At 59.0% G+C, this 57,671-nt stretch carries 44 protein-coding genes and 8 pseudogenes (1 of these 52 running past the window's edge); 31 read left to right on the plus strand and 21 right to left on the minus strand.

Features of this window, described 5'->3' with window-relative positions; translation table 11 throughout:
• The 4 genes from E2I15_RS00030 to E2I15_RS39030 form a co-directional block, all read right to left on the minus strand.
• Nucleotides 1-430 (minus strand): hypothetical protein (locus tag E2I15_RS00030; protein WP_155262131.1); only part of this gene is annotated, 430 nt, incomplete at its 3' end.
• A gap of 1,414 nt (nucleotides 431-1,844) precedes the next feature.
• Nucleotides 1,845-2,336, minus strand: coding sequence for a calcium-binding protein (locus E2I15_RS39485; protein ID WP_170991705.1), 492 nt, complete (start codon nucleotides 2,334-2,336; stop codon nucleotides 1,845-1,847).
• Nucleotides 2,337-2,954: 618 nt separating this feature from the next.
• Entirely contained in the window at nucleotides 2,955-3,212 is a 258-nt protein-coding gene (locus tag E2I15_RS39765; protein WP_502707165.1) for a HEPN/Toprim-associated domain-containing protein, read from the minus strand.
• Entirely contained in the window at nucleotides 3,185-3,658 is a 474-nt protein-coding gene (locus tag E2I15_RS39030; protein WP_246668284.1) for a hypothetical protein, read from the minus strand. Before E2I15_RS39030 ends, E2I15_RS39765 begins: the two co-directional genes overlap by 28 nt.
• A 336-nt stretch (nucleotides 3,659-3,994) precedes the next feature.
• Between E2I15_RS39030 and E2I15_RS00050 the strand changes: the two genes are divergently transcribed.
• The 3 genes from E2I15_RS00050 (at nucleotide 3,995) to E2I15_RS00060 (ending at nucleotide 6,440) form a co-directional block, all read left to right on the plus strand.
• A complete protein-coding gene (locus E2I15_RS00050) occupies nucleotides 3,995-4,306 on the plus strand; it encodes a hypothetical protein (protein WP_137482295.1) in 312 nt (103 codons plus the stop codon).
• Between the two features lie 137 nt (nucleotides 4,307-4,443).
• Nucleotides 4,444-4,647 (plus strand): hypothetical protein, encoded by a 204-nt coding sequence (locus tag E2I15_RS00055; protein ID WP_137482353.1) that lies wholly within the window; start codon nucleotides 4,444-4,446, stop codon nucleotides 4,645-4,647.
• A gap of 1,013 nt (nucleotides 4,648-5,660) precedes the next feature.
• The gene (locus tag E2I15_RS00060) at nucleotides 5,661-6,440 is read left to right on the plus strand and encodes a hypothetical protein (RefSeq protein ID WP_246668285.1); all 780 of its coding nucleotides are present in this window, start codon (nucleotides 5,661-5,663) and stop codon (nucleotides 6,438-6,440) included.
• A gap of 175 nt (nucleotides 6,441-6,615) precedes the next feature.
• Here the strand turns inward: E2I15_RS00060 and E2I15_RS39770 are convergent.
• Nucleotides 6,616-6,885 (minus strand): annotated as a pseudogene (locus E2I15_RS39770) (DUF2478 domain-containing protein); the annotation flags it as partial.
• A gap of 96 nt (nucleotides 6,886-6,981) precedes the next feature.
• The gene (locus E2I15_RS00070) at nucleotides 6,982-7,767 is read right to left on the minus strand and encodes a prephenate dehydrogenase/arogenate dehydrogenase family protein (RefSeq protein ID WP_170991707.1); all 786 of its coding nucleotides are present in this window, start codon (nucleotides 7,765-7,767) and stop codon (nucleotides 6,982-6,984) included.
• A 684-nt stretch (nucleotides 7,768-8,451) separates the two neighbouring features.
• On the opposite strand from E2I15_RS00070, the gene E2I15_RS00075 reads away from it, so the two are divergent.
• The 4 genes and pseudogenes from E2I15_RS00075 to E2I15_RS39645 form a co-directional block, all read left to right on the plus strand.
• Complete coding sequence (locus E2I15_RS00075; protein ID WP_246729336.1) at nucleotides 8,452-9,720, plus strand: glycoside hydrolase family 28 protein; 1,269 nt, start codon at nucleotides 8,452-8,454, stop codon at nucleotides 9,718-9,720.
• 265 nt (nucleotides 9,721-9,985) lie between these two features.
• On the plus strand, nucleotides 9,986-10,978 hold the full coding sequence (locus tag E2I15_RS00080; protein ID WP_137482297.1) for a pectinesterase family protein: 993 nt from the start codon (nucleotides 9,986-9,988) through the stop codon (nucleotides 10,976-10,978).
• 444 nt (nucleotides 10,979-11,422) lie between these two features.
• Nucleotides 11,423-13,582 carry a hypothetical protein gene (locus E2I15_RS00085; protein WP_246668286.1) on the plus strand — a complete coding sequence of 720 codons (2,160 nt, stop codon included), beginning with the start codon at nucleotides 11,423-11,425 and terminating at the stop codon, nucleotides 13,580-13,582.
• A 666-nt stretch (nucleotides 13,583-14,248) separates the two neighbouring features.
• A pseudogene (locus tag E2I15_RS39645) lies at nucleotides 14,249-14,400 on the plus strand (nodulation factor fucose acetyltransferase NolL); the annotation flags it as partial.
• Between the two features lie 161 nt (nucleotides 14,401-14,561).
• Here E2I15_RS39645 and E2I15_RS00090 read toward each other — a convergent pair.
• Nucleotides 14,562-16,115: a carbohydrate porin gene (locus E2I15_RS00090; protein ID WP_246668287.1), complete on the minus strand. Its 1,554-nt coding sequence runs from the start codon at nucleotides 16,113-16,115 to the stop codon at nucleotides 14,562-14,564.
• 1,244 nt (nucleotides 16,116-17,359) lie between these two features.
• On the opposite strand from E2I15_RS00090, the gene E2I15_RS00095 reads away from it, so the two are divergent.
• Entirely contained in the window at nucleotides 17,360-17,881 is a 522-nt protein-coding gene (locus E2I15_RS00095; protein WP_246668288.1) for a hypothetical protein, read from the plus strand.
• A gap of 240 nt (nucleotides 17,882-18,121) precedes the next feature.
• On the opposite strand, the gene hemN is transcribed toward E2I15_RS00095, so the two are convergent.
• Both hemN and E2I15_RS00105 read right to left on the minus strand, forming a co-directional pair.
• A complete protein-coding gene (hemN, locus tag E2I15_RS00100) occupies nucleotides 18,122-19,471 on the minus strand; it encodes an oxygen-independent coproporphyrinogen III oxidase (protein WP_422109875.1) in 1,350 nt (449 codons plus the stop codon).
• Nucleotides 19,472-20,275: 804 nt separating this feature from the next.
• Nucleotides 20,276-20,992, minus strand: coding sequence for a sulfite exporter TauE/SafE family protein (locus E2I15_RS00105; protein WP_137482300.1), 717 nt, complete (start codon nucleotides 20,990-20,992; stop codon nucleotides 20,276-20,278).
• 893 nt (nucleotides 20,993-21,885) lie between these two features.
• Here E2I15_RS00105 and E2I15_RS39490 point away from each other — a divergent pair.
• The gene (locus E2I15_RS39490) at nucleotides 21,886-22,011 is read left to right on the plus strand and encodes a hypothetical protein (protein ID WP_276487099.1); all 126 of its coding nucleotides are present in this window, start codon (nucleotides 21,886-21,888) and stop codon (nucleotides 22,009-22,011) included.
• 577 nt (nucleotides 22,012-22,588) lie between these two features.
• Nucleotides 22,589-23,314 carry a helix-turn-helix transcriptional regulator gene (locus tag E2I15_RS00115; RefSeq protein ID WP_137482359.1) on the plus strand — a complete coding sequence of 242 codons (726 nt, stop codon included), beginning with the start codon at nucleotides 22,589-22,591 and terminating at the stop codon, nucleotides 23,312-23,314.
• 272 nt (nucleotides 23,315-23,586) lie between these two features.
• Here the strand turns inward: E2I15_RS00115 and E2I15_RS00120 are convergent, their stop codons facing one another.
• The 11 genes and pseudogenes from E2I15_RS00120 to nodD1 form a co-directional block, all read right to left on the minus strand.
• A complete protein-coding gene (locus E2I15_RS00120; protein WP_137482301.1) occupies nucleotides 23,587-24,309 on the minus strand; it encodes an outer membrane protein in 723 nt (240 codons plus the stop codon).
• A 576-nt stretch (nucleotides 24,310-24,885) separates the two neighbouring features.
• Nucleotides 24,886-25,191, minus strand: a complete 306-nt coding sequence (locus E2I15_RS00125) for a hypothetical protein (protein WP_246668289.1) — start codon at nucleotides 25,189-25,191, stop codon at nucleotides 24,886-24,888.
• A gap of 1,068 nt (nucleotides 25,192-26,259) precedes the next feature.
• Nucleotides 26,260-26,634 (minus strand): NolY, encoded by a 375-nt coding sequence (locus tag E2I15_RS00130; RefSeq protein WP_137482302.1) that lies wholly within the window; start codon nucleotides 26,632-26,634, stop codon nucleotides 26,260-26,262.
• 1,128 nt (nucleotides 26,635-27,762) lie between these two features.
• On the minus strand, nucleotides 27,763-28,788 hold the full coding sequence (locus E2I15_RS00135; protein ID WP_137482303.1) for an LLM class flavin-dependent oxidoreductase: 1,026 nt from the start codon (nucleotides 28,786-28,788) through the stop codon (nucleotides 27,763-27,765).
• 167 nt (nucleotides 28,789-28,955) lie between these two features.
• Nucleotides 28,956-29,213 (minus strand): annotated as a pseudogene (locus E2I15_RS00140) (transposase); the annotation flags it as partial.
• Nucleotides 29,214-29,273: 60 nt separating this feature from the next.
• Complete coding sequence (locus E2I15_RS00145; protein WP_246668290.1) at nucleotides 29,274-29,483, minus strand: hypothetical protein; 210 nt, start codon at nucleotides 29,481-29,483, stop codon at nucleotides 29,274-29,276.
• Between the two features lie 681 nt (nucleotides 29,484-30,164).
• Nucleotides 30,165-31,166, minus strand: a complete 1,002-nt coding sequence (locus tag E2I15_RS00150; protein ID WP_246668291.1) for a branched-chain amino acid ABC transporter substrate-binding protein — start codon at nucleotides 31,164-31,166, stop codon at nucleotides 30,165-30,167.
• Between the two features lie 339 nt (nucleotides 31,167-31,505).
• Entirely contained in the window at nucleotides 31,506-32,219 is a 714-nt protein-coding gene (locus E2I15_RS00155; protein WP_155262137.1) for a MerR family transcriptional regulator, read from the minus strand.
• A gap of 122 nt (nucleotides 32,220-32,341) precedes the next feature.
• A complete protein-coding gene (locus E2I15_RS00160) occupies nucleotides 32,342-32,551 on the minus strand; it encodes a hypothetical protein (protein ID WP_137482307.1) in 210 nt (69 codons plus the stop codon).
• Nucleotides 32,552-33,474: 923 nt separating this feature from the next.
• A complete protein-coding gene (nodD2, locus tag E2I15_RS00165; RefSeq protein ID WP_137482308.1) occupies nucleotides 33,475-34,470 on the minus strand; it encodes a transcriptional regulator NodD2 in 996 nt (331 codons plus the stop codon).
• Nucleotides 34,471-35,119: 649 nt separating this feature from the next.
• On the minus strand, nucleotides 35,120-36,064 hold the full coding sequence (gene nodD1, locus E2I15_RS00170; RefSeq protein ID WP_137482309.1) for a transcriptional regulator NodD1: 945 nt from the start codon (nucleotides 36,062-36,064) through the stop codon (nucleotides 35,120-35,122).
• Between the two features lie 850 nt (nucleotides 36,065-36,914).
• On the opposite strand from nodD1, the gene E2I15_RS00175 reads away from it, so the two are divergent.
• The 15 genes and pseudogenes from E2I15_RS00175 to E2I15_RS00245 all read left to right on the plus strand — a co-directional run.
• Nucleotides 36,915-37,547, plus strand: a complete 633-nt coding sequence (locus E2I15_RS00175) for a NodA family N-acyltransferase (RefSeq protein WP_137482310.1) — start codon at nucleotides 36,915-36,917, stop codon at nucleotides 37,545-37,547.
• Nucleotides 37,544-38,203 (plus strand): chitooligosaccharide deacetylase NodB, encoded by a 660-nt coding sequence (gene nodB / locus E2I15_RS00180; protein ID WP_137482311.1) that lies wholly within the window; start codon nucleotides 37,544-37,546, stop codon nucleotides 38,201-38,203. The genes E2I15_RS00175 and nodB overlap by 4 nt, the downstream gene beginning before the upstream one ends.
• 16 nt (nucleotides 38,204-38,219) lie before the next feature.
• The gene (gene nodC / locus E2I15_RS00185) at nucleotides 38,220-39,599 is read left to right on the plus strand and encodes a chitooligosaccharide synthase NodC (protein WP_137482312.1); all 1,380 of its coding nucleotides are present in this window, start codon (nucleotides 38,220-38,222) and stop codon (nucleotides 39,597-39,599) included.
• Nucleotides 39,599-40,234 carry a nodulation methyltransferase NodS gene (gene nodS / locus E2I15_RS00190; protein WP_137482313.1) on the plus strand — a complete coding sequence of 212 codons (636 nt, stop codon included), beginning with the start codon at nucleotides 39,599-39,601 and terminating at the stop codon, nucleotides 40,232-40,234. The genes nodC and nodS overlap by 1 nt, the downstream gene beginning before the upstream one ends.
• 14 nt (nucleotides 40,235-40,248) lie before the next feature.
• Nucleotides 40,249-41,958, plus strand: coding sequence for a nodulation protein NodU (gene nodU / locus E2I15_RS00195; protein ID WP_137482314.1), 1,710 nt, complete (start codon nucleotides 40,249-40,251; stop codon nucleotides 41,956-41,958).
• 1 nt (nucleotide 41,959) lies between these two features.
• On the plus strand, nucleotides 41,960-42,880 hold the full coding sequence (nodI, locus tag E2I15_RS00200; protein ID WP_170991709.1) for a nodulation factor ABC transporter ATP-binding protein NodI: 921 nt from the start codon (nucleotides 41,960-41,962) through the stop codon (nucleotides 42,878-42,880).
• 3 nt (nucleotides 42,881-42,883) lie between these two features.
• Complete coding sequence (locus tag E2I15_RS00205; protein ID WP_137482316.1) at nucleotides 42,884-43,675, plus strand: ABC transporter permease; 792 nt, start codon at nucleotides 42,884-42,886, stop codon at nucleotides 43,673-43,675.
• 264 nt (nucleotides 43,676-43,939) lie between these two features.
• Entirely contained in the window at nucleotides 43,940-45,967 is a 2,028-nt protein-coding gene (locus E2I15_RS00210) for a carbamoyltransferase family protein (protein WP_137482317.1), read from the plus strand.
• Nucleotides 45,968-46,135: 168 nt separating this feature from the next.
• Entirely contained in the window at nucleotides 46,136-47,245 is a 1,110-nt protein-coding gene (locus E2I15_RS00215; RefSeq protein WP_137482318.1) for a nodulation protein NodZ, read from the plus strand.
• Nucleotides 47,245-47,433 carry a hypothetical protein gene (locus tag E2I15_RS00220; RefSeq protein ID WP_137482319.1) on the plus strand — a complete coding sequence of 63 codons (189 nt, stop codon included), beginning with the start codon at nucleotides 47,245-47,247 and terminating at the stop codon, nucleotides 47,431-47,433. Before E2I15_RS00215 ends, E2I15_RS00220 begins: the two co-directional genes overlap by 1 nt.
• Before the next feature lie 629 nt (nucleotides 47,434-48,062).
• A complete protein-coding gene (locus tag E2I15_RS00225) occupies nucleotides 48,063-48,899 on the plus strand; it encodes an SDR family NAD(P)-dependent oxidoreductase (RefSeq protein WP_137482320.1) in 837 nt (278 codons plus the stop codon).
• A gap of 181 nt (nucleotides 48,900-49,080) precedes the next feature.
• Nucleotides 49,081-50,904, plus strand: coding sequence for a nif-specific transcriptional activator NifA (nifA, locus tag E2I15_RS00230; RefSeq protein WP_137482321.1), 1,824 nt, complete (start codon nucleotides 49,081-49,083; stop codon nucleotides 50,902-50,904).
• Between the two features lie 139 nt (nucleotides 50,905-51,043).
• Nucleotides 51,044-51,256, plus strand: coding sequence for a hypothetical protein (locus tag E2I15_RS00235; RefSeq protein ID WP_137482322.1), 213 nt, complete (start codon nucleotides 51,044-51,046; stop codon nucleotides 51,254-51,256).
• 95 nt (nucleotides 51,257-51,351) lie between these two features.
• Nucleotides 51,352-51,626 (plus strand): annotated as a pseudogene (locus E2I15_RS00240) (transposase); the annotation flags it as partial.
• Nucleotides 51,627-51,827: 201 nt separating this feature from the next.
• Nucleotides 51,828-52,536 (plus strand): annotated as a pseudogene (locus E2I15_RS00245) (transposase); the annotation flags it as partial.
• A gap of 97 nt (nucleotides 52,537-52,633) precedes the next feature.
• On the opposite strand, the pseudogene E2I15_RS39775 reads toward E2I15_RS00245, so the two are convergent.
• A pseudogene (locus E2I15_RS39775) lies at nucleotides 52,634-52,759 on the minus strand (phospholipase effector Tle1 domain-containing protein); the annotation flags it as partial.
• A 247-nt stretch (nucleotides 52,760-53,006) separates the two neighbouring features.
• Here E2I15_RS39775 and E2I15_RS39780 point away from each other — a divergent pair.
• The 6 genes and pseudogenes from E2I15_RS39780 to E2I15_RS00280 all read left to right on the plus strand — a co-directional run.
• Nucleotides 53,007-53,152: pseudogene (locus tag E2I15_RS39780) on the plus strand (cytochrome P450); the annotation flags it as partial.
• Nucleotides 53,153-53,242: 90 nt separating this feature from the next.
• Complete coding sequence (locus E2I15_RS00260) at nucleotides 53,243-54,532, plus strand: cytochrome P450 (protein WP_137482323.1); 1,290 nt, start codon at nucleotides 53,243-53,245, stop codon at nucleotides 54,530-54,532.
• A gap of 1 nt (nucleotide 54,533) precedes the next feature.
• Nucleotides 54,534-54,842 (plus strand): ferredoxin, encoded by a 309-nt coding sequence (locus tag E2I15_RS00265; RefSeq protein ID WP_137482324.1) that lies wholly within the window; start codon nucleotides 54,534-54,536, stop codon nucleotides 54,840-54,842.
• Nucleotides 54,829-55,679: pseudogene (locus E2I15_RS00270) on the plus strand (SDR family oxidoreductase). The gene E2I15_RS00265 and the pseudogene E2I15_RS00270 overlap by 14 nt, the downstream one beginning before the upstream one ends.
• The gene (locus E2I15_RS00275) at nucleotides 55,679-57,022 is read left to right on the plus strand and encodes a cytochrome P450 (protein WP_137482325.1); all 1,344 of its coding nucleotides are present in this window, start codon (nucleotides 55,679-55,681) and stop codon (nucleotides 57,020-57,022) included. The pseudogene E2I15_RS00270 and the gene E2I15_RS00275 overlap by 1 nt, the downstream one beginning before the upstream one ends.
• A gap of 144 nt (nucleotides 57,023-57,166) precedes the next feature.
• Nucleotides 57,167-57,671, plus strand: the 5' portion of a protein-coding gene (locus tag E2I15_RS00280; RefSeq protein WP_422109876.1) for a polyprenyl synthetase family protein. 467 nt of this gene lie beyond the right edge of the window; the window shows 505 of its 972 coding nt (coding positions 1-505); the start codon lies at nucleotides 57,167-57,169; its stop codon lies off the right edge, out of view.

Below are 57,671 nucleotides of genomic sequence, written 5' to 3' on the forward strand. Positions count from 1 at the left end.
GCGCGATTGGAGAGACGGAGGCAAGGCGCGCGCGCGAGGGCAGACCACCGTGAGCCAGAAAGGCCCGGCAGCGAGATGCCAAGATCTCGCAGTTCCGCATGCGGGCCGCAGCGGTCGCCTCTCGAGCGATGAGGCGACGCAACTTTTCGGTCAGTTCGCTGGCTTGCTTGTCGAGGTCAAGAATTTGCTTGTCCTCCTTGTCCGCGCCGGGGTCGGCGCTGCGGGCCAGTATCAGCCGTTGCCGGTGTGTCTCGACGCGATGAAGCTCGGCACGAGTTGCGCGCATCTGCTCCTCAACCGGAAACCACATTGAGCGCGCATCCGCTGCACGATTCACGATCGCCTCAAAACGATGCCGCGCGCCCTCGTCGGGCAGCAGGTCGGCGGGGTCTTTATACAAGTAACTCTGGAAGCCTATGTAGTCACTCACTTGTCGTCTCTGGCCGTTCCGTATCAGATGTCCCATTTTCGGGGCAATGACTCGCCGCGCGTATTTCTATGCCGCTTTTCCCCTCCCGATTGTCATCGGTGTGACGTCGATTTACAGGTTGTACCAGCGTCAAGGAATTTGTCCCCGTTGAGCACGATGACGTAATTGCGGTCGACGCTCAGGAGGTCAAACGACGCCAATTGACCGCCGCCGACGACGAAACGTGCTGCTGCTTGGGCCGCCCGGCTTGGCAAGAAACACCTTGCGGTCGCGCTGGGGCCTGAAGCGAGTTGATCTCCGATGGATGTACAATCAGCTTGATCTTGACGACGGCCCGATCTGGCGGCGCGCTCGGCGACTATGGGTCCATGTTGCTATGGCCTAGGTGAAGGAGGCGGCCCCGGTTAGGAATCGGTTGGTCGTCACCTCCCGATGGCATCATTCCACACCATTCGTCCAGCAAGCTCTTTGACCGACGAGGATAAGCACAGCCTCGGCCTTGGCTGTCGTGCGGGAGGCAACGGGATTAAGTCCAAGGGCAAGTTCATCGCGAATTTCTCACCGATGTAGATTGAATAATGCAAGGCAAGTCAGCCACGGCTCGGTGACCAAGTTCTTGCCATTGCTCGATGTGATGCATCGGCAATGACAGCCCACGCCTGGTGCGGAAGTGGTCGGCTTCACCAGCGGACACCATATACCTTCGTATCATTCCATGCCCCCTTTAGATACCTGAGCTTTCCCTACGTTCAATTGAGCCGCCGATGCGACGGTCTTATTTTCAGGATGCGCGGTAGCGCCCCGCTATCGCTGCCCTCCTTGGGCGTTCCTCCCTAGACTTGGGTCGCTTGCGGCAACGCAAGCGGCTCTTCTTTTGTAAGTGTCGCCAAGCGGTGCGATCTCTGGTCGCTGTGTCACTGGAGTCGGACCTTTCAACAGTAAGCGGCAAGCCGAGCCCGTCTGTCGGCGCGGCTCAATGGCATGACTGCAGGCCAGCTCACCCTGTGGATATTCACTTCGAGGTCGCCGCCCAGTTGTCGAAATTGAAGTTCATTCCTCCTGGCGAAGAAGTAATCTCGACACCGTATTGGACACTACCAACCTTATGTCGCCAAAGTAGCCCTTCGACTTGATCCGCTCTAGAACGCTCTTGATGTCCACCGTGTCTGTGGTCTTCGAGGTGCGGAGCAGTGAGATGACCTTGTGACCGTTGAAGCCTTCAAACAGTTTCCAGTCGCTCCACCTATGCTGTAGACCGGAATCGCGGCCCCGGAAGGATCGCCATGTCTCTGCTCATTGGGAAATGTTTGACCGTCTGCCGAGGGCGATGGCGGTCGTCGCCGGCGGACGGTGTGCCAACGCGAACGCGGTTGCCCGGTGCGCCATGTTCGGCCGACACGGACAGCCGCGAGGATCAGATGGGCTGATCGGTGATATGCATGATTGAGAAATAATTGTCCGGGTGATGTTGAACATCGTCGGCATTCACATGTGAGAGCGTGATTGAATTGCCCTCTCCGAGGTCAACGACCGTGGTATCAGGGCCAGCCGCCTTGATGTGACTGGCAAGATCGGCAAGCGTATGAATACCGCTGTGATTGATCCCGTCCTCGATATTCAGTTTATCTCCCACCCTGAAGTCCATCACAAAATCATTGCCGCTCCCACTCGTGAACATGAAGTTGTCGTCGCCCTGATTGCCGAACAGAACATCGTTGCCCTGACCGCCGTACAGAAAATCGTCGCCTGCACCACCATAGAGTGTATCGGCTCCCTGATTGCCTTCTAGCTCATCATCGCCTCCACCGCCGGAGATCAAATCGTTCCCGCCCAGACCCCGAATAAAGTCCCTATCAGCAGTCCCAACTATATGGTCGTTGGTGTTCGCGCCGCGGAGTACAGCCATATCATTTCCTGTGTCGAGTTTGCCAGGCGAGCCATCGGGGAAGTGTCAGGCTCGCGGTGATGGACATACACATCGGATCTGACGGAAACCTGACTTGTGGTCATTCCGGTGCAGCACGTCGTCCAATGACGAGCCGTTGTGCGTTTCGAAAGCCCAGCGGGTCACACTTTTGGTGCCGCATGAACAAAATTGGTACGCGAAGTCGCAAGGTCAATCCAGGCAGGCGTAGAGGACAACGGTCGTATCTGGGCAAAGGCCTGATCACGCAGGCCGGCGCTCCTGGCAAACAGGCAATGACAGGAACGGAAACTTGACCAAGTTCATGCTTGGTCGCTGTTCCCTCCACGTGACAGAGCGGACTTTTGCGGGGATGGCCTCTGTTGGCGTCCAGCATACCAAATCATTATAGCGGCGGCACTGGAAGCGATGCAATTCTAGATCATCAAAGAGCGAGATCTGGAAATGCCGCTGCTTTTATTGTTCGTTTTTTTGATGCCGTTCGCTATAGGAGCACGCTTACATGAGCCGCACCTAGCAGTAAGGGGGCGCGTCAGCTTCTCGACAGCTAAATCGGCTATCCGAGTAGCTGAAGCCTTGGGAGTACGCGCTTGAGCGGCGTTACGAACGCGGCTTCATGCGCGGCGAGATCGCGCTCCTCTTCTGGAATGTTCTGATAGTGGTCATAGTCGAGTCGATGGCGTCTGACCGACATCGAGTGAGATCGCCATCCTGAAACAGGAAACCATAGTCGTAGCCGATGTCATTTTTCGCATAGTCCAACGAAACGTGGCCGATGGTCAGTTGAATTTCTGTCCCTACTGGATGACGACCTCCTTCTGCGTATATCGTTAGGTCTCTACAATTTGAGGCTCGTATATAGTGCCAATCGCCGCGTCGGAAGAAAACTGATCCCCGTCACGCAGGTCGCCTTCGTCGAGCCCTTCGATCCTTCGGCCAATCCCGAGTTCAAGCCCGAAAAGGATTTCAGGGCACGGCTTGTCCTGCTCAATCGCGACATCGTTCTTACCGAGCAGACGCCACAGGCGTTCGCAGCCGAGCACGAGCTGCACCTGTTCACCAAGGGCGACGTTGCCGTCAATCAGGATATCACGTTCAGGGTAAATGCAAACGAGTTGCACCCCTACACGGTGCCAAGGGCCGCTACCTGGACGTCCGAACAGATCGTCGAGATACTCGGCCCGGTCCTTGGCGCGCGGCGTGCGCGTCTGCACGATGTAACCGTCGGCCTGGTCCCAGCTCGTGGAGAACGACTCCTCGGCGTTGACCCGATAGTCGTGGCTGTCGCGCGAGGCTTTGGACACATTGTGCCACCAGTGCCCTCCGGTAGCGCGTTCGCTGGTGGAGTAAGTCCCGAGGAGACCGCCATTGCTCTCGGCGGATAGCGGTTCGGCGATCCGAATCGCAGGCCGAACTCGCCCGGGGTATAGCCAGGATCGTTTGCTTTACTACGCCTTCGACCTCCCGAGGCTGCACGCCTATGACAAGTCGCCGCAATCGAGCGCAAGGCCATGTTGCAAGGGCTCTTCGACACCTGCCAGCTCGAACCGCCGGTTTCTTTTCAGTGAGATGTCGAGGATGATGGACAGAAGCTGTTCGAACACGCGGCGAAGCTCAATGCGAGGACATTATCTACGAAGATGGACGCGCCGCACCGCTCCGACCGCAACGAAACCTGGCTGAAGGTGAGGATGGGGGCGAGTTTCTGGTTATCGGATTTTATCAAAAGCCACGAGCTTGCCGCGACCAATCCCAGAAAACGGGAGGGCAAAGAACCGGTCCACGTGGGCAAAGTCGCGACCGGTCTAAATCGGACGACGTCGAGCAAGATCCGCAAGGCGCTGGACAGTGTAATTAGTCCAAAAAGTAAATTGAGTAAGCCGCTCAAGAAACCCAAAGCGATCCGGGTTGAGCTTATTGTTACAGGCGGAAATCGAATGCCGCGGACATGACCTCCGAACTCTTCTTCGCGCGAGTTCTCCAAAGGAATATCGCGGTCGTAACCTAGGTTGTGGAAATGATCATTATAACTTCATACGCTCCTCGCAACGGTGAGCCTCAACGCTCCCGAACAAATACGGAGCGCGTTATGAAGAAAAGCAGAAATCGGGCGAAACAAACCACATCGCTGCAGGATCGGCTCAATGCGTTTGCCGACGACGTTTTTCACAAGGCAGCGCAGCTTCCGCCAGGCGTCGAGCGCGACCAGCTGCTGAAGCGTGCGCGGAGGGCGGAGATCGCAGCTGACATCGATCAATGGGCATCGTCTTCAGGTTTGCAGTCGCCAACATAGGGCTTGGAGACTTCTCCTCCTCCAAGTTCTGTATGGGCCCTCGTATCCGGCGGGACCCTTCGTTTTGGGAACGATTGCGGTCGGCGAACCAAGTTGAGCCGGTGGCATATCGCGCGTGACCTCACGTATATTTCGAAGGCGTACGGGAATGATGAAGGGCCCGCGTAAGCGGGCCTTCAGAATTTAGGCTTGTACCCACCAATTCGTATTGAGCCATCAGGGGGTCAATTAGAACGTTCCACTCCTTGCTATTGGTGCGGATCAGTTCCAGCGTTAGAGGTCGTCTTCGGTTCGGTAGATCAGACGCGCGATTGCACCCTACAGGATTGCCGAGTGCGGCTTGAGAGTTGTCCATAGACTCAATCGCAAAATGGAGGACGTCCACCGGATCGCCGTGTGCTGTGGAGAGATGTCCGTCCTCCTATTCTCAATGAGCGAGGAAAGTACTTTGAAATGATCGCCATCCGGCGTGCCAGGAGAGGGCTCTGCCTCGAAAAAACGGATTACTCTGCCTGAGGATGCCGGGGTATCTGCGGCATCCTCCGGCAGAGCGAACCGGGAGAAAGCATGCTCCCCCACGCAACACGAGGCTTTGGTTGCATGTACCGTCGATGACGCCGGCTCGGATCCTTTATCCGGGTCTGAACTTGCTGAAAAACGCTTGCGCAATCGATGACCTCTCGGCAGCAACATGAAGTTGCCACGGATGGTCCATGAGTGGAATGAAACAAGACGGGCCCGAGTCGCAAAGCAAACAAAACATAACCAACGAATACGAATCGCGGACTGTTACTGTGGCACGAAGAATGCAGACCCTCGGAATGCACAGGGCGCCCTCACGTGGGCACGGCCACGTTCGCAAGTTGAGGCCATGGCTGGCCACTGAAGTTGGTGATCCCTGGAACTTAGGCGGAAGACGGCGCCTGCTGGGTGTAGATTCCCGCGGGCTCGTATCACGCCGCCGAAGAGCCAATAGCGGGGCGCGCCAGGAAGGACATGAAGGGCCTCGGCCAATGAACGCAGAGAACAACTTCGCGGCGCGGCTCATTGACGCCGGACGCCGCGCAGCAATAGCACGTACATGCGGCCTGAAAGCTGACGTCTCACATTACGTTAATGAGGCGCTCAAGGAGCTTTGGCGAACCAGGTCTCCTGAAGAGGCAAAAAAGATTGCAGCGCGGTGGGTCTTGTGGGACGCAGATGGAAGGCCATGGCCGCGCATGCCCCCGCTGGAAAACGTGGTCTCCTTCCACCGCACCGCTGCGGTACCGGTCGTGAAGCCGCCGGCGACGCCATTACAGGTAATCCGGGATTGGTTCGAAAAGCAGGATGAAGAGATACGACGCGAAATCGCTGGCATGGCGATGCTTTTGGTCTTGGAATTTCGCGGTCCTCCCGAAAATGGCAGCCAAGAGCGGTGTGGGCATCTCCGGCGGTGGCTGAGCCAAGCGGGCCTACCAAACCATACGGTCATTGGCCGCGCTTTGACATTCCGCACGTGTTTTGAGTATTTCGCGGAGAGCAGGTTCACTGAGTCGGGTTGGACGCGGTCCGAAAGGGCCGCTTTTAAAATCCTTGAAGATGCGAAGCGGGACCCGAACTCCGAAACTGCGCACCTGGCTCCGATTGCTAAAAAAATGCTTGATGCCTTGCCCGCTCGAAAAAGCCGCTGGATCGAGGTGCGGAAGTCCTGGAAACAACTTGCCGGTGCCAGCCTCACACCGCGAGCCCTCAGGATTTGGAGCGCCTTGCACATGGAGAGGGGGAAGCGGGACTCCGGTCGGGAAGTGTAGCGGTACAGCCGAACGATTTAGCGAGGCACCACCAAGGGCGGTCTGTGGGTAGGCGGAAGTTTATCTGAGTGCGACTTCAATCGAGAAGTATGATGTCGGTACTGCTACTGCGGTCAATCGCGGGCGTGGCGCGTTCCGGTAGTCGAATTCACCCAAGATGAAAGCGGGCGTATCTCTATGGGTTGGACGCGACGCTAAGGGATCGGCTGCGCGCTAGACACGTGGAGACATCGCACAACCAATGCTTCGCGGCTTGATAAACGTAAGGCAATAGGGTGCAGAAATCTACTGTGAAGGTTCGCTCGGCGGTAAGACACCTAACCGAAATCCCGGTCAGCAGTGGTACGCCACGGGCGACCGTGCAGGTAAATTCGCCGCGCAGGCCGACGCCAGCTACATCCTGCCGGCGAACTTTGCGGATCGCTTGGAGATCGACCTGGCCGGGAAGCGCTCGGGAAGCGAAAAGAGAAGGCTACGCGGCCGAGTTGCCCGGGAATCGAGATTTCTTGCCCTGTCGCAGCGACAGCCATACGCCTATGTCTTAATCTCGATCACACCGCGCAAGGCGGCATTCGCCGGAGCGATACCCGTATTCGCCCATCTCTAGAGGGAAAATCGGGCACGCAAATAGGCGCGCGCAGGTCTCGGCGGCCGGTTTGAGACGTGGCGCGAGATCGCTCCACTCACAGCGAAGCTGATCTAGGACTTCCTGGCCGCCCCCGCTTAGCCTCTCGAGTGCCGCGATCAGACGCAAGCGGACTGTCGCCGCAAAAGGATTCTCCGTCTGGATTTCAGCAAACGTCTCGGGGGCGCCGCTCAACATGCGCCCGACTCCCGCCAGAAGAAGGTGATAAGGAGGTGGACCGACCTCAAGCGGAAATTCAGTGTTCTCGTCGCGAAGGATGCTCACGAGCGCCAGGAGCAGCGCATGCGCAGCCAGCTGACGCTGCGCAAGAAGTCTATCGTGAGCTTCAGCATCGAGCGCGACAAGGCTCGCATTCGTGCGTCGTAAAAGCTGCAGAAAGACTTCGAGCCGCGGCCCTGATCGATACGCGATCACCGCGACCGGACGATTTGCCCAACCGAGCTCCGGGCTAAACAGTGGATTGAGTCCAAGATATTCCACCTCGCGCGGCAAGTTGACCCCCCATGAGGCCGGTCTCGTCTTGACTGAAAGCGTCTCGATCAATAATGCGTCGCCTTTGAGCCGTCGACAGGCGGATCCGAACGCGGCTCCTGCTACCGTGAACGGCAAAGAAAGAACGACAATATCGGACTCCGCGATAGCGGATTTGGCCTCCAGCGTCAGGTGGATCGCATCGCTCACGATCAGGTTCTGATCTATTCAAGCCACCGGCCTGTGATCCACGAAGCGTACTCGTCCGCCAGACGTTGCGAGAAGTTCGGCTAGCTTTAACCCGACGCGTCCGGCGCCAATGATCGTCGCTTGTGAACCTTGTGTCATCTGTTCCCGCCTGATCATTATTAGAGTGTTTGCGTTGGGTTACCGTTCTCGCGCGCTCAGCCATCAATTGTGGACCACGCGCTCCCTCGCAAGATCAATCACAATGCATGCCACATCTGAATTGCCGCCCCGGTGAGCAACCTCCGCCTAGAGGGAACAGAAAACAATAAATCCGGAATTGGCGTGGATTAAGATAATCAGAGCCGTTCACCATCTCTACGCCGTCGGTGTGCCGGCCGTGCAAGGGTGGACCGCCTCGAACCGAGTGTCGCACGCCAATTGAAGATGCGCCCTCGCAGCAACAGCTGTACCTGCCGCTCAGGTGCGCGCCGTCACAAGGTGTGACCTCTTGCGGAACGCTCATTCTTCATCGCGCGAACTCGCAAGCCGAGGTCTTTTTTGCGTCTTATAAATGTCATCTTGCGTTGGCCTGTGAGGCGAGCTGCGGCTGGTTGGTCAGCGCTCAGCTCAGGACAACGAAGCGGCGAGGATGCTCGCGGCAAAGAGATGAGGTTAATGACAAAGCATTTTCGCGGATGGACGCTGATGTCCATCGTTGCCACCATGGTTGTCTGCCCCAGCGCAAAAGCGCAAGATCGGCGCATTGTCGCCGAGCCCGTTGCACCTCATACGGTCTGCGACCGCCCACTGCCGTCTGGCAGCAACGATACGGCCAGACTACAGGATGCCATCGACCATTGCCCCGCCGGTGCTGCGGTCTATCTCGGACGTGGCGAGTTCCGGTCGCATCCACTCGAGATGAAATCGGGCGTAACCTTGTGGATTGGACGCGGTGCAACACTTTTGGCTATTCCCGAGCCAGCTGCGTACGACAAGGGCCGCGGACAGTGTGGCCGCATCGCAGGTAAGGGCGACGGTTGCCGGCCGTTGATCAGCTTCTCCAAAACGCGCGGCGGAGGTATTTATGGCGACGGCATCATCGATGGTCAGGGCGGTGCGCCGATGGTCGGCAGCGCCGAAACCTGGTGGCAGCTGGCCCGCCGCGCGCAAGCCGAGGGCGGTGGTCAGAACGCTCCGCGGTTGATCCAGATCGATCATGCGCAGGACATCACGCTTTCTGGTGTAACCTTACGCAATGCACCCAATTTCCATGTCGCGATGAACCGAGTCGAAGGTGCTACGGTCTGGGGTCTGACGATCGATACACCGGCCGATGCCCGCAATACCGACGGCATCGACCCAGGCGCCAGCCAGGATGTGACCATCACCCACAGCTTCATCCGCACTGGAGATGATAACGTAGCGATCAAAGCCGGCGATAATGGTTCAACTCGCCATATCTCCATCACCGATAACTATTTCGGGTGGGGACACGGGATGTCGATCGGCAGCGAGGTGAACTCTGGCGCCAGCGACATACTCGTGCGCAACCTGACCCTGGACGGCACGACGTCCGGCCTGCGCATCAAGAGCGATGCCAGCCGAGGCGGCCTGGTCGAGCGCGTGACTTATGAGAACGTGTGTCTGCGTGGGAACCGATGGCCGGTCGCGTTCGATACAAAGTACGATCCACATGCCCAAGGCAGCAGAATTCCAGTCTATCGCCAGATCGTTCTGCGCCATGTACGCGGCGACAATGGTGCGCTACTGATGCGCGGGGTTGACGAGGCCCATGCGCTTGACGTGACGCTAGAGGATGTTCGATTTGCCGATTCCGCGACTTGGCAGCTCGAACATGCGAATGTGACAGCCGATCATTCTGACGTGTCGCCGCCGCTGCCCGGGCGGGCCAGAGGACCAATACCTCGCGATTGGCAGCGGTGCGCCAGGGCATTCCAGGACGGTAACGAGTAAGCGCAACAACTCGATGCCGAGCCTTAAGACCGGTCAGGTCTGCCTTGATACGGCTTTGACTCGCTGCCTTGCGAATGGCGGGCATAGCGCGGGCGCCTTATTGCAGGAGTCCGACAGCCGTGACCGCGGTCGGACGTTTCGGCCGTCGAGCGAGATTTCCGGTTCGGGAAGAAACGTTGTTTGACGATACTCGGCTGCCAGGTCGCGGCGGCGAGAGTACCGATTGTATCAAGCGTGCAGCGGCCCCGATAACAGGTGAGATCACATGCGGATTTTCGCGCTATTCGCTGCGGTTCTGGCCGGATGTTTCTGCATCTCGGCAGCCCATGCTCAACCCCTTTTGGTCTCGCATGCCGAGAGGGCAGCCTATCACTCCGTGCAGGCCGCCATCGACGCATTGCCGGCCCAAGGTGGGGATGTCCAGATCGCGCCGGGCATCTATCGCGAGAAGGTCAAAGTCTTCAAATCCGGTGTTCATATCAAAGGCTCCGGCAGGATGCCGGATGATACGGTCATTGTGTACGGCGACGGCGCGATCAACGTCGGAGGAACGATCCGTTCTGCGACGCTGGACGCCTCAGGCGATGACTTCCGGCTCGACAACCTGACGATCCAAAACGATTACGCGCTCAATTCGGCCAATCCTGCTTCGCAGGCCGTGGCACTGTCCATTACTGGAGACAGGGACATCATCAGCCGCGTCCGCCTGCTCGGCGCACAAGACACCTTGTTCGCCGCCAAGGGGCCGAACGGCCGGATGTCGCGACAGTACTTCCTAGATTGCTATATCGAGGGACATGTCGATTTCATATTCGGCAATGCCAAGGCCTATTTCCGACATTGTGAGTTGCACGGTATCGCCAATCAGGCGGTCGTCTATACCGCGCAGAGCAAGGCAGCGCCGGACGAGGACAGTGCCTATGTATTCGATCATTGCAGACTGACTGCCGACTCCGCCGCGCGGGATGTTGCACTTGGCCGGCCCTGGCGCCCCTATGCAACGGTGGTGTTCCTATCGACGAAGTTGGATGCACCGGTGGTCGCGGAAGGCTGGCGCGAATGGGCTCCAGGCAAGACCAATTCGCTGAGGACGGCCCACTATGCTGAATACAAATCCACCGGTGTCGGGGCCAATCCCGCAGGTCGCGAGCCTTATTCGCACCAATTGACCGATGGCGAAGCCGCGAAATGGTCGCTGAAAGCGTTCTTCGCAGGTGCCACGGATTGGCTATCCGCCGGACCTTCCAGATCGGAATAGAGAAACGCTTACGGGCTGTCTTCTCTTTTTTAAGCGGCTCTCGGGCCGAGGGTGGGGACAAGATCGTCCTTGCGCTGGGACCTTCCGTCGACAGCAACTGAAATTGGGGCAGGGCCCGGCCGTCGCGCCTCGCCGGCTCCTTGCTGCCCCTTCAGAAGAGATCAACGCAAGCGGCATTGCCCGTTGTGAATTCTTGTTCTCGTCAGCTTTTCGAAAGCTAGGTCCCATAAAAATCCAAAATCTGCCTTCGCTTCACAGCTGCCGCTTGGCGGCCGTGCAAGCGTGCGGATTGCGCAGGGTCTACACCATCACGAGGAGAGCAGGATGGATCCAGTTGACCCATTCTTCGATTCAGGCGCTTGGATGGAGGCGTACGCCGCCCGACAGGGGCGAGCGGGACGGCCAGGGGGCAACGCAAGCCAGCAATGCGATTTTGAGCGGCAGATGGAAGATTTGCAGCTCGATTCGCCTGATGAGGGTTCCGCAAAGTCGAGTTCGCCGGACCAGACTCCCGCAGGAGCGGGGCGGGCAGTTCGACGGGATGAACTCGGCGGTTCGATGTGGGTGCCGCCACGCTCAGGTTTTAGGAACAGCGCGCGGGGCGACGCGCGGCGGAGCTTAGACATTCCCCGCTTTCAGCTTGATGCTCCGGCCCAAGTGCCGCAGTCCAGTTTGCGCGATGATCTGTTCAGCAGCGCGCGCTACAGCTTGCCGGACGCGGAGCCTGGGGTTCAGGCCGGGAGCGGTAAAAGCCGCGGACTGTGGTCGCGCTTCAAGTCGGGGGTTGGCAAAGCCTTTGGAGGGAGTAGCAAGTCCTCGCGGGAGGCCGAGCAGCCGGATGCTTCCTCGACGAGTTTTCGCGTCGATTACGCCAGACAACCGGGCCGGACGCGCGGGGTCGATCCGGAGGACGAGGCGCTCATCAAAGAGTTTAGACACAGAGCAGTCCGCAACCGCACCGAAGGCACCGCAGCCGGCAACCTCACCGACGGCACCATCAGAAATGCGGCAGCCGACCTGCGCATTTTGAGCGCGCGCCTGAATGAAAACAACAGGCCATCAATCGCGAATCGAATTCGCCGCGAGCTGAATAACGCGCAATTGGAAGATCCGGAGGTGGAAAATCACCAGCTGGAAGCTGAGCTCGACCAGGATGTCGACACCTATGCAGCGGACCGCGCAAGGCGTATCAAAGCTGCCTTGAAAAAGCTCCGTGAGGTTGGCGCTGGAAACACCTTGTCAGCCGATCTCCGTCGCTTGGCTCCCCATGGCGCTGACGCGACCCTTATCGGCAGGTGGGCCGCGGCGGAAAAGGCGACACACAGGATTGAGCCGGAGACGATCGACAGGCAGGCCCGCCGAATGTCGAGGCTGAGTGAATGGCTGCGAACGCACGATAAGCAGGCCATCGCCGGCCGGCTCTTCACCTCCGGGCTGGATCAGGATGTCGCGGAGTATAGGCAAGAAACCGACGACGGCAAAATCAAAGCTGATTTGCTCAGGCTTGGTCGCTACCAGCAAATGCTCGAGGCGAACAGGGCCCTCGGCTTGCACCCTGCCGAGGATGCGGGGCAGCCCGTCGCCGAAGGCGCCCGACAGGCGCACTCGCCGCAGGAGGTCCCGGCAACGCCATCCACGCCGAGCGCGGGAGCCTGGGGTTGGCTCGGCGAGCAGATCCACGGACCCACCTCATCACTGCCAGTGCCGCATCACGGTTGGCAGGCCAGCTCGTCGCAGCAGCTTCCCGTAACATCGGCCAGCCCGAGCGCCGGGGCTTGGGATCGGTCCAGCGAGCAGATCCTCCAACCCGCCGCACCTGTGCAAGCGCCCTATTGGATCCCGCAGCCCAATCTGCCGCACGGGCTTCCTGCGACTCCGGCCAGTCTAAGCCAAGGAGCCTGGGATTGGTTCGGGCAACAGATGCAGGAACCCGCCTCGCCATCGTCGGTGAGGCCTCGCTCATCAAACATCTACAGCGGTCTGGATCCCTTGGTTGATTTGGATCCGTCTACCCCGCACGACTTGCTCGACGAAGCACGCTCCGCGCCCGCACCTGAATTTCGCAGAGCGCCGTCATTTGCTGGACCGTCCGGGGCCGCCCAGGAACTGCGGGATATTGGGGCCGTCGTTGGCTCTGACTGGCGCCACGGCTCTCAAGCGGCCTCGGACGTGTTGGTCGATGTCCTCGGCAACATCAATCTGCTGCCAAGCCAGTTCGGGCCAAGCCAGTTCATGATCAATGGCGAGCGCTACTCGGCCACATTGGGACCGGGAGGACGCACGGATGTCCGCCTGATCCATCATCCGCGCCCGAGCTACCTTGATGAAGCTGCGCCATCCCGACCGATTCATCTTCCACCGCAGATCGTTCAAGCCGCGCAACCCCGTGAGGATCTACGGGACCTTGGGTATCTGATCCGCGGTGGTTGGGAGCACCGCGAGCGGTTGCTTCCGCTTTACCTTGTCCGCGTCCTGCAGGGGGAACGCATCATGCCGCAGGCTGGGCGTCCAACCTATTTCCAGATCCGCGGCGTGCGCTACAGGGGCGAGTTGGATGAAAGCGAGGGGCGCCAGCGCGTTCGCATCTATCCTGAACGTGGCTGAAGAGCGCAGGCGGACGGCAATCTCAGGCGCTCGGGCGGGGCAGCTCGCGCGAGGCGTTCTACAGCCCGGCCCTTGACAGCCGATGTATCCATTCGAAGTAGTGACACGGGCACCGCCTGAGCGGTCCAGCCTCCGCCGATCATCTTGCCTTAGAAGCCGTTGCTCAGTAAGCGCAACTGTTCGAACCACTTCGACCGCCCGCAGTCAGGAGTGCGGACGACGCAAGCGTCTGGTGGATGTGGGAACGCTCGCCAATGACGTCGGTTTGCTGACGCTGGCTACTCGTGATGGCAAGGTCGAGGGAAGGAGGCCCTGCTGCGCAACCTACATAAGCCTTCATGCTCGAATTGGTTATTGCCGCTATTGAAAATTCTCGCAGTGCGTTGCAAACACTTTTTCCGGACGGGACACCCAGCAAGGTACCGCTCGACCTGGCAGTCGATCGAAGTGAGGTAGCAGCACTCTAAATCGGTAAACCCTCGTGTAGCTCGTCTCGTTTCCCTTTCTTTATAACGGTCGCCCACATCCATATAATTGAACATTGGCGCCCAGCCAGCTATCGGAGCGTAGACCCGAGATGGCAATTGCCTCCACGATCATCGGTCGGATCGTTCCATGGAGCAAAAGCTGCAGCAGTTGCTTTTCATATTGAGAGGTTGGCACTCGGATCTCACATCCAAGTCGGCCGTGGCGGGAATTCTAAGGGCTGCGACGAGCTAATGGTGCGCCGAACCGTGCGCGACATTCCCTATCTGTCTCAGCTCATTCTTGGAACTTCACCCCCGCGCCCTACGTCCACCGGGGCAGCCTGCGGATAAGTAGCTGTCGCGGAAATCCGGTCTGGAGGCTCTTACATCATGGGATAGCAGGCTCCATGGTTCGTCTCCTCACAGCGTCTCGCCGGCGCGCCGGCAGAACTTTGCGCGCAGTTGTTTCGAACCGGGAGTTTGGTAGCAGAATTGGTGGCATCCTCGCTGATCTAGAAAAATATCAGCGTAGACACCAACAGATTGAGCGCGTGCTCTGTTTGGGGCATGTGTGTGATGCCTGTCGGGTTATGAATGTAGGACAGTCCGAGGCTTCCATATATCCCCGGAGCGAGATGCGCGGTATATGTTCCCGTGATTGCTGTGGTATCGTGATGCGCAAGTTGCCCTTTGATCAAGGCAGCATCCACTGCAAACCTGCTCCATGTCGTGTTGTTGGCAACCAGAGCAATCAAATCACTGGGCCGACTGTCAAACAGTCCCTTTGCATAAAGGCGAAGCTCATAGTACTGGCTGATCCTGTTTAGGTCAGGTGAGGCTCCCATGATGGAGAATCCGCCATAGATGCCACGAGATGGCGTCCCCTCAACGTCACTCTGCCAGAGCTGCCTGTCAGCAGCCATGTAATGAAAGTTATTCCCGCTCTCCCTTTGTTGATCCGGATCTGCCAAATTCCTGTAGCGGCTGCTGTTCAAAGCAATGCCGGCCCGCAGCCAGGTGTCGGGAACGCCAGGAGCGGCCTTGCTCTTGTAGCCAAGTTCATCAATGAACAGAATGCCGGCATTGGCTGTGCTCCAGTTTAAACCCGAAGGATTTTCGGTTATCTGCGCATAGGGACCATCTGGACTGATTGACCGCTGCACGGAGACTTTGTTGTACAAATGATCATCAAAATTGTACTTCAGGTTGGCGGCGGGCGTTGGCGCGGCGTTGGTGCTCATCCCTGCTTGGAACAGAGCAAACATGTTTGATCCTGAAATTCCTCCGAATAATGTACCGGTGAACTCATTCGCATTTCTGAGATAGCCAAGTTTGAGTTCGAATTTTCTGTCGAGGAACGTTTGATAATAGGCGAATGTATTCAATCCTACTCGATCCGGTCCCGGTCGTTTCCATGTCCAGTATTGCTGCTCGGCTCCAATGACAATCTGTCCATCGGGAATACCAAACCGGCTGAGATCATAAGTGACGATCACGAAGTTACTCGTAGCAAACGTCGGATTCTGCCCCATATAGAGCTGGTTGGCGATGCTGCTTCTGGCCGCATTCGGCAGCTGGTTGTTTGCAAAGGTGTTGTGCGTCCAGCCGATATAGCCAATGCCGACGTCTGCCAGTACGGATCTAACGCCATGCTTGTCCTGATCAATTGTATCAGCAGGGCCGGGCATGTTGAGCCAGATCCCTTTTTCTCGGAAAGTATCAAAGCGTGCGAAGGGGTCGATCGTCTTTCGCGTTTGCGCCTGAGCAGCTCGACCGGCGCTGCCGCGCTTTATGAGAGGCAGGTTGGGAGCTGACGCCAACGCCGAGGCATGAAGTCGAATCGGCTGATTGATCACGCCGATCCGGAGCTTTGTAGCCATATCCGGGGACGTTAACGTTCTTCTTTTGGTGGCTTGGTCCGCAGCGTTGCTCTTGGGGACCGGCTCCTCAGCAGTTTGTGCCGAAACGGGCGTGCCGACCAAACAAGCCGCGAGCGAAAGCGCAACGGCAAGTCGCCGTTGCGGCTCTCTTGATCGCAAAATGCAGGCAAATGCTGCGATAGCCAAAGATGTCCGAGGCGTCGTCGCCGCAACAAAGCAATCACGCACAGTCTAGTTCGCATCCTTGTTTTGCGAGCCACGAATGGATTGAAAGTCGGCCTCTCTGGTCCAGAACGGACCTGCCGAGCCGTAGCGTCTGACGACAAGAGGACGACGCCTCATGGGCAGGACGTCTATCCCAGCGAGATTCACCAGACTTGGCGACTTGGTCGCCCGTAAGCGCGAGCACGATCTGGTCTGCACCTTGCGTGTGCGTCAGGCCGGATTTGCTGAGAGTGAGCAACGCTTGCTGGCTGAGCGAGAACCGTTGGCCGCGAGCGCGCGGAGCCGCGGCTGTCCAAGCTGCCAAGACATTTCGAACCTCGACCTTGCTCCACCATGAGATAGAGGATTGCGGCCGTGCCGAGCATCTTGCTCGAAGTGCCCTTCTCGACGAAGTGGCGGCCACGGGGATGCAATGCCCGCCAAAGCGGAGCAGTGGTTCGTGAAGCTGTCCTGGTATCGTGGTCCGCCAAGGACGAAGCGATCGTCGATGACCGCGATTTCCACGGAGCCTTGGAATTTGTTCGCGCAGCGATCGCGTCACAACGTCCACGATCGAGGCCCAGAAGAGCGGGGCAAGCAGGTTTCGAGCTGCTTTAGTGGCTGTGGGCGAGAAGCTGCAAATTCCGTCCGCTGCATTGGCACGGACAAATCTGTGGTGCATTCCGAGCGCCTAGCTGTGATCCCCTAACGTTCGTGGGCCACGCTTGCCATGTGTCCGTCGTCTCGATCAACCTGCCAGGATTGGTAGTTGGCCTTGCTCGACACTTGCCGCTCCAATGGCATGGTGGCTCGAGCGCCAGCTGTGGCGCCTCTTCCGTAGCGCCTGGCCGCGAAGTTACTTGCCTCGGCAGCACGGAAAGCCGAGAGCCCGACTTTGAAGGAATTAGCGGCCGGCTCGCATCAGGCGTCGGCAGGGCGCAAAATCTGCAACGTTATCCAGAATGATGCGAAAACGCTGCACCATGGCCGAGGAAGATGAGAACTCGCGCCTACCGCCGGCCCTATAATGCAGGAGTTTCCCGTAGGGTGTCCGCTTTACCTTGATCAAGACGCCCCGCTTCATTGGAGCCAAGGGAGCAAATGGTCGGCGAGTTCAATAATATTGTTGGGGCGTCGGAGGCGCGTTGGGATGCGTGAGCATCGCGAGCTCTCGCGTCAACCAAGAAGTCTATCGAAACGGGGAAGTCGGGCAAGGAACGATGGAGATGGTTGATCAGGCGGCCGCTTCAGACTTGCGGCCGCTCTTATACGGCTCGTCAGGGCGAATTCGCTGCGGTTTGGCGTTTCTCGTTCTCGTCGGCTTGTATGCGGCAGCAGCCCATTTTGGCGGCAGCCTCGCAGGGTTTGTCGAGACGCCGGCAGCCGGGCTCGCAGATGCGGCGGCGGGCCTGTCAGCGCAGGACAGGATATCCCTGACCGAGATACGTTGGGCGCAGGAGAAGATGAGCGAGGATATCGCAGAGCTCAACCGGTACATCGATGCTCAGCGGAAGGACCTCAAAGGGATCTTAGATCAGATCACGGTGCTGGCTTCGCGAATTGATTCCCTGCAGAATCCAGCAGCTGTCACTTCTGCTCCCTCCCCCATTTCTTCGTCGCCCCCACAAGTTGCTTCGAGCCCGGCCAAGAAGCGCGCCGAGATGCGCGTAGAGCGGTCCAAACCACAAGGCCCCGTTTCCGTCGGAGGTGCGCCAGTGATCGCAGGACAGAAGAGGGGCACGCCTTGACATGTTAACGTTGTTACAGGCGTGGCCGAGTCCTTTAGCCGCACTCACTGAGGTCAGCCGTACGTTTCGCAAATTGGCTTGTTGCGATAGATAGCCGAAGCCTACGAACGCAAGGTCGTCAACGAGGTCAGGCTCGCCGAGGTGATCCGCATCAATGCAGCCGACAGCATTCCGGCGCTTGTCTCGATCATTCGTCCGCAAGCAGCGTTGCTGCATCGAAACCGTGCTCGGATCCGTGGCTTAGTAGGGTGTGCGGTCGAGATGAGCGTCGAATGCGGCAGCGACAGCGCGCACGACAAAGCGGTGCTCGTGCTTGACGCGGATGAAGCCGTCTTGGATCTCCACTATGCCGTCCTCGGTGAGCATTTCCAAGCGGTCGGCTGAATCGAGGAACCCAATCGGATCAAATCCGTGGGCAGCACAGAGTGCCGGCACGTCGGCCTCCAGATCGCACATCAGGCGCTCGATAATTGCAGCCCGCAGCCGATCTTCCTCAGTGAGACAGCAGCCCTTCGATGTCGCCAGACGGCCAGCTCCGATGTGCCGGCTATAAGTAGCGGTATCAGCCGCGTTCTGGACGTAGCCGTCACCGAGACGGCCGATGGCTGACGGACCAAGGCCGATCACGGTCTTGCAGGTATCAGCCGAATAACCCAGCGAGTTGCGGCGCAGCCGTCCAGCTTCTTGTGCCAGCGTGAGCTCGTCGTCCGGCAAGGCGAAATGGTCGAGCCCGATTTGGCGGTAGCCGGCAGACACCAGTGTGTTCGCCATGGCTGCAGCTTGCTCGACGCGGGCAACATTGTCCGGCAGTGCCGTCTCATCGATCTGGCGCTGACGTTTCATGTAGGAGGGCACATGGGCATAACCGAAAACCGCAAGCCGGTCGGGTCGCATGGCCACTGCGGTCCTTGCTGAGTTCACACAGGACTGCACCGTCTGGTGCGGCAGTCCAAAGAGCAGGTCAAAGTTGATGCGGCTTATTCCCTGCAGGCGAAGGCTTTCGACAGCAGAAGCCGTCTGCGTTTCGCTCTGAAAGCGGTTGACCGCCCTTTGAACCTTGGGGTCGAAGCTTTGCACACCAATGCTCGCGCGGCTGACCCCGGCTGCCCCTAAGCTTTGCGCCATCTCGGTCGTGAGCGCGCGCGGGTCGATCTCGATGGCGATGCTAGCGGACGTGCTGAAGGCAAAGTAGCGGCGCAATAGCTCGATCAGAGCTTGAAAATCGACCGCCGAAATGGTGGTTGGCGTTCCGCCGCCGAAATGCACGTCGTTGACCGGCAAAGCGCGCGGCAGTCGCTCCGCAACCAAACGAATCTCCTCCCGTAGCGACGTCAAGTAATTGCGAATCGGCCGTTCGCCGCGCGCGAGGCTTGTAGGAAACCCGCAGTACCAGCAGATCGAGCGGCAGAACGGAACGTGGAGATAGAGCGATACGGGTTCGTCGGGCGGCAGTCGGTTCAACCAAGTCTGACAAGTCCTGGCGCCGATTGTCGTAGAGAAATCCGGTACAGTTGGATAGATGGTGTACCAAGGCAGGCGAGCATCGCAATATTTGTTCAGGAGTGTGGTGTGCAAGGCTTGGCTTCCCATGCTCATACAGCTGCGAAGCTGACCGATGCGCCCTCCTGTGTCTTTGAGTTATGTCAACTGGTCCGAACTTAGTCGAAATCGGAATTCCCTTCTCGATATGACCTTCTAGGGACTGACACCGCGTGAGAGGTATCCGGGGGCGAAGGCTGCGCTGCGAGCGTGGATGTGATCCACCATCTCGACCCATCACCGCGAGGCAAGCGACATCCCGCGCAGGTCCGGGTGGAGAGGCTTATCGTCGCTCACCTTCCGTCGCTATAGGCGGCACCTCTCGGATAAATGCCATGAGCAGGACGCTGGACTGGAGATACCATGGACAAGAAGTTGCTCATTGGATGAGGCCGGCAAGCGCGAGATCATACAACTTGACGCTACGTGAGATTCAAGGCCCTTGGAGCCACGCAGAAAGCATTTTAGACGCCACGCCTAAAAAAATGGACAGGCCTCATTTCCGCCACGCTGCTTGTCTCATTGCCGCAAGCATCGTCACGGATGTACTGATGATGTTGGGGCGGACCCGGCGCACTTCCAACCCCGGCAAAGTGCGTCGGGGCGCCTTGGCTCGGCGACGTCCCATCGCCAAGCAGCTCACTAATTCACAACCAAGTGTCACGTTTTTCTAATTCCGGATGCGAGTTTGACCAACTTCTCACACGCGATCGCTATCTGACGATGCGTTTGTGTCCGCCTCAGCGCTTTATGTGGCTTGTTTTTGCGCTTGCTTCTACGCTTGCTCTTACAGTTTATCAATCTTCGTAAGATTATGCAGTTGAGGCCTTCATTGGTCGCGCTTCAGCTGCGCGATCATGTGCAAACCAATTGGATACCGGCAACGAATAGAACCGCCACGAGAATGAACCTGGCAGTTGTCTGGCTCATCCATTTCAGGCCGATCATCGTGCCTGCGACGGCACCCACCAGCGCGGCGACTGCGTAAAGCCAGAAATACGAAGACGGAAATTGACCGGCGAGAAGAGTTCCAACGAGGCCGATAGTGGAGTTAGCCAGAACAAAAGGGGGCGACAGCGCGGCGGTCTGCTTCGGCGACGCCCAGTTCAGGGCGATAAGCGTCGGGGCGAGGAACAATCCCCCGCCGACGCCGGTCAGGCCGGAAACTAGGCCAATGGCCGCTCCAATGCTCACAGTTCCCAAAAGCGGATTTTCGTGAATGCGATCGGCGCCGCCTCCGCCCCGCACGATCATCACGGCTCCTGCCAGCAGAAGGACGATCCCGGTCAGCGTCTTATAAATGTCTTCTCCGAGCACCATAAGGCCGCCGGCAAATGCCGCCGGCATCGATGAAAGCAGAAGCGGACGCAGCATTATCCAATCAACGACTTTGTTGCGGTTGAAGACCCATGTAGAGTAAGTCGCAACAACAATGTTGAGACCAAGCGCCGTCGGGCGTATCTCTGTCGATGGCAGAGCAGCAAAGGCCATTAGCGCCAGGAATGCAGTGCCACCCGCCTGGCCAACGGTCGTATAGAGCAGTGAGATGATCGCCAGGACCAGAGAAAACATACTTCACCGGTTTTGGCGACGCTCTTCGCCTTGGTTGCGGACCGCATCAAGAATGCCCTGCCGAGGCGAGGTGCAATTGTCTTTCCCGCGAGGTTGTTGCTTTGAATTCCGCGTTTAGTCAGAATGCGCGGCCGGACCGATAGTCAATCCAAGTTGCATGACGGTTGCCATGTGTCGTTCGTCTCCATCAATTGTCAAGTTTGGTAGTTGACTGGCCTGCGCATGACTCTTGCAGCTGCCGGTCGATGGACAACGTATGTCGGGTAAGCGGTAGTCCCGGCCTCACCTGACGTCCACGGTTGCATTGCGAGCCGTTACACATGCAAGGTCAGTTGCCGGTCATCGAACCCGCGTTTGTCGTCGATCTCTGATCGGCCGGTCTCCGTCCTTTCGGCCAGAAGTTCGCTGCGCCTGGCACACCGACGCGTTGAAGGGGCTGCCGTCGCGAGAACGGCATTCTTTCTGATCAGGATCAAGTAATGCCGCGGCTCGCGCAAATGGTGATGTCGCGTTTCCTCCCGATGTCACGAATGCTTCAATGTGCCCTGTACGGGAACCGCCCGTTCGCTAAGCCCTTGTTTCCACGGTTGATTGTGTAATCACAAAAAATGGTATGACACTTGCTGGTCCGACCCCAAGTTCTCTCCCTTCTGGAGATGCACCATGCAACGTGTCCTCTGCGTCAGGGATCTCTCGCGACATCGCGTATCTGTCGTTGCATCGTTGACGCCACTTCTATTCGCTCCTTCGATTTGTTCGCGCCGGACCTGCACGCCCCTCAGGGACCACGCATTGATGCTAGGTTCTTACCTCTTGGGGCTTCTGCTGCATGTTGCTTATCGAACGCGTCCTCGACGCCGCGGAGGGGGGGCAGGATCGGCTAAGGGCTGCCGATGCGAATTCGCCAGAGGGGCAAGAAGAACAATGACACCCTTATCACCGTCGCCGGCAAGCAGAGCATCGACGCTGACACCACGCAGTTGGAAGCCGGCGCCCGCGAGCGGGTCGGCGCGCCCTAGCTTACCTCGTTCAGGAAGCTCAGTGTCTATAGTCTGCTCGTGCTCCGCCTTGAAATACAGCGAAGCTTCATTCGCGCCGGACCTGGATTTCGCACGATACAATCTGACCTATGCTGACGCCACAACCGGTCGTGGTGTTTGGTTCGTATCGTCGGCTGAACAGTTAAGACAGTCGGATTTCCTCAAATCAGCGAGCCCCGCATGTGCGTCAGAGATCGGGAGCGCGGACCAATCAAAGTGGCCGACCCTGCGCCGACTCCTGAATTGCCAGCACGTCACTGGCGAGCCGGTAGATCACATTGAATGAGCATCGGCGCTACTGTTGCGGCGCGTTGTTCCGCTTCAGACACAGGATAATAGCGGCGCCTCGGCTGTTCGACGGAGACGATCACGCAGCAATCAGTGCGCGGCCGGACACCGAGTGCGGAAATGGCGTCTAGGCAGCATGTGGGCGCTCCAGACTTCTCGTAGAGCAAACCCGGGAGTTCAGGCCATGGAATCCAACTTGGCTCCGCCTGAAACAAGCGCAATCGAACGCAGCGACACCGACTATGATCGGCGTCCTCAGCCGCCGATCATGGATCGTTTTAGCTTCACGGAATGCGCAAAACAGACGCATTCGCTCAGAGCGCTGTTCGAGCTCCTTGTAAACTGCGCCACCGAAGAGGGGTTCGGTGAGGTTGCTTATGGCGCCCTCAACTTCGTTGAGCCACTTCGCCTGGTGGAATATCCACCCCCAACCGTGGCCGTGAAGTGGCCACCAGATTGGTGCGAGCGATACTTCAAACGCAAGTATCACACCATCGATCCCGTGGTTCGGCGGACGCCGATGCTGTCGCGGCCGTTTTTGTGGGATCAACTCGCCAACCACTACCAACTTCAACCAGACGAGAGGCGCGTACTGGACGAGGCCAGAGAGGCCGGCTTGAAGCACGGTATGAGCGTGCCGTTGTTTGGGCCGTTGGGCCGGGTATCGGTGGTGTCGTTTGCATCTCCATCCGACGATGTTGATCCTCAGGACCGCATCGGCCATCTTAACGCATTAGCGTCGCTCTTTCATACCGCCCATGGCGAGATCGCACGTCCCTGCAGTAGCGACGGAGAGAAGAAGGCGGCCCTGTCGCAGCGCGAGGTCACTTGCATGCGGTGGGTGGCGGAAGGAAAATCGTCATGGGAAATTGGGGTGATCTTGGAAATCAGCGTGAACACCGTCAATTTTCATATCAAAAATGCGATGCGAAAGTTGGGCGCGACCAGCCGGATCCAGGCAGTCGCTATCGCGATCCGCCTCAATGTTCTTTGAATTTCTCACTCGAATGAGGAGCAAGCGCCGGCGGCTAATTGTTGCTCGCGCTTCCGTTGAGGCCAGCGGTTGCAACCCCCTGGTCCCGTCGGATCGGAGCTCCTCAACGAGTGTTGGAGCAGGCGATGGGTTTCATCCAGCCTATGAGCCAGCTTGGACGACTGGTGTTTCGAAAAAGCCAGCAGGGTGCTTGTTGATTAAAGGAAACTTGAAGAAGAACCCCGACCGACGGTCGGGGATCTCGAGTCGACGCCGCAAACGTGCGGATATCACTATTTGCCAAACGCCGGGCTGAACTTGTAATTGAGCCGTGCCGTGATGAGATCGACGTCCTGGTTGACGCGATCGCCGCCGGATCCTGGGAAGAGCACGCTGCTGCCCTGCATGAACAAGTGGTCATACTCAACGCCAGCCGACCAGCTCGGCGTGAGGCTGACTTCGAGCCCTGCGCCTAGCGCACCACCCCAACGCACATCGTCGTTCCTGGCAATCCCGGCTCCGGTAGTCACTGAATTGATGTGATAGGTGTTGCTGGTCACCGCAGCACCGCCCTTAGCGTACAACAGAACAGCATTGAACGCGTAGCCGATGTGACCGGTGAGCAAGCCGAACGCATCCGTCTTGGTGCCAATGACGTCTGCCGTGAAGGCGGTGCTGACACTGGAGCCGTTGAAATCGGCCCAGTTGCCCTGACCTTCGATGCCATAGACCGTATTGAAAATCTGCCAACGATAGCCAATCTGGCCACCGATGGTGGCTCCAGCCGAATTATGGCAGCCCTCGGCAGTGACGCCGTTGAAATCCCAGCAATTGTGGCTCGATGCCCATCCCCCATTGATACCGATATAGTAGCCGGTCCAGTCGGCAACTGAGGGAGCAACCGGCAGCGGAGGCGCTTTGACGTTGAGGGGCTGCGCGGCGAGGTCCGCGCTGAATGCGGGAGCGGCCGCACCGAGTGCGCCGATGCATGCAGTCAGAATCAGCAAATTCTTCATTCGAGTGTTGTTCCTTTCGATGCCCCCCGGCGCTGTGCGTCTTAACAACATCGTCGTGAAATGCTGTAACTGCAGCACAACATCGTTTTGGAAGAAACGGATCGAATCGAACGCTGCGTCAGATTGTCGAGCGTGCATCCATCACCATGCACAGCCCGACCAAGATGGTCTTATCCAAGAGGCACGCATGGTGAGCCCGCCGATCGTAACCTTCTGCACGATGCTCCACGGTCTGTGTGCGCTTGAGGAGGAGCCAAAAAGCTCAGTGCGGCTGGCCGACCTCTAGTAGCTATTTTGTCCGCCCTTGCGGATGCGAGCAACGCTTAACGAGGCAATTACGCTGAAGTTGTACAAGCGCGTCTCGAATCAAGGACATGAATGGAATCTTCATATGCACAGTGTCGCGCCAAGGAATAACGAGCTTATCCTGCCTCGTCGTCGCTTACTCTGACCTTTAGCTGACGGACCCAGCGCTTGGCGCTTTGCACCAGCTGAATTAGTTGAGAAGCGGTTCGGGCAGAATCGTCGTGGAGAAATAATTCGACAACGATATATCGAGGATGCCAAATCGGCGACCTAAGATTGCGGAGAGCCGTGACATCGCCGATCGTTCTTGCCGCGTAAGTGTGAGCGATCTTGCTGCTTGGTCGAGGCGGTCAATTCCGCGCGTAATCTTCGTATCGCCTCGTTCGCCAGATGCAAGGTATTCCGTTCGCCGTTCCTTATCGAACATTCCAGGGAAGCCCGCAACCGGGTATGAAGTACCGTCTTGTGATTATGTGCCAACAGCGGATCCTTCTCGACAAAGCGCCACGCCTTGGCAAATGCGACGCTCACGAGAACCTCTGGCGCCTGCATATGCTCGGATGAGATCTGATCCATCTCAAACTCCAATCGATACCTTGAATACGAGGAAGTCGCGTTGTCGAAGCCCCGAGTGCCGGTGACCTATCAAGCAAGCGTGAGATCGGGTCCGCAGGCGCGCTCGCGCATAGAGCTACTCTCGACGCTATAATCAGATTTATACACACGGTTATTGAAGCGCGGATGACCGAACGTCATAGTGCCAAGTTAAATTCGAATGATGCTGTATCACTTGAGGGCCTGCGCGTGCGTTATCGCGCGTTTTCCTGCTGAATTGCCCGAATTTCTTACAGTGGGTGGCGGTGGCTAATCCAAGAAATTAGAAGAGCGGGCCAGATAGGGTCGACGCTACGGTGGTAGCGGACGAGCTGACCTTTCACCACATTCGTAACCTCGAAATGCAAAGCGTCTGAACCTCAGTATTGTCCGTTTTGTACGATCATCGTCTGAGCGCGTGACGCAGTCTGGACAGTGTTTGTTGGCGTTCGCGTTCTAACAGGATCGACGGCGTGGCCGTCGTTCTGTTGTTTGACCCGTTCGCATGGCTGTGTGGTGCGACGTTTTGCGTCAAGCGGAGTGCAGTAGAGAAGACGATGACGAGATGCGGGCAATTGCGATGATCTGGTTGGTGTTGTCCTTCAAGGAACTGTGGAGTGTCACGCGTTGCGGGATGTAAGACTTCTGCCGCAACACAAGCGCCGGACCATCGAGGTAAACGTACCGGACGAGACAACCATGCCTGTGCGTCGCCACATACGTTGCTTCGCATTCATTCGCTATGGTTGTGAAATTAGTTGCCATATATATAAGGCATTATAAATACGAAGTACTTGATACAAAAAAAGTCCAGCTGAGATGAGAGTCGATGGTGACCTCTCCGGGACGATAGCATCCTTTTGGAGCCCGCGGTGATGCGGGACGGTTGCACTATGATGGGCATTAAGTGACTCTCTCGCGAGACGATAAGCCGATTCAATCTTGAGGCTTGCTGCGGTAGTCGGCGCGCAAAACCGCAGCGCGGCGTCGGCCCAGCTATGAATGGCGTTTCATCGCGTCCTCAACGGCCGGAGCATACCGAATCGAACGTCACTCCGCTGCACGCGACAGAATCAGCGTGGCGATCCTAATTCGGTTGGCAGGAGTGCGCAGAGCCTCAGGTAAAGCCGCCACTGTTTGATCGAAAAGCCGGCCCAAGACCTGAAGGTCTTCTGGATGATAGACGCCGCGGTCCGCCGACATTCGCGCTGTTTGCCCGTCGCCAGTGTGGCCATTGGTCCTCGCATCGCCGAGCTGACCGAGCGCAAGCTCCGCATTTATCATTTCGTTTGTGAGTGCATTAAGCAGCCTGACCGCTTCGAATTCGTTGCCTTCTTCGCCGATGAGGGCGGCAACGATGCCCAATTGCAGGTCGATGCGGTGCTTCAGGTCCTGTATACGCGAATTGGAAGGGTCGAGTTCCACGGTGTTGCTCCAGAGTAATTAAAAGCAGGGCTAGACTAGGTAAAGAGGTGCGTCGTTTGTCCCCTTCGCGGGGCTGCAGGCGCGTCACGAGAACGAATTGCCGCTGCAGAAGGCCGTGCACGCGTGCAGTCAGTAGCGAGTAGCGCATAGAATGAGATGACCGCGGAGCAAAGTTGCAAAAAGCAGGTGAAGGCGGCTGGCGCCGAGTAGCACCGAGGGCGTGAGCGGAGTGAGAATGCCCGACCACGATGACGTAGGGGCGCGCAATAATAGTGCGAAGCTCGCCTGCTCACGCAAGTCGACAGCACTTTCTCCTCGTGACCGGAGAAATATGTCGTGCATATGAGGTGGTCAGATAGCTGACAGCCAGGCCTCTTCCGGGGGCCGTCACGATAGCGGCGTGGCGGTGTAGGCAGGCGGTCTAGGGCGACAAGTCCGGTTTGCCTTGGCCGGGGGCGCAGTTCGCTTATCCGAAGTCTAGCCGGCGCACGCATGGACCCCAGCCGATAAGAGTACGTGAGAGCCAATCTCCTGGAGCGCCTTCAGCATGACGACAATTACGTCGGCGGCTACGCGGTAGATTGCGTGTGGGACGCTGCGATGCGCCATCCGACTATAACCGGGCGGCACGTGCCGCGAGTTGCAGGATGGGGAAGTTCCGTTGCGGATGCAGGTACGCGCGGCTGGAGATGCCCTGCGACTATGCTCAAAGCAAATTGGGTTCATTGTCACACGTGGCTTGAGAAGAAGGCTTTCCGAAAATCGGCGATTGACTATGGGGTATTTGGTTAAGAACGGTAAAATCGAAAGTATTGATGGGATGCATCCAACTCGCGGATAGGGCGCGCGATCGCGATCGCGATCCGTCCGGCCTGAATGATGCATGCGGCCAGCCGGCATATGAATAGAGTTGGCTTGACATGCAGCCGCTCTCCAAATCGGTGCACGTCACCGTCGACGACATCGGCCGAGAGGGCACCACGATGGTGATCGAGGCGATTCAGTTCTCATTGGTCTTTGGACCTCCTGCTGAATAAAGCAGGAGGCCCTAGATAAGCGACTTCGGGCCGTCCGGTCATGGATGGAGGTCGCGACGCGCTGTCTCTCCGAGGTGCCAAAATCGGATAGTCATTGTCTGGCGATGATCTCGGATCTGATTGTGGTTGCGGTGTATAGAGAAGTTTCCAGCGGAAGGTCCCCGAATGCAAGCTGGCAAAGTAGGTAGTTGGCGCCTGCTTCCTCCATCTGATTAAGAAGGAGCTGTCGGACGGAAGCTGGCGTTCCGACGACGCACAATTCGTTCTCGAGCGCTGCGTCGAAGGTCAGCGGCAGGGTAGGTGGTGTCGGAATGGCGTTCAGCTCGTAAACGAATCTAAAGCTCTCGAGCCATCGCTGATATGCGGTTTGCGCTGCCAGATGGGCGTCTCGGTCAGACTGGGCGATCACGACCATGCGGAGCAGACCAAGAAACGGCTCGCGATCGTCGGCGTCTGTCATGCGCGCCCGGTGCGAGCGGAACGCGTTCGTAATGTTTCGAACAGCAGAGGATCGGCCTTGGCACGCCAGATTGGCGCCATTAGCGGCGGCCCACTCCACCGACTCGGCCCGATTGCTCGTGATCCAGGTCGGCGGATACGGACGCTGATGAGGCCTCATGGTCAACGGTATCTCGCTCAGCTCAAAAAATCGCCCCTGATAGGATAGCGTATGCCCTTTCAGCGCGGCATTCAGGATTTCGCTGGCTTCCTCATAACGCTCTGGCGCCGCGTCCGCGCTGATGCCGAAATAGCCCCATTCGGTCGGCAGAGAGCCACGTCCGATACCGAGCTCGAGCCTGCCGCCGCTCAATTGGTCAAGCATGCAGATCTCTTCGAACGCGCGCAGAGGATGATAGAGGTTGAGCAACAGGACCAGCGGACCAACGCGTAGTCTCTGGGTGCGCTGCGCGACGCTCGATAAGAACAGATTTGGTGACGGCCCTCTGCCATGTGGGGTGCAGTGATGCTCGGCTAGGTGATAAGCGTAAAACCCCAGAGAATCACACACCTCCGCCAATTTGAGGCGGTCTTCGTATTGTCGTGCGACATCGCGGCCGTCGTCGTCCAAATGGTCGAAAATGCCGCAGGTTAGTCCGGAAGAAGGGGGGCTTTTCACTTGATCATCTCCGTTTGTGGAACAGAAGTCGCAGTTGCCTGATGCCGTCGATCTCAAAGACGGCTCGTTCGTTATTCGACTACGTTTATCTCTTTCGTTGGGTGCCGCCCGAGCTCGCACGATGAAGATCAGGTCATGAGAATTTGCAAATGACGGTCTGATCACTACTTTGACAGAAGCTCGCGAAGGGCCGCCACACCGAGCATGTGCTCCACCAGAAGCATCTTTAGCTTCACGTTCTCCTCTTCCAAGGCCCTCAATCGCTTGACCGCAGGAACGTCCATGCCGCCAAATTTGACTTTCCAGTTGTAGATAGCCTCTTCAGAGATCCTGTGCCTACGAGCTAGATCGGCCGTTTTCGCGCCAGCCTCATGCTCCCTCAATATCGCGATAATGTGCTCTTCCGTGAACCTCGGTCGCTTCATCTGCCCCCCCTTCTTGGGGTAGGACTTGCACTCCAGCTAGAGCAAATTGCCAATAAGAGGTCATCCGCCACGCGCCAGCACGACGCTTGGGTTGGAGGCTGTTCCAGAAGGGTCGAGTTCGGCGAAGTCGGCTGCACCTTCCTGCCTTTCAGGCCCAACAGGCCGAAGGTTGTCCGCGAAAGCATAACGGCGCCCAAAGATGAGGACGCCGATGGCGCAGCCGATCACAATGATGTCGAGAATGTTCTGGTTCGCGTGTAGCCAGCCCATTGGCATGTCGCGGCGGCCGGCCTGACGGTGGCTCGCCCCAACGTGGAGCTTTTCCCTGTATATCGGCACTGCTGTGCAAGAACACTAACGAGCCTTCCCTTAAGGCGGCGGACAGCGGGAATGGGGGCCCATTGATGGCAACGCAAGTCACGTGGACGGTTCGGCCGGAGCGCCGATTGGTCGTCTTGCCGTGTGCTGTTCGCAGGACTTCGCACGGCGCGGGACTGCCCATAGAGTGCAGTGCGCATGTGCATCTGTCAGCATACCGGCTCGATGGTGTAAATTGCCGTTGCAAATTGAGTTCCATGGCTATGTTTTCGGAGAAAACCACCGGCACTTAGTGATGTCGCCGAGCCGCTGCAGACGGCATCGAGACCTACTTGAGGAGGAGCCGGTGGGCCAAAGCGAGCAGCCATCGGACTGATCAAGACATGCCTGCCAAGGTGGTTGTACAACACTGAGGGTTTGCACAAGCCCTACTTGTTTATCATCGGACGCAACTCATCCCCCAGTGGATCGACGTCAGGCAGCTCTGCGAGCGCTGCAGCGAACGCCAGAAATGCTCCGAAAACCGCGAGTATGAGAGTGCACGCGAGTAGGGCTGCACCAAGGTCGTGAGGGCGTTTCATTCTCTGTATCACTGGCTGAATTGTGAGAGGTTGCGCGTCGGCCCGATCAGTTTTACTCGACGGCTTCGACATGCCCGTCGCGCCAGCGGTAAACGAGAAATCCAGGAGCCGCGTTGTCTCCTTTGTAATCAAACAGTATTGGGCCGATCACGGTATCGATCGGCCACGAACGAAGTGCGCTGGCCACTCGTCGAGCATCGAAAGAGCTGGCCCGCTTTACCGCCTCTGCCCATGCTTGGACTGCTGCATAGGCGTAAAGCGTGTATCCTTCGGTAGACAGATTGGCAGCGCTGAGTCTGGCCGCGATGCCGGCCGCTTTGGCATTCTTGACGGGGTCGGGCATGAAGGTGAACAATGCGCCATTTCCTGCACTGCTGGTAATGGCCCAGAATTCAGAGGTCATCAGTGGATCGTTTGCCATGACGATGAGGCCGGCACCTGCTTCTGACGCCTGGCGTACGATCAGTCCAATTTCGGTATGATAGCCGCCGATATAGGCGACCCGCACGCCGTCCTTCTTCATTCTTGAGACCAGTGCCGCGTAATCCTTTTCACCGGCTATGTAGCTTTTTCGAATGACGTGCTCGCCGGATTTCTGCAGCTGTGCCGCAACCACGTCGGCAATGCCCTTACCCGCCGTGCTCTTGTCGTCGAGCACTGCGATCGTCTCGTTATGGTGATTTGCGTGAATGTACTCAGCTGCAACGAGACCCTGTTGGTCGTCACGGCCGCAAATCCGAAACACCGTCTTAAGGCCACGTTCTGTCAGTTGAGGATTTGTCGAGCCAGGTGACATTTGAATGATGCCTGCTTCATCGTAGACGTCAGAGGCCGGAATCGACGAAGAAGAACAAAAGTGACCAACGACTAGCCGGACGCGCTCGGTTGTGAGTTTATTCGCAACTGCGACGGCTTGCTTGGGGTCGCAAGCGTCATCGACGACAGTCAATATCAGCTTGGTATCTGGAAGTATGCCCGAGGCGTTCAAAGCCTCGACAGCGGTCGCCGCTCCATCGCGCATTTGTGCGCCAAACGCTGCGCTGCTTCCGCTCATGGGACCAGCCACGGCAATATTGACGTCGGAGGCACGCGTAGTCGAGCTGTCGGCGCAGACGAGTAGTGCTGCACTGGCAGCTAAAGCGTAACACCGACCCAACATTGTAGAGCTCCAATGCTCAGCTGAAGTAAACCACCAGCGCTCGCGGTTCGACTTGCGCCCAGGCCTTGATGTGGATCTTCTGCCAAGCGGAGTCATGTGCGTTAGCTGGCCACACCGCGACCACGGTAGAGCCTACAATTTGACGTTACGTGCGGTTCAAGCCCCTTTGTGAGAAACTATCCGCCTCGGCGGATAGGTCGGCGAGATGCTGCGCACGTCCCTGCGCCTAAGCCGTCAGTATGGCTGATCCTCCAGCCCGGCAAGGGCTAGGTCGAGATACTGCATGAGAGTAGGATCCCAACCAGCCAGACTGCGGGGGGCACTCAACCGCGCAAGGACCTTCAGGATCGTCGAAACGCGTGAATCGGCTCCGGCGATTTCTCTGATCAGCAATCGCGCTGCAACCGCGACAGCTTTTGCTCGCTCACCGCAAGGGGGTTCGCCCCGATCCATGCAATCACGCAGTTCGTCGCGGATCCGTCGCCACCGCTCCTCGCGCTCCGCCGCCAATTTGCACGTACATCGAGACGTCTGGCTGCGTGTCTCGACCCGAGACATCGCATCTAAGGTGGCAGGTAGCTCATCTACACTTACCTGGATCTCACTGCCCGTCGTCATGTCGCGTAAACGATCCCGCAACAGGGTCGCTCGAGCCACTTGAAGTTCGATCCGCTCCAAATGTTTGCGCAGCAGATCAATGAGTGAAGTCGAGCCCTCCATAGCCTTACGGATCTCGTGAAGGGAGAAGCCAAGCTCACGTAGCGCGCGAATCTGATGAACCCGTTGAACGCTTTCACGATCGTACATCCGGTGACCGCCGTCTGTACGATCTGATGCGGCTAAGAGCCCCGTATGTTCATAATGATGCAGCGTGCGTACCGTCACTCCGGTCGCCTCTGCAAGTTCGCCAATGCGCCATCGACGCCTTCGTGGTGTAGCTTTGCTCATGTTGTTCAATTTCAAAGCCTACAACCTGACGTCACGTATGATTCAAGCTATTTCAAAGCTCTAGCTGGATCGTCTTCCATTCCAGCGTAAGAGATGGTGACTATCCTTAGAATGGTTGGCGATCAACCCTTAGGTGAAATGGTGATCAACAAGTTCATCAGGCATGCCAGCCTGGACGCGCCGACCTCGGTACTATCCAAGATGAGTTTGGCGACAGCCGTTCGATTTTCAGGCGTTCGCATCGACGGCGGCAACGCGTTGATTGCGCCATCAAAGAGGCTTCCTAAGACAGAGAGTTCTTCCGGATCGAATACGCCGTTGTATTGTTCCAACGTTCGGCTCCTTGTTTGTCATTGCGTCAAGGCAGCGCACGTGGTCAAGACGTTTGGCCGCGGTAGGGCTAAAAGAAGTCAGACCGGCGGCGCAGAGCGATGAAGGTGCAGTGCTCTTTAAGGTGATGCGACAAGGCAACACAGGTTTGCGGTGTTTTGCAAAATCGCACGAGTGGTTTTCGTCATCTCTACAATCGGTAGGCACGCCGGCTGCGCGTCATGTGCGGCTCGCCGAAAACGAATCAGCTACGTGCTTTAGCAGCACTACTGGTTTTGAGCGTGGACGGCGCGCCGCGAGCTGATCTTGGTCATGCATACGACGCTGCTACGGGAGGCCACGCTACAATGATGAGGGCTTGGCCTGAGCTGAGGCCTCGAGCGCGTGGTGCTCGGCTGTTGATGTGTGGCCTCTTAAAAACAAACAATAGGCGACTTGAGCCGCCGCCGGCACGGCATCGCCCTCCAGACATCCGCTCTCTCATGCTAAGAGAGTTAGCTTTCGAGAAGCTGACGAGCGTCAAAGGATTCGAAATGCGCCAATGGGCATTGACCTCCGCCGAAAGCTGCTGCGCATTCTCAATTCATCTCTGCTTGGCGCAGGCTCGCGCACGATGCCGTCCTGACGCGACGCGTCCATCGCGAACGACCTTGGCTGAGGAGCCACGAGATAACGTCAGGGGCAACTCCCGCGGCGCCGCGTCTGCGCCCCCTCTACAAGGCCGTTGAACGTCAGGTCCAAGAGCGCGATGAGCGTCGGGCGTGATACCAATGTGCGCGTCTCGCAACAACGTCGTGATAGCGGCTTGGGTAACGAGGCCGCCGGACGTTCCTGAACCAAGAATGAGTTAAAGCAGGAGAAGTTTGAAGTGCAGCTGTCCAGACATGCAGCCGCATACAAGGTTCGTACACGTCTTCAAGTGTCCTCACGATAGCCGCGAGGCAACTCTCGTCAAGATTCCTTCAGCATCCGCTTGTTCTGAAGTGCAGATCATGGAGCAATCAGCACTCGTAGATGTCATGCGAGCTGCCTCCCGCAACAATATGTCTCGTATCCAGATGCTTTCCGGATCGCTGTTGTGAAGGGCAGGCCATTGGACCGCTTCGGTAAAGCTGGGGAACGGCTGCGGAAGCTCGGCAATCCGAAGGGGCATCGTCCTTTCGAAATGCTGAACGAGCCTTGATGGCATGGTCCCTATCCGGCGCGTACCCATCAGCATGGGCGGGATCATGCCGTAGCTCTGCACGAGAATATCGATGCGTCGGTTGAGGCCACGATCGAGCAGAAACGTCTCCTCGATGGGAGGCTTGCGCGCAACTCCGAGCTTAACCGCGACATGGCCCATTGACATGTATCGATCAAATGTAAGCCGCCGCCGTAGCTCGGCGTTCGTGCTGCAGCCTACGCACACAAGCCTCTCCTCGAACAGGGCTATCCGCGGGTGCGCGCTGGACATGAATAGTTCCGGGAGGATAACAAAATCAAGCTCGCCGCGCCGGAGAAGCTCATCGTGCTCATCGGCGAGCGCCACCAGTTCGAAACTGACGGCGGGTGCTTCTCGCGCGACACGCTCGGCGACATGTCGGAAGAATACGACCGTTATAAAATCGGAAAGGCCGATCCTGAACCGCCGATTCGATCGCGCCGGGTCGAATGCGTCCCGCGCGATAATAGAGAGCTCGATGTGCATCAGAGCCTCACGAACGGGTGCCGCCAGCCCCTCCGCGCGTGACGTCGGGACAAGTTCCCGGCCTCTCATCGCAAACAGCTCATCACGGAAATAGGAACGCAGCCGGGCAACGGCTGCGCTCATGGCCGGCTGACTGAGGTTGATCTTGCGAGCTGCTGCGGTGAGGCTGCGCTCAGTCATTAGAGCATCGAGGGCGACGAGAAGATTCAGATCCAGGCCGTTGAAACGCATATCTTATTATCCGACGCGATCGTCTTTACATTGCATATAATGAGCGACAACGGCTGCATCTGAAGCGGTGTCATCGGTTCGCCCGAATCAACTCCGTTCCTCTCGTGCGATCGCAAGAAAGCGCGCGGAGTATCGCAGAATGGCGCGCAGTGCGCTCGGGGATGACGACCTACGGCTCGAGCCCGTCGGGAGAGCCAACCTGATCGATCTCGTCGATCTCGTCGATTTCCGGCACTCTCGCAACTCGACTTCGTCGAGTCGCCATTGGCAAACCAGCCTTAGTGCCTATCCCGCCATAGCCAGAATTCACTCGATGTGCCCCATCCCCGCCCGCCTGCGCAGCGTTGGTCAGGATGCAAATTACAACCTGACGCAGTGTCGGGTTCAAGCGATTTAAATTGGCTTCGCCAAATACCATCGTACTCGGAAGCGCTCGTCCTTCCGCGATGGCATTTAACCTTGCTTGCAATACAAGCGCACTACCCGCTTTGCGCGATCGTTAAGCGCACGGGCCGGCAATCTTTCACAATCCCGGGCCGGCTCGCGCGTGCGTTTTGCAGCATGGCCGTCCGGGAAGTTAAAATGACAAGGCAGACACGTCGAATGATGAGTGGGATATTTGCATCTGCCGGGGCAGCTCGTGGTGGACCTAGCAGCGCCGGCGCGTTGGTAGTTTCCGATCTGCAGATCCCATGTTGGACGCCTCCTCCAACAATATCCGCCGCATCCAAATGCTCGCCGGATCGGTATTGTGGAACGCGGGCCACTGCACGGCCTCGGTGAAAGTGGGCAGTGGGAGTGGTGGCTCGACGATCCGCAGGGGCATCCGCTTTTCGAAGTGTCTGGCTAGACGTAAGGGCATTGTTCCTATGCGGCCCGTGTCGAACAATATGGGCGGAATCAGGCTAAAGCCCTGCACAACGACCTCGATGCGCCTTTTCAAGCCGTGCTCGAGCAAGAACCACTCCTCGAGGTTGGGCCTCAGGGCCCGTCCGAACTTGGCGGTGACGTGCCCCATTGAATTGTATTTCTCGAATGTAAGTGGTCGCAATAGCTGCTTGTTCGTGCGGCATCCCACGCATACGAGGGTCTCATCGAATAGCGTCGCCTTAGGATGCGCGCTCGACATGAACAATTCCGGCAAAATGAGAAAATCCACTTCGCCGCGGCGAAGCAGCTCACCGGGCTCATCGGAAAATGGCAGCAATTCGAAGCGCACCGCAGGCGCCTCCTGTGCGATACGATCAACAATTCTCCGAAAAAACACGATTGTCATGAAATCGGAGAGAATGACCCTGAAGCGTCGGCTCGACAGGGTCGGGTCGAACGCATCCCGAGAAATGATCGAGAGTTGGATGTGCAGCAGGGCCTCGCGAACCGGACCCGCAAGCGCCTCCGCGCCGGGTGTCGGGACGAGCTCGCGACCTCTCATCGTAAACAACTCATCGCGAAAGTAGCTGCGCAGCCGCGCGATCGCAGCGCTCATGGCGGGCTGGCTCAGGTTAATTTTGCGCGCCGCCGCTGTGAGGTTGCGCTCCGTCATTAGAGCATCGAGCGCAACGAGAAGGTTTAGATCAAGTCCCTTGAACCGCATGTCGTGAGTCTATCCATCGTGTGGATGTGTTCTATCGAAACAATCGATTTTACCAAACTGCGGATTGTTGGATAGCAAACATCAGTTTGGAAAATGAATTAGGTATGCCACAATGGCTATTGGTCGTGCGCGGGCTCCGAGAAGAAATCCTGGACGTGCGAGCATCTGCCGAATCCGTGTGCGAAGTGGCTATCTCTGCCGCACGCGCGTTGCGCCTGTTGTAGGTGCGACTCTCACGCGATGCGACGCTAGGCGGGCCCCGATAAACCTTCGTATGCGCGTTCCATCCCTTTCCATATCGGCGGTTTACCCGCGTACACTTGAGGGCGTCCTCAGCCCTACCTTAGTGTCGCGACCAAGCGGCGTGCGCAGATCGCAGATGCCGAATACTTCCGGCGACTGGCCATAATGGCGCGCCTGTCCATCGCAATACAAGGCGAGTCGAAGATGCATAGGACCGAAGTTGATCTGGTGCCCGCCGCGTGTGCCCTCGATGAGCTTTCACGCAACGATCGGCAGCCCTCAGAGACGGTAACGCCGATCGTGATCTTGGGCGCGGCGAAGCTCTCCCAGGATGCAGATAGAATCTGCACAACCCGATCGCCTCATTGGGATGTCCGGGCATATGTGGACCACGGCATTGCTGGAACGACACGTGCGAGCTGCGCCATCGTCTCGCCGCCAACGATGGCGCCATTCCGATGCAGTCAGCTCTCGGGGACCTGGCGAGAAAAGCCGAGCGCGGATGCCGCATGCCAACACATTCCAGATTGATCAACGGTTCGGCGAATAGCACGTGTCTTACGTGACTATATCCGCTCTCATCCCTACTGGCGCAGGGAAGTCCGCCATGAATATTGCCGTGTCCCCATCTGCGGAAGAGGCTTCCGCGCGCACTCAGGTCCAGTGGCGCCTTCGCTGGGAAAACGAGCTGCAGCTCGCCGATCATGCCGAGCTCGCCGACTTCTTCCGTAAGAGCTATGGGCCGACGGGTGCATTCAATGCACAGCCATTCGAGGGTATTCGAAGTTGGGCCGGCGCAAGGCCTGAAATGCGCGTAATCGGTTACGACGCGCACGGCGTCGCTGGTCATATCGGCCTACTACGCCGATTCATCAAGATTGATGGCGTTGATCTTCTCGTGGCCGAACTGGGATTGTATGCCGTCCGTCCAGATCTTGAGGGGCTTGGAATCAGCCATTCAATGCGCGTGATGTATCCTGCGCTGCAGGCGCTTGGGGTGCCGTTCGGCTTTGGTACGGTCCGGCCTGCACTTGAGAAGCATCTCACCAGACTGGTCGGAAGGCGAGGGTTGGCAACCCTCATGCCAGGCATCCGCGTCCGCTCCACCCAGGCGGATGTCTACCCCAATTTGTCGCCGATCCGCATCGAAGACGTGCTCGTGGTGGTGTTCCCGGTTGGACGCTCAATGGGCGAGTGGCCGGCGGGAACAATTATCGATCGGAACGGGCCCGAGCTGTGAACGAACTCATCCCCCTATCTGCGGTGCGGTGCAACTACGGCGACGTTAGCGGAAGTCGTTCGGTCTACTTGACCTTCGATGATGGGCCCAATCCATTTTGCACGCCGCTCGTTCTCGATGTCCTGACGCAACATCGGGTCCCCGCGACTTTCTTCGTTATCGGCACATACGCGGCCGACCAACCTGAACTCATTCGACGAATGGTCGCCGAGGGGCACGAAGTTGCAAACCACACGATGACGCATCCCGATCTGTCCAGGTGCGAAGCAGCCGAGATACATGATGAGGTGCTAAGGGCGAGCAGGGCAATCCGATTGGCATGCCCACAAGCGTTGCCCCGGCACATGCGGGCACCTTACGGCATATGGACCGAAGACGTGCTTGCTACGTCGGCCAAGGCTGGCCTCGCAGCGGTGCACTGGTCGGTCGATCCGAGAGATTGGTCGCGTCCTGGGGTCGATGGCATCGTGAACTCAGTGCTCGCGGCTGTTCGCCCGGGCGCGATTGTGCTCCTGCACGACGGGTATCCTCCCAGCGAGGAGAGTTCGTGCACTGACGCCACTTCGCGTGAACAGACGGTGAGGGCGCTGGCATATCTGATTCCGGCACTGCAACTGCGCGGGTTCGAAATCCATCCGCTTCCTCAACTTCACTGAACAAAACTGGCACCCCATGGATTTGCTCGCTACAACCAGCGCTGTCGCTGTTTCGTCTTATGCGCTGCTCTCGACCATCTACAAGAGCGCGCAGGCCCTTTACGCTCAGCCGACGACTCCCTCATCGCTGCAGAACGATCTCGAACATGCCGGGGGGGGGCTGCCCAGCGTGGATGTCATCGTGCCCTGTTTCAATGAGGACCCAAACACACTCTCCGAATGCCTCGCGTCGATTGCAAGTCAAGACTACGCCGGAAAACTGCGGGTCATTGTGGTCGACGATGGATCCGCAAATCGCGATCTTGTGGGACCCGTACACAAAATCTATGCGAGCGATCCGAGGTTTCGAATCATCTTGATGGCCAAGAACGTCGGAAAGCGCAAGGCGCAGATTGCTGCGATACGCAGCTCTTCCGGCGATCTGGTCCTAAACGTCGACTCGGATACGATAATTGCCGTCGACGTGGTCACGAAGCTTGTATCGAAAATGCAGGACCCTGACGTCGGCGCGGCCATGGGGCAGTTGGTAGCGAGCAATCGCAACGGAACTTGGCTGACCAAGCTGATCGATATGGAATACTGGTTGGCGTGCAACGAAGAGCGCGCGGCGCAGGCACGCTTCGGCGCGGTGATGTGTTGCTGCGGGCCATGTGCCATGTATCGTCGCTCTGCGCTCGCCTTGCTTCTTGATCAATACGAAACGCAATTCTTCCGTGGAAAGCCAAGTGATTTCGGCGAGGATCGTCATCTAACTATCCTCATGCTCAAGGCGGGGTTTCGAACCGAGTATGTCCCTGACGCGATCGCAGCAACAGTTGTGCCGGACAGCCTTGGACCATATCTGCGACAGCAACTTCGCTGGGCGCGCAGTACCTTTCGGGACACGTTTCTTGCGTTGCGCTTGCTGCCCGAGCTGGATCGCTATCTGACGCTCGACGTTGTCGGACAAAATCTCGGCCCCTTGCTCCTCGCCTTGTCATCACTGGCTGCGCTCGCACAGTTCGTCATCGACGGGTCGGTGGCCTGGTGGACGGTGCTGACGATTGCGGCCATGACGATGGTTCGGTGCAGTGTGGCAGCGTTCCGTGCTCGCGATATGCGGTTTCTCGGCTTCTCGTTTCACACACCCATCAATATCTTTCTCTTGCTGCCGTTGAAAGCCTACGCGCTTTGTACATTGAGCAATAGCGATTGGCTGTCGCGTAAGGTGGTGGTGTCAAGCGATGGAGAAAATGAAGCTGTCATCCCGCGCACGGCCGCTGGAATAAGCTCCGCGATAAGTGGTGTGAGCTCCGCCGAAATTCGTAAGCCTGGCCGTTCGCACCGTGCATCGAACTTGGCGGCAACCGAGAGTGTTTGCGGTCGCGATCGATCGAGTGCCTATAAAGAGGTTTAATGACCGTGACATCGGACAACAACTATCACCTATTGGAACGAGAATTGGCTGTCGATGATCCATGGCGGCTTGACAGCAATTCGTTCGAGCAGGAGCGGTACGCGCAGATGCTCCGGCTGTCGCGGTGCAACGGTGACGTTGTGCATGCCCTCGAAGTCGGATGCGCAGCCGGCGCATTCACCGAAATGCTGGCGCCGCACTGCCAAAGGGTCACCGTGGTCGATGTCATGCCGCAGGCGATCGAGCGTGCTCGCCAGCGGACCAGAAGGTGGTCAAATATCGCGTGGGTAACTTGCGACATTCAGCGGTTCTCGACCGCCAAGCAATTTGATTTGATCGTCGTGGCCGAGGTTCTTTACTACCTCAAGGACATCGCCGAGATGCACGCAGCCATCCTCAACCTGGTGGATATGCTTGCACCAAATGGCGCTCTGGTGTTCGGATCTGCGCGTGATGCCCCATGTCGACGCTGGGGGCATGCTGCCGGTGCTGAAACAGTGATTTCTCTCTTCAATGAGAGCCTATCCGAGATCGAGCGTCTTCATTGCCAGACTGAGTCGGTCAACGAGGACTGTTTGCTCGTGCTGTTCCGAAAGCCGACTAACTCGTCAGAACAATCAAATTACGGCCATTAGGGCCAGGGGGTCATATGCGCATCTGTGGCATCAAGTTAACCCATGACGGAGCAATCGCTGTCGTCGAGGACGGGCAGCTTGTCTTTTGCATCGAGCAAGAGAAGCGCGGCAACAATCCACGGTATCAATCCGTCGATAACCTCGATGCAGTCGTGCTCGCATTGGCTGAGCATGGCCTAGATCCACGAGACATCGATCACTTCGTCATCGACGGCTGGGATGGAGAGATCGAGTCGCAGTTCCAGGTTCTCAGTGGTGCTGTTCCGATCGCGTTGAAGGGGGCGCCATATGTCGAGCGCCATGCCGAGGGCCTTCTAGATTCGGTCGATGGCTATGGCCTGATCCTCGGCGGCAAGGTGTTTCCCTATGAGAGTTACCCGCACGTCACGGGCCACGTCGCCTCGGCATACAGCACCAGCCCGTTTGCCAGCGCCGGAAAACCCGCGTTCTGTCTGGTATGGGATGGCTGCATCTTTCCACGTCTCTACTATGTCGAACCTCGAGGCGCGCGACTCATTGCCAGTCTGTTTCCAATGATCGGTCATGCCTATGCTGCCGCGGGCCTTCATTTCGGACCTTACAGGCAGCCGAATCGCACCAATTGGGACTTGGGTATCGCCGGCAAGCTGATGGCTTACATAGCGCTTGGCTCTGTCGACGAGACCATCGTGGCTGTGTTTCAGGAGCTTTACGAAAAGCGCTTCGCTGCGGATACGGAGCAGGCCCGTCGCTACCGCGCTGACATCAACAATGCGGAGGCGTCGCTTGCCGCTGTGCACGACTTTTTCGAGGCTAGCGCGCTGCGCCTGACGGCCAAGCGAGCCGAAGACGTCCTTGCGTCGTTTCATGTGTTCTTGGAACGTCTTCTCGTCCGAGAAATCGCAATGGTTCTGCTGCGGCACTCGTCGCTTCCGGGCGCGAGAAACCTCTGTGTAGCCGGGGGATGCGGGCTCAATATTAAGTGGAACAGTGCGCTTCGGGCGACGGGATTGTTCGATGAGGTCTGGGTGCCGCCGTTTCCAAATGACAGCGGCTCGGCAATTGGCGCTGCTTGCAGCGCGATGGCGGCACAAAAAGGATTCGGGCCGTTAGAGTGGTCGGTCTACAGCGGTCCGGCGCTGCAGGCCTGCGAAAATCCGTCAGAATGGGAGGCTGCACCATGCACCCTCCGCGAGCTTGCGGCTATTCTTGCCGACAACACGCCCGTAATCTTCCTTTCGGGACGCGCTGAGCTTGGGCCGCGGGCGTTAGGGGGCAGAAGCATTCTTGCAGCAGCAACCTCGCCGGCAATGAAAGATCACCTCAACGACATCAAGCGCCGCGAGCAGTTCCGGCCAGTAGCCCCGATTTGCCTGGAGGATCGGGCGCCGGAGATCTTCAGCCCCGGGACGCCGGATCCCTATATGCTGTTCGATCACCAGACCCGGGCGGAGTGGCGCGATAAGGTCCCCGCTATCGTCCATCTGGATGGCTCCGCGCGGTTGCAGACCGTCGCCCGCAACTCTCCCCACAAGATCGCCGAGCTTCTCATCGAGTTTGAACGGCTCACAGGTATTCCGCTGCTTTGCAACACGAGTGCCAACCTCCACGGACGAGGATTCTTCCCGGATGCGGCCGCCGCCTGCCACTGGGGACGCGTAGAGCATGTGTGGTGCGACGGTATGCTCTGGACCAAAACGGTCGTAAGCAAATCCACGTCGGCTGAGCGACTTCTGTCCGCCTAGGATGAACATGTCCAGCGCAGCAATCGAGCTTGCCGGCGTAAGAAAATCATTTGGCGACAAGATCATCGTCGATGAACTGTCGTTCTCGGTTGCGCGCGGAGAATGCTTCGGCCTGCTCGGGCCAAATGGAGCCGGCAAGAGCACGATTGCGCGTATGCTCCTCGGGATGATTTCGCCGGACGCGGGCAAGATTACAGTCCTCAATGAACCTGTGCCTGCCCGCGCTCGTGTGGCACGTGTGCGGATTGGCGTTGTGCCGCAGTTCGATAACCTCGAACTCGAATTCACCGTACGCGAGAACCTGCTGGTATTTGGCCGTTACTTCGGCATGAGTGCTCGCAAGGTCGAGGCGATCGTACCCTCGTTGCTCGAGTTTGCACGGCTCGAAAGCAAGGCGAACGTGCGTGCCGCGCATCTGTCGGGCGGCATGAAGCGTCGGCTGACACTGGCGCGTGCCCTGATCAATGATCCGCATCTGCTGGTGATGGACGAGCCCACGACCGGCCTTGATCCGCACGCGCGGCACCTGATATGGGAACGTCTGCGCGTTCTGCTCGCGCGTGGCAAGACAATCCTGCTCACCACTCACTTCATGGAAGAAGCCGAACGCCTATGCGATCGGCTTTGCGTGCTTGAGGGCGGACGCAAGATCGCCGAAGGAAGGCCGAACGCCTTGATCGAGGAGCATATCGGATGCGACGTGATCGAGATCTATGGCGGTGATCCACATGAGTGCGGTGAACTGCTCAAGCCTTATGCTCGGCACATCGAAGTGAGTGGAGAGACGCTGTTTTGCTATGCGCCGTATCCGGAGCAGGTACGTGTGCAACTGCGCGGCCGAGCGGGCCTTCGCATTCTGCAGCGGCCGCCGAATCTCGAAGATGTGTTCTTGCGGTTGACCGGGCGCGAGATGGAGAAATGAGCGATGATTGAAGGTGACGCGGCGCTGATGCCCGCTAACGCGTACAATTGGATCGCGGTATGGCGGCGAAACTTCCTGGCATGGAGGAAAGTCGCACTTGCATCGGTTCTCGGTAACCTCGCAGATCCCATAACCAACCTTTTTGGCCTTGGCTTTGGCCTTGGGCTGATCGTGGGCCGCGTTGAAGGGACTTCGTACATTGCGTTTTTGGCAGCCGGCATGGTCGCGACCAGCGCCATGACGTCCGCAACTTTTGAAACCATGTATGCAACCTTCGCTCGGATGGATGCCAAGCGTACCTGGGAAGCAATCCTGTCCACACAACTCACGCTTGGCGACGTCGTTCTGGGCGAAATGGTGTGGGCAGCCAGTAAGTCCGTTCTGGCCGGAACTGCAATCGGAATTGTCGCTGCGACGCTGGGTTATGCGTCCTGGGCGTCCATTTTGTATGCGATGCCGACGGTGGCCTTGACCGGCCTTGTCTTCGCGAGCTTGGCGATGGTCGTCATATCTCTTGCGCCAAGTTACGATTACTTCGTGTTTTACCAGACGCTCATCCTGACACCCATGGTGTTTGTGTGTGGCGCAATCTTTCCGATGAGCCAATTGCCGAGCTCCTTTCAGCAGGTCGCTGGCTGGTTGCCGCTGGCGCATTCGGTCGATCTCATTCGCCCGGCGATGCTCGAGCGTGCGGCCAGCGGCGGCGCCGCCTTCCATGTCGGTGCGCTTTGCCTGTACGCGGTATTACCGTTCTTTGTGTCGACGGCATTGTTTCGGCGCCGTCTGCTGCGTTGACGGAGTTCGCAATGCTCTGTCTTGGTTGAGGCAGCGTGAGCTGCGACAGAGGCTTTATAACAAGCCGGGCATACGCCGCCGGATCGGTCGAACGGTGCGGGAACGCGAAGCACCCAAATAGGAGGAGCCGGCTCGGCGCCGGGGCGGGCTTCGCAAGAGCATTGGTTGTGCTGCCTGGCCCGCGTGGCCGAGGGTGCGTGACAGTACAGACGATTTAGTTGGGAGGACGATTGGCCTTCCTGTCATGACTAAATGGAGAGCGGAATGTTGTGTCTCGGAGTGAGTGGCGGTTTGGACAGAATCTATCAGTACTCGCCCGAGCTGCCCAATACATTTCTGCACGATGGCGCTGCGGTGCTCGTGCGGGATGGCCGTGTGCTTGCTGCTGTCGAAGAGGAGCGCCTCAATCGAGTCAAGCACTCCAACAAGTTCCCAAGCAACTCGATCCGATACTGCCTTTCAACTGCAGGAGTTGAGCTTGGCGAGATCGACCGGATCGCGTACTACGCGACTGAAGCCTACTGCAATACCATGCTCGAGCGGCTGTTTGTTTCTCAGCCAGTGCCGTTGGACGCCAAACTGTTGCTACGTCAGCTGCTGGCAAGGGAGTGCGGCACCGACATCGATGCGTCACGCGTGTTCTTTGTAAATCACCATGAAGCGCATGCCGCGAGCGCGTTTGCGATGTCTGGATTTGAGCAAAGCCTGATCTTTGCGGTCGACGGCGGCGGGGACTTTCTCTCGGCTCTGCTGGCGGTAGGGTCTGGTACCGAAATTTCGCAACTCGCAAGCTTTCCAGAGCATAACTCTCTGGGGCTGTTCTATCTCGAGGCGATCCGTTATCTCGGCTACGGGTTGTTCGACGAGTACAAAGTGATGGGGCTCGCCCCCTATGGGGACCCTGCTCCCTATCGCGAGCTCTTCGCGCAGTTCTATGAATTGTTGGACAATGGTGGTTATCGGGTCCATCTGGATCGAATCGGCCCGGCCTTGATCCGCAGCATCCAGGTCCGGCGAAAGGGAATGGCATTCACGCAGCAGCATCGAGACGTCAGCGCTTCGCTGCAGGAGGCGCTTGAGCGGATCATCTTTCATATCCTGCGCTATCATCGCGAAGCGACGGGCATGAAGCGCTTGTGCCTGGCGGGAGGCGTAGCCCACAATTGCACGATGAACGGTAAGCTGCTCTATTCCGGGCTTTTCGACGACATCTTCGTCCAGCCCGCGGCGCACGACGCCGGTTGCGCACTCGGCGCTGCATTGATGATGTCAAACGAGCTGGGTCGGCCCGCGCCGCGCGAACGATTGTCGGACGTCTATTGGGGACCCGATCTCGGGACCGAGCAAGCCATAGAACACGAGCTCATTGCATGGTCCGGCCACCTCGATTTTCAACGTAGTGATGACATCGCAGCCAGTGCAGCGGACTGGATGGCAAATGGCGCTGTCATCGGCTGGGTTCAGGGCCGTTCTGAGTTCGGGCCACGTGCGCTTGGCAACCGCAGCATTCTCGCCGACCCGCGGCCAGCGGAAAACAAGAACCGGATAAATGCGATGGTCAAAAAGCGCGAGGGCTATCGTCCGTTTGCGCCGTCAGTGCTGGAGGAGGATGCAAGCGAGTTCTTTGAGCTCCCAGGCGGCAAGCGGGAGTTTCCCTTCATGAACTTCGTGGTTCGTGTGCGTGCGGCCCACCATAGCGTGCTCGGGGCGGTCACGCACGTTGATGGAACTGCTCGGCTGCAAACGGTCTCGCGCAACACAAATCCTGCCTATTGGGATGTCATTCATGCATTCAAGAAGCGGACCGGCATCCCGGTTCTTCTAAACACGTCCTTTAACAACAATGCCGAGCCGATCGTCGATTCCGTTTCAGACGCCATCGCCACCTTCTTGACGACCGACCTGGATGGACTTGTAGTTGGGCCATTCCTCGTCAAGAAGCGGCCGGCAACACTGCGGGATTGGTCTACACTGAGCGTTTCATTGCCTTCATATGCATCCCTTCATCGTATTCGCTCCTACACAGCGGAAGATCGTCAGGAAACGGTTTGCGAGATCCGTATGGGACACTCGGGGCATGAGAGCATACGTATGTCGCATGAGCTCTTCGACCTGCTGATGCGGATCGAGGGGGAGGCCTCGCTCGACCGGCTTCTCGACACAACTATGTTGGACCAGCCCCGGCGCGAAGATCTCGTCAAGGAACTGCGGCTCTTGTGGGAACAGCGGGGCGTTCGGCTGCATCCGCCACGCGCCGCTTGCGTCCGCATTAAAGCGCTAGGCGAAGCATAACCGGCGATCATCTGTATGGCCAAGGCTGCGCCTCAATGTACAGCAGGCGAGGCCGAGGTGGAATAAGGCAGAATAGGCATCCGGTTGAAATCCGGTATATCGGCGCAACAGCTCTAATAGAAGAAAAAGGCAGGCGTTGAGAGAACCCGCTCCGAGGACAGCGCTGCTATGAAGTTCTACCGACGCAACGCGCGAGCAGCACAAGCGCCGACCATAACATCGGCCAAGACCATGTGTGAGGTGTCTCCAATGACGTCTCTTGTTCAACCAGGAGTCCGGAAGGAAGCAATGCAGATGCCTGGCGCTTCGAAAAATGATCGGTTCGTTGTTGCCCGACGACGTACGGGCTTGGGCGACTGCCTGTGGTCGCTGGCTGCAGCGTGGCGTTTTGCCCAGCGGACCGGACGGAAGCTGGTCATCGATTGGCGGGGGTCCTGTTATCTCGATCAACCATTCACCAACGCCTTTCCGGTCTTCTTCGAACCGGTTCAAGAGATTGCTGGCGTACAGGTGATCTGCGACGACCAGATCAATCAGCGCTCATTTCCGGGACCTTTCTTCCCGGCATGGTGGAATAGGCCAGCTATTGATTGCGTCTATCGCCCCGACGAGCAGATTTTTCGAGAGCGCGATGAACTCGATCACCTGTTCCAAAGCGAACAAGATAGCGATGCAAATACGGTTGTGTGTGATGCCTGCCTGATGTGGCGCTGCGATGAGGAGGCTGAACGAGAGATTTTTCGGAGCATCAAGCCGCGATCCGCGGTTCAGGGGCGGATTGATGCCATCTTCGGTGAGCACTTTGAGCCGTATAGCGTGATCGGCATTCATGTTCGGCACGGCAACGGCGAGGATATTATGGGGCATGCGCCCTACTGGGCTGATCCCGAACGCGCCTTGCGACAGGTCTTTAATGCGATCGACAAGGCCAAGGCGTTATCGCATGAAAAGCCTGTCAGGCCTTTCCTGTGCACGGACAGCGCGCTCGTCCTTGAGAAGGTGTCAGCGATTTTTCCTGATGTTTTCACGATTCCAAAGCGATTCCAGGCTCCCCAGGTCGGTCCTTTGCACAGCGCGGCGCTCGGAGCCGAGGGCGGATTTTCCGCTCTCATCGAGATGTATCTCCTTGCACGATGCGACACTGTGATCCGTTTCCCTCCGACGAGCGCTTTCACGCGCTACGCGCGCCTCTTTGCGCCACGCGTTATAGAATTCGATTTAGACGATCCGAGCCGATTGGTCTTGATTGAGGAAGCCTCACAAGAACTGGTGGCTTGATGAAGGTCGTGACCCGCCTCATCGATCTGATGGTCGCTTTTTGCATCGAGCAGTACTGCCACTATGTTTCGGGGCGGCAATTGATTGCCCAAGCCGACGCTCCAACGTGCCCTTGCCCTGGAGAAAAGCAAGATGCGGTGACCGTATGCCGTCCGCTGAAGCTCGATCTTGACAAGAGCGGAATTTGAGGACTGCCACAGCGCTAAGGAGGAGGGTATCGTCCTCGGCTGCCCTCCCGAGGACCCGCAAGTGAAGCTTCTCGACGGCCCATCGCGGATTACGTTTTCGAAGGAGGTTAAGTTGAGCCGGTGAGTTCCATTGCAGCGGCCGCCACTCGCTCGCGCGGACTGACCTTTCGGGTTCGGGTGTTGCGTTGGACATTCAGTCTCCCAGCTCGTGATCGAGCAACCGATCAGCGCAGCGATGTGTTGCGATGAGCTTTGTATCAGTTGCGAGAAAACCTAACGTATGGAATTGCTGCGTCAGGTTTCGTTTCATATCGACACGGCTACTGGTGTCTCCACTGTCCTGACCGATGGTTGCCGCGACGAGGAGCGTTCTTTATCCGCTCGCTTCTTCGGATCTCGATCACGAGAGCGCAGCTTGGTGTCTGGTCGTAGCAGTGACTGAGAGTGCTCCAGGCACTGTGTTGGTGATGCACCGTCGATGTCGTAAAGCACACGCACCATGTCACGAATCCGCCAAGCGTTTGGCGTGCGCGACATTAGGACGCAAAACCGCAGCGTCTTTGCGTGCATCGTAGTGGCCCAAATCCTGCTATGCGTTCGCCAGCGGCGCTACAGGAGAGGAGGCGGGCGTGGGTCTCGATCTGCCAAATGACGATCTGGTCGCAGCTCCGCTGCCCGAGACACATTTGGGCTGTCCCTTTCGCGCCGATAAAGCCCACCTCCACCAGGGAGAGCAGAAGGCGATGTTGCTGACCGGGGCATCGCGCGGAATTGGGCATGCCACTGCCAAGCTGTTTTCGGAGGCAGGTTGGCGCATCATTTCTTGCGCACGCCAGCCGTTCGATGGCGAGCGGTGCCCGTGGGACTCCGGGCGCGAGGATCATGTCCAGGTCGACCTTGGCGATCATCAAATGCTGCCGCGCTTGGTCGCGCAGGTTAAGGAACGCTTGGCGGGCGCACCCTTGCACGCACTAGTGAATAATGCCGGCATCTCGCCGAAGACGTCCGATGGCGACCGGCTGACGTCGTTGACGACGTCAACCGAAATCTGGATGAGAGTGTTCCATCTGAATCTCGTGGCCCCGATCCTGCTGGCGAAGGGTTTATTTGAGGAGCTAAGGGCCGCGTCAGGATCGATTGTCAACGTGACGTCGATCGCTGGTTCGCGGGTGCATCCGTTTGCCGGCAGCGCCTATGCGACGTCGAAGGCTGCGCTTGCGAGTCTCACGCGCGAAATGGCCCACGATTATGCGCCGCATGGCGTTCGCGTGAACGCGATTGCGCCCGGCGAGATCAGGACGGACATGTTGTCGCCCGACACGGAAGCGCGTCTCGTGCCAAACATCCCGCTGCGCAGAGTGGGAACGCCCGACGAAGTGGCCAAGGTCATCTTCTTCCTATGCTCGGATGCCGCAAGCTATGTTACGGGGGCCGAGGTGCCCATCAATGGTGGGCAACATCTGTGATGGGCAAGCCTGGCTAACAGCTAACTTGAGCGTCGGCCTTGGCGCTCGTGTTCTACGCTGACGTCGCGCACCTATTCCAAAAAAAATGAAATCAAGCCACCGTAAGGTTATCGTCGTGCCATGAAGAGGTGTTACGCTTCTATGTCATCTCGTTAACTCGTGACGCTAGATCGAGCATGACATGCAAAACGAAGCTCGCAAATCCGAACAAGGTGCTAGGGAGGATGATCAAAATAACGGAGACCGCCTCATGCTGCATATCGCTTCCGCACGCGAGATACCTGCCTCTCATCCAGAGACGGAGCGCGAGCTCTCGGGCGAGCCGCTGCGCGAGAGCGCGCTGACCGGAATCTTTGAAATATCGAAGATACTCACCGCTCCCTGCCGACTAGAGGTTACGCTGGCCAACGTCGTAGGCCTTCTGCAATCGTTTGTGCAGATGCGGCACGGTATCGTCTCACTGTTCGACGATGACGGGATGCCGGACATTACCGTGGGCGCTGGCTGGAGCGAAGGCAGCGACGACCGCTTCCGGATGCGCCTGCCGCGGAAGGCAATCGACCAGATCGTTGCGACCGACAGGCCTCTTGTCGCCGAGAACGTGGCAGCGGAGGCGGCGTTCAGCGCAGCTGACCTTGAAGTGCTCGGTGCCTCGGATAATACGCCGGTGTCGTTCATCGGAGTTCCGATCCGCATCGATCCGAAAGTCGTCGGTACACTGACGCTCGACCGTGTCCGTGACGAAAGGTCGAGTCTCCGGCTCGATTATGATGCACGGCTGCTCACCATGATCGCTAACCTGGTGGGACAGACAGTGCGGCTTCATCGCTTGTTCGCCTGCGATCGCGAGCGGCTGATGGCGGAGAAGGATCGTCTGCAAAAGCAATTATTCGAGTTTAGGCAGCCGGTACGAGAACGTAAGAAGCTAGCCGTTCATGGGATCATTGGCGACAGCCCGGCGCTGCGTGGGTTGCTCGAAAAGATCGCTGTCGTGGCCAAATCGAACAGCACGGTTCTGCTGCGCGGTGAATCCGGTACCGGAAAGGAACTTGTAGCCAAGGCTATTCACGAATCATCGTCCCGCGCCAAGCGGCCCTTCATTAAGCTGAATTGCGCGGCACTGCCCGAGACAGTGCTGGAGTCCGAATTGTTCGGTCATGAGAAAGGTGCCTTTACTGGTGCCTTCACCTTGCGCAAGGGGCGCTTTGAGCTTGCTGACAAAGGCACGCTGTTCCTTGACGAGATCGGCGAGATTTCGGCCCCGTTCCAGGCGAAGCTGCTGCGAGTCCTGCAGGAGCAGGAGTTCGAGCGGGTCGGCAGCAACCAGACCATAAAGGTCGATGTTCGGGTCATAGCCGCAACCAACAAGAACCTTGAAGAGGCTGTGGCAAGGAGCGAGTTTCGCGCAGACCTTTACTATCGCATCAGCGTTGTTCCCTTGCTGCTGCCGCCGCTGCGCGAAAGGCGCAGCGATATTCCGCTGCTTGCCGGCGAGTTCTTGAGGAATTTCAACAGCGTGAACGGCCGTACGCTGACCTTGGAGGCGAGCGCGATCGATGTGCTGATGAACTGCGGCTTTCCGGGAAATGTCCGCGAGCTCGAAAACTGCATCGAGCGCACAGCGACCTTGTCGGCCGGGCCGTCGATCGTGAGAAATGATTTTGCATGTTGCCACGGCCAGTGCCTTTCCGCGATGCTATGGAAAAGTACGTCGGAGGATGCGACAGCCCAATCGGCACCGCCCGTCCCGGTGCCCGCCAAGCCGATCACTTCGCTGTCTGAAGCGACCGCGCCGGCCCCACTTGTCGGCAGCGAAACGGCCTCACTGGCACCCCCCGGCACCGTCCTCGTAAGTGGCGCGAAGATTGCCGATCGCGAGCGGGTCATTGCAGCCATGGAAAAATCCGGTTGGGTGCAGGCAAAGGCGGCGCGCTTGCTCGGACTAACGCCGCGCCAGATTGGCTACGCGCTGAGGAAGTACGGAATCGAGATCAAGCGGTTCTGAACGCGCAGGCCATGAGAGGACAATGGGTTTCGGGCGCATCCAATCCCACCAAAATCTGAAAAGGGCGGCCCGCCTCGGCGGCAGATTGACCACGCGTGCGAGGAGCAGCCCGCCTGCCGCCGTGGCCAGGCGAGTTCGCTTGGAGGGCAGCGAGAATTGGACTGAGCGGCGCGGTGGTGCACCCGTCGGCTTCACCTCGGAACGCGTGACCAAGACGGCCCAGTCCTTCCTCGACCTCGTAATCGCGCCGCTGCTGATGCGGGCGGTATTCGGCGATGATCCAAAGGCTCTGCGAGCGCACATCCGCACGCGCGTGGCGGAAGCGCGGGTCGTGCCCCAGCTGGTGGTGTAGCTGGATCGGCTTTGCGGGTGGTCACCGATGATTCGTCGGCAAGGTTTGGATTGCGACAGCCAGCTTGATTCGAGGAACCATTGAGGACCGACGACATGATGAACCTGCGCACGCTCGTAGAGAATACCCCTGATGCTGATCTGTTGCGCGAGATGATCGGCTTTGCCGCCTACCGGCTGATGGAGCTGGAGGTCGAGGTCCCGACCGGAGCCGCGTACGGTGAAGAGAGCCAGGAGCGGCAGGTCCAGCGCAACGGCTGCCGCGACCGAAGCTGGGAGACTCGGGCCGGCGCGGTCGAACTGCGCGTTCCCAAGCTGCGCAAGGCTCCTACTTCCCGGGCCTCCTGGAGCCGCGCCGCATGACCGAAGAGCATTGGGTTCCAAGTTAGCGCGCCGATTCTTTTCCCGACGCGGGAGTCGTTTGGATGTGATAGTGGGCTATCAAGGGGTCCACGAACTGCATCAGGGCGGCGAGTTCCGGGCGGTCGCGCCGCAACTCCTGCGCCAGGACCTCGTAATCCCTGTGAACGTGCCCGTCGCCGAGCCATTCCTTGGCGCCGAGCGTTAGTCCGCTGGGCCGCGGCGACAATCGGACGGGCGAGCTGTTCTGCTATGTCGATCTGGAGGCGCGGGTGCGGCGTGACCATCCGCGGCGAGCGATCCGGACGATCGTGAACGAGGCGCTGTCGACGCTGGAGCGCGAGTTTGCCGCGCTCCATCCGCCGATTGGGCGGCTGTCGATCCCGTCGGAGAAGCTCCTGCGGGCGATGCTGGTCAAGCGTTTTATTTGATCCGCTCGGAGCGGCTTTTTGATGGAGCGGCTAGAATACGATCTGCTGTTCCGTTGGTTCGCCGGAATTGGGCGTCGACGACGCAGCCTGGGATCATTCCGTGTTCTCGAAGAACCGTGACCCGTTACTGGAAGGCGACATCGCGGCCAAGTTCCCGGCGGCGGTGCTGGCGCAGCCCAAGGTGACGAAGCCGCTGTCGAACGATCACTTCTCGGTCGATGGCACGCTGATCGAGGCCTGGGCCTCGATGAAGAGCGTGAAGCCGAAGGATGGCTCTGGCGAGCCGCTGGCGCAAGGCGGCGAGCGCAATGCCGAAGCGGACTTCCATGGCCAGAAGCGCTCGAACGACACTCACGCTTCGACCACCGATCGGGATGCCAGGCTTTATCGCAAGGGAAAGGGCAAGGAGACGAAACTGTGCTTCATCGCGCATGGGCTGATGGAGAACCGCCACGGCCTCGCTTCCGTGGCCGTGAACGCGTCGGATGGGCCTTTACCTTCGCTGCCGCCGCCTACAATCTGGTGCGGCTGCCAAAAGCTGATCGCGGAGGCCGGCTGAGGAATCTATCGTCTACCTTGATGCCGAAGCCGTCGGGCGTCTTGCCGTCGGGAAAGTTCTCGGCCGCATGCGCCATCCAACCCAGCGCGATGTCGGAGAGGCGGGCTTCGTTTTCCGGATAGCTACCGCCGACATCGGAGTGGTTTCCGGCGAATCACGCCTGCTGCAGCCAATCCGGATGCTTCAAATATCGCGCAAGCGCTGCCCGCACATTCAGCGCGAGAGCGGGCCCTTGTCGGCCTTGCTGCACCGGTTGTCGGTATTGAGACTCAACGCCAGAAACCTGACACTACGCGCCGCTACGGAGTGCCTGCTGGGCCTGCGAATTCACTTCGGCACGCGATTTGCTCTATTCGCGCATCATCACTAATCGCAGTGCGATGGTCTTTGGCACGGACACGGCGCTGACCAGACTGGAGCTCAAGGCGGTGTTCGGTTCAATCTTCCAGCGCTTTCCCGCGCTCCGCTTGGCCGTGGCGCCCGAAGAACTGAAGTTGCGAAGGGAGATCATTTTGGCGGGTTCGAGGAGTTGCCGGTGCTCGGGTGATGTGGTGGACGCCGCCGGGGATCGCGATCTTCTCCGCGATCTGCTGGCGCGCATGGCGCGCGCCGATCAGCCAGCCAACAGGTAACCAGAATGGACGTGCAAGAAACCACGGCAACATGTGGGGACGCATTCGCTGAACTAGCGTCGCCAGCGTGCATCCACGACCCGTATCCGTTCATGCGCTGGTTGCGTGAGCACGATCCGGTGCATCGCGCGGCGTCGGGCCTCTTTCTGTTGAGCCGCCACGCCGACATCTATTGGGCGCTCAAGGCCACGGGCGATGCGTTTCGGGCTCCGGCACCGGACGAACTGGCGCGCTATTTCCCGCGTGCAGCGACCAGCCTGTCGCTCAATCTGCTGGCGTCCTCGCTGGCGATGAAGGATCCACCGACGCATACGCGTCTGCGCCGGCTGATCTCGCGCGATTTCACCATGGGCCAGATCGACAACCTGCGGCCGAACATCGCGCGCATCGTGGCCGCGCGCCTGGACGGCATGGCGCCCGCGCTGGAGCGCGGGGAGGCCGTGGACCTGCATCGGGAATTCGCGCTGGCCTTGCCCATGCTGGTCTTCGCCGAACTGTTCGGCATGCCCCAGGACGACATGTTCGGGCTCGCCGCCGGCATCGGCGCCATTCTGGAAGGCTTGCGCCCGCATGCCAGCGATCCCCAGCTGGCCGCGGCGGACGCGGCCAGCGCCAGGGTGCAGGCCTACTTCGGCTGCCTCATACAGCGCAAGCGCACCGATCCCCGCCACGACATCGTGTCGATGCTGGTCAGCGCACATGACGATGATACCGATACGCTGTCGGATGCCGAGTTGATCAGCATGCTGTGGGGCATGCTGCTGGGCAGCTTCGCCACCACTGCTGCGACCATCGACCATGCGGTCCTGGCGATGCTGGCGTATCCCGAACAGCGGCACTGGCTGCACAAAGACGCCGCGGGGGTGAAGGCATTCGTCGAAGAAGTCCTGCGCTGCGACGCGCCCGTCATGTTCAGCTCCATTCCGCGTATCGCCCAGCGCGACATCGAACTGGGCGGCATGGTGATCCCGAAGAGCGCGGACGTGCGCATGCTGATCGCGGCCGGCAATCGCGACCCCGACGCCTTCGCCGATCCGGACCGCTTCGATCCCGGCCGGTTCTACGGTACCAGTCCTGGCATGTCGACCGACGGGAAGATCATGCTGAGCTTCGGCCACGGCATTCACTTCTGCCTCGGTGCGCAACTGGTCCGGGTGCAGTTGGCCGAGAGCCTGCCGCGAATCCAGGCGCGCTTCCCCACCCTCGCCTTGGCCGAGCGGCCGACCCGGGAGCCCTCCGCGTTCCTTCGGACGTTCCGCGCGCTGCCGGTGCGGCTGCATGCGCGAGGGAGCTGAGATGCGCGTTGTGGTCGACCAGGATCTTTGCGGAACCAGCGGGCAGTGCGTGCTGACGCTGCCGGGTACCTTTCGCCAGCGCGAACCGGACGGCGTGGCCGAAGTGTGCGTAGCGACGGTCGCGCAGGCGCTGCACGCCGCCGTGAGGCTCGCGGCGAGCCAGTGCCCCGTCGCCGCCATTCGGGTCATCGAAAGCGACGCTGGCGATGGCGAGCGCGCAGGCGTCGACCCTGCGCCTTCTCCAGCGGAGGCCGAGCGGCATGCCGCGAGAGACCAATGCCATCCAGGAGGACACGATGGGACGGTTTGAAGACAGGGTGGCCGTGGTGACTGGCGCCGGCGCCAGGGCAGGCATCGGCAAGGCATGCGCCCTCGCTATCGCGCGCGAGGGAGGCAGAGTGGTGGTCGCCGACATTGATGGTGCGGCGGCCATCGCCGGCACTGCGCAAATTGCATCCGAAGCGGGCCGCGCGCTGGCCTCGGCCACAGACAGCGCCGATGCGCACGCGGTGGCAGCGCCGTTCGAAACGGCGGAGCGGCACTTCGGTGCGGGCGACCTGCTGGTGAACAATGCAGGCGCCATGCATCTGACTCGGCGCGACCGCGCGATCCTCGACCTGGACGTGGCGGTCTGGCATCAGACAATGGCGACCAATCTGCGCGGCACGTTGCTCTGCTGCCGGCAGGCCATCCCACGGACGGTCGGCCGTGGTGGTGGCGCGATCGTGAACATGTCATCGTGCCAGGGGTCAGCGGTGACACCGCGCAGACGTCCCACGCCGCGTCGAAGGCGGCAATGAACATGTTGTCCGCCTCGCTCGCCACCCAGTACGGTCATGCGCAGATCCGCTGCAACGGTGTTGCACCGGGTCTCATCAAGACCGATCGTCTCCTCGCCAAGCAGGACGAGTGCACGCAACGGCATCTGCGGCGGCACCAGCTCCTGCCGCGCGTCGGCCGCCCCGACGACGTGGCCGCGCTAGTGGCGTTCCTGCTCTCCGACGATGCTGCGTTCATCACCGGCCAGGTCGTGTGCATCGACGGCGGCATGCTGGCCCATGTGCCGACGTACGCCGACGGTGGCAACAGCCGCGCCGCGCGGCCTTCCGGCGAGACCGCCGAAGCGGGCGCGTCGCCGCGCTGCTGATGGACATGCTGCTCAACCCGTTGAACCGTCGGCATCGGTTGCGGCACGACATCCCGGTCGTGCCCGGCGCTTTCCCCTTGGTCGGGCATCTTCCCGCCGTCGTCTGCGACCTGCCGCGCCTGCTGCGGCGCGCGGAACGGACGCTGGGCAGCCAGTTCTGGCTGGATTTCGGCCCTGCCGGACACCTGATGACCAGTCTGGATCCGGATGCTCTCGCACTGCTCCGGCACAAAGACGTGTCCTCGGCGCTGATCGAAGACATCGCGCCCGAATTGTTTGGCGGAACGTTGGTCACCCAGGACGGCATCGCGCACCGGCAGGCGCGCGATGCGATCCAGGTGGCGCTTCTGCCCAAGGGGCTGACCCAGGCCGGCATCGGCGAGCTGTTCGCGCCCGTCATCCGGGCGCGCGTGCAGAGGTGGCGCGACCACGGCGACGTAACCATCCTGCGCGAAACCGGCGATCTGATGCTCAAGCTCATCTTCAGTCTCATGGGAATCCCCGCGCAGGACCTGCCGCGATGGCATCGCAAGTACCAGCAACTGCTGCAGTTGATCGTCGCGCCCCCGGTCGACCTACCCGGACTGCCCTTGCGGCGCGGCCGCGCCGCCCGTGACTGGATCGATGCGCGGTTGCGCGAGTTCGTCCGCGCCGCGCGCGAACATGCCTCGCGCACCGGGTTGATCAACGACATGGTGAGCGCCTTCGATCGCAGTGACGATGCGCTTTCCGATGACGTCCTGGTCGCCAATATCCGCTTGCTGCTGCTTGGTGGTCACGATACCACCGCCTCGACGATGGCCTGGATGGTCATCGAGCTGGCGCGGCAGCCTGGGCTGTGGGACGCCCTGGTCGAGGAGGCCCAACGCGTGGGCGCGGTGCCGACTCGGCACGCGGACCTGGCGCAGTGTCCGGTCGCCGAGGCGCTGTTCCGCGAGACGCTGCGCGTGCATCCGGCGACGCCGCTCCTAGTGCGTCGCGCAGTGCGTGAATTGCGACTAGGCCAACGGCGCATTCCCGCGGGCACCGATCTGTGTATCCCACTGCTGCATTTCTCGACTTCGGCGCTGCTGCACGAGGCGCCTGATCAGTTTCGGCTGGCACGGTGGCTGCAACGCACCGAGCCGATCCGGCCGGTGGACATGCTGCAGTTCGGTACCGGCCCACACGTCTGCATGGGCTACCACCTGGCATGGCTGGAACTGGTGCAGTTCTGTATCGCCTTGGCGCTGACCATGCATGAGGCCGGGGTGCGGCCGCGATTGCTGAGCGGCGCCGAAAAAGGCCGGCGCTATTACCCGACCGCGCATCCGTCCATGACGATCCGCATCGGATTCTCATGAGCTGGCATCGCATGCCCCTGTGGCGAGACAGCGACGCGCGGCATTGCTGCACTCGGCGCGCGCGCCCGCTGCGACGCCGACAACACCCTGGCGGCGCGCCGCTCGCCGTGGCGGTTTTCTGTCAGGGACAAGAACATGAACAATATGCAGACCGGTTCCACGCCACACGACGACATTGATGATTCCGCGCTCGGCGCATCCGGCGCGCTGCTCCCCGAGATCTGGATGCAGGAGGGCGCAAAGCGGGTCGAACTGGAGCTGGCGCGTCTTCTCTGCACCGAACATGACGGTGAGACCGAGCTGATGGCGGCGATGCGCTACGCCACCTTGCATGGCGGGAAGCGTACCCGCGCCTTGCTCTGTCTGGCTGCCGGCGTACTGGCCGACACACCGGCGCACACGCTCGACGTCGTCGCCGCCGCCATCGAGATGATGCACGCCTGTACCCTGGTTCACGACGATCTGCCCGCAATGGACGACGACGTGCTTCGCCGCGGTCTTCCGACCGTGCACGTCAAGTTCGGCGAAGCTACTGCGATCCTGGTCGGCGATGCGCTGCAGGCGCACGCCTTCCTGACCCTAGCGCGCCTGGATGCGCCGCCCGAGAACCATATTGCGCTCGTGCGCGAACTGGCGCACGCGGTGTCCG

The sequence above is a fragment of the Bradyrhizobium sp. BR2003 genome (assembly GCF_009720285.1).
GTDB classification, from domain to species: Bacteria; Pseudomonadota; Alphaproteobacteria; order Rhizobiales; family Xanthobacteraceae; genus Bradyrhizobium; species Bradyrhizobium elkanii.

Coding starts and splice junctions, on each gene's coding strand:
- E2I15_RS00215 (WP_137482318.1), top strand. CDS start 46,136: ATGAAGTTCTACCGACGCAACGCGCGAGCAGCACAAGCGCCGACCATA.
- E2I15_RS00205 (WP_137482316.1), top strand. CDS start 42,884: ATGATTGAAGGTGACGCGGCGCTGATGCCCGCTAACGCGTACAATTGG.
- E2I15_RS00075 (WP_246729336.1), top strand. CDS start 8,452: ATGTCCATCGTTGCCACCATGGTTGTCTGCCCCAGCGCAAAAGCGCAA.
- E2I15_RS00275 (WP_137482325.1), top strand. CDS start 55,679: ATGGACATGCTGCTCAACCCGTTGAACCGTCGGCATCGGTTGCGGCAC.
- E2I15_RS00125 (WP_246668289.1), bottom strand. CDS start 25,191: ATGGATCAGATCTCATCCGAGCATATGCAGGCGCCAGAGGTTCTCGTG.
- E2I15_RS00175 (WP_137482310.1), top strand. CDS start 36,915: ATGAATATTGCCGTGTCCCCATCTGCGGAAGAGGCTTCCGCGCGCACT.
- nifA (WP_137482321.1), top strand. CDS start 49,081: ATGCAAAACGAAGCTCGCAAATCCGAACAAGGTGCTAGGGAGGATGAT.
- E2I15_RS00105 (WP_137482300.1), bottom strand. CDS start 20,992: ATGTTTTCTCTGGTCCTGGCGATCATCTCACTGCTCTATACGACCGTT.
- E2I15_RS00060 (WP_246668285.1), top strand. CDS start 5,661: ATGAACGCAGAGAACAACTTCGCGGCGCGGCTCATTGACGCCGGACGC.
- nodI (WP_170991709.1), top strand. CDS start 41,960: ATGAACATGTCCAGCGCAGCAATCGAGCTTGCCGGCGTAAGAAAATCA.
- E2I15_RS00220 (WP_137482319.1), top strand. CDS start 47,245: ATGAAGGTCGTGACCCGCCTCATCGATCTGATGGTCGCTTTTTGCATC.
- E2I15_RS00095 (WP_246668288.1), top strand. CDS start 17,360: ATGGTTGATCAGGCGGCCGCTTCAGACTTGCGGCCGCTCTTATACGGC.
- E2I15_RS00050 (WP_137482295.1), top strand. CDS start 3,995: ATGGACGCGCCGCACCGCTCCGACCGCAACGAAACCTGGCTGAAGGTG.
- E2I15_RS00085 (WP_246668286.1), top strand. CDS start 11,423: ATGGAAGATTTGCAGCTCGATTCGCCTGATGAGGGTTCCGCAAAGTCG.
- E2I15_RS00115 (WP_137482359.1), top strand. CDS start 22,589: ATGGATCGTTTTAGCTTCACGGAATGCGCAAAACAGACGCATTCGCTC.
- E2I15_RS00055 (WP_137482353.1), top strand. CDS start 4,444: ATGAAGAAAAGCAGAAATCGGGCGAAACAAACCACATCGCTGCAGGAT.
- nodD1 (WP_137482309.1), bottom strand. CDS start 36,064: ATGCGGTTCAAGGGACTTGATCTAAACCTTCTCGTTGCGCTCGATGCT.
- E2I15_RS39485 (WP_170991705.1), bottom strand. CDS start 2,336: ATGGCTGTACTCCGCGGCGCGAACACCAACGACCATATAGTTGGGACT.
- E2I15_RS00260 (WP_137482323.1), top strand. CDS start 53,243: ATGGACGTGCAAGAAACCACGGCAACATGTGGGGACGCATTCGCTGAA.
- E2I15_RS00265 (WP_137482324.1), top strand. CDS start 54,534: ATGCGCGTTGTGGTCGACCAGGATCTTTGCGGAACCAGCGGGCAGTGC.
- nodU (WP_137482314.1), top strand. CDS start 40,249: ATGCGCATCTGTGGCATCAAGTTAACCCATGACGGAGCAATCGCTGTC.
- nodS (WP_137482313.1), top strand. CDS start 39,599: ATGACCGTGACATCGGACAACAACTATCACCTATTGGAACGAGAATTG.
- E2I15_RS00210 (WP_137482317.1), top strand. CDS start 43,940: ATGTTGTGTCTCGGAGTGAGTGGCGGTTTGGACAGAATCTATCAGTAC.
- E2I15_RS00080 (WP_137482297.1), top strand. CDS start 9,986: ATGCGGATTTTCGCGCTATTCGCTGCGGTTCTGGCCGGATGTTTCTGC.
- E2I15_RS00150 (WP_246668291.1), bottom strand. CDS start 31,166: ATGAGCGGAAGCAGCGCAGCGTTTGGCGCACAAATGCGCGATGGAGCG.
- E2I15_RS00120 (WP_137482301.1), bottom strand. CDS start 24,309: ATGAAGAATTTGCTGATTCTGACTGCATGCATCGGCGCACTCGGTGCG.
- E2I15_RS00155 (WP_155262137.1), bottom strand. CDS start 32,219: ATGAGCAAAGCTACACCACGAAGGCGTCGATGGCGCATTGGCGAACTT.
- E2I15_RS39490 (WP_276487099.1), top strand. CDS start 21,886: ATGCGAATTCGCCAGAGGGGCAAGAAGAACAATGACACCCTTATCACC.
- nodD2 (WP_137482308.1), bottom strand. CDS start 34,470: ATGCGTTTCAACGGCCTGGATCTGAATCTTCTCGTCGCCCTCGATGCT.
- hemN (WP_422109875.1), bottom strand. CDS start 19,471: ATGGGAAGCCAAGCCTTGCACACCACACTCCTGAACAAATATTGCGAT.
- E2I15_RS00145 (WP_246668290.1), bottom strand. CDS start 29,483: ATGGGCTGGCTACACGCGAACCAGAACATTCTCGACATCATTGTGATC.
- nodC (WP_137482312.1), top strand. CDS start 38,220: ATGGATTTGCTCGCTACAACCAGCGCTGTCGCTGTTTCGTCTTATGCG.